62 protein-coding genes (2 of these 62 running past the window's edge) are annotated in these 56586 nt (G+C 44.9%); 44 read left to right on the forward strand and 18 right to left on the reverse strand.

Annotation, left to right across the window (positions count from 1 at the left end):
- Positions 1–494 carry the 5' portion of a sigma-54-dependent Fis family transcriptional regulator gene (locus R7P67_RS13675; protein WP_262653914.1) on the reverse strand. 1273 nt of this gene lie to the left of the window's left edge, so the window shows 494 of its 1767 coding nt (coding positions 1–494); it begins with the start codon at positions 492–494; its stop codon lies off the left edge, out of view.
- A 239-nt stretch (positions 495–733) separates the two neighbouring features.
- Between R7P67_RS13675 and R7P67_RS13680 the strand changes: the two genes are divergently transcribed.
- Entirely contained in the window at positions 734–2254 is a 1521-nt protein-coding gene (locus tag R7P67_RS13680) for an aldehyde dehydrogenase family protein (protein WP_104975362.1), read from the forward strand.
- Between the two features lie 126 nt (positions 2255–2380).
- Here the strand turns inward: R7P67_RS13680 and exsE2 are convergent, their stop codons facing one another.
- Both exsE2 and exsC read right to left on the reverse strand, forming a co-directional pair.
- On the reverse strand, positions 2381–2686 hold the full coding sequence (exsE2, locus tag R7P67_RS13685) for a T3SS regulon translocated regulator ExsE2 (RefSeq protein ID WP_262653916.1): 306 nt from the start codon (positions 2684–2686) through the stop codon (positions 2381–2383).
- A gap of 8 nt (positions 2687–2694) precedes the next feature.
- The gene (exsC, locus tag R7P67_RS13690; protein WP_262653918.1) at positions 2695–3141 is read right to left on the reverse strand and encodes a type III secretion system regulatory chaperone ExsC; all 447 of its coding nucleotides are present in this window, start codon (positions 3139–3141) and stop codon (positions 2695–2697) included.
- 388 nt (positions 3142–3529) lie between these two features.
- Between exsC and R7P67_RS13695 the strand changes: the two genes are divergently transcribed.
- The 20 genes from R7P67_RS13695 to R7P67_RS13790 all read left to right on the forward strand — a co-directional run bounded on the left by R7P67_RS13695 (position 3530) and on the right by R7P67_RS13790 (position 19638).
- Positions 3530–3943 (forward strand): YscW family type III secretion system pilotin, encoded by a 414-nt coding sequence (locus R7P67_RS13695; protein ID WP_137282064.1) that lies wholly within the window; start codon positions 3530–3532, stop codon positions 3941–3943.
- A gap of 609 nt (positions 3944–4552) precedes the next feature.
- Positions 4553–5413, forward strand: coding sequence for an AraC family transcriptional regulator (locus R7P67_RS13700; protein ID WP_042523810.1), 861 nt, complete (start codon positions 4553–4555; stop codon positions 5411–5413).
- Between the two features lie 148 nt (positions 5414–5561).
- Entirely contained in the window at positions 5562–6542 is a 981-nt protein-coding gene (locus tag R7P67_RS13705) for a T3SS regulon anti-activator ExsD domain-containing protein (protein ID WP_193837341.1), read from the forward strand.
- Between the two features lie 12 nt (positions 6543–6554).
- On the forward strand, positions 6555–6983 hold the full coding sequence (locus R7P67_RS13710; RefSeq protein ID WP_053307002.1) for a YscB family type III secretion system chaperone: 429 nt from the start codon (positions 6555–6557) through the stop codon (positions 6981–6983).
- Positions 6980–8854 carry a type III secretion system outer membrane ring subunit SctC gene (gene sctC, locus R7P67_RS13715; protein WP_065274579.1) on the forward strand — a complete coding sequence of 625 codons (1875 nt, stop codon included), beginning with the start codon at positions 6980–6982 and terminating at the stop codon, positions 8852–8854. Before R7P67_RS13710 ends, sctC begins: the two co-directional genes overlap by 4 nt.
- A 5-nt stretch (positions 8855–8859) precedes the next feature.
- Positions 8860–10161, forward strand: coding sequence for a type III secretion system inner membrane ring subunit SctD (sctD, locus tag R7P67_RS13720; protein ID WP_031781102.1), 1302 nt, complete (start codon positions 8860–8862; stop codon positions 10159–10161).
- A complete protein-coding gene (locus tag R7P67_RS13725; protein ID WP_017821343.1) occupies positions 10148–10351 on the forward strand; it encodes an EscE/YscE/SsaE family type III secretion system needle protein co-chaperone in 204 nt (67 codons plus the stop codon). Before sctD ends, R7P67_RS13725 begins: the two co-directional genes overlap by 14 nt.
- 18 nt (positions 10352–10369) lie before the next feature.
- A complete protein-coding gene (gene sctF, locus R7P67_RS13730; RefSeq protein WP_005377199.1) occupies positions 10370–10618 on the forward strand; it encodes a type III secretion system needle filament subunit SctF in 249 nt (82 codons plus the stop codon).
- Positions 10619–10621: 3 nt separating this feature from the next.
- Complete coding sequence (locus R7P67_RS13735) at positions 10622–10981, forward strand: YscG family type III secretion system chaperone (protein ID WP_167415237.1); 360 nt, start codon at positions 10622–10624, stop codon at positions 10979–10981.
- Entirely contained in the window at positions 10978–11613 is a 636-nt protein-coding gene (locus R7P67_RS13740; RefSeq protein WP_167415236.1) for a YopR family T3SS polymerization control protein, read from the forward strand. Before R7P67_RS13735 ends, R7P67_RS13740 begins: the two co-directional genes overlap by 4 nt.
- A gap of 8 nt (positions 11614–11621) precedes the next feature.
- Positions 11622–11966 carry a SctI family type III secretion system inner rod subunit VscI gene (vscI, locus tag R7P67_RS13745; RefSeq protein ID WP_005377202.1) on the forward strand — a complete coding sequence of 115 codons (345 nt, stop codon included), beginning with the start codon at positions 11622–11624 and terminating at the stop codon, positions 11964–11966.
- Positions 11966–12712 (forward strand): type III secretion system inner membrane ring lipoprotein SctJ, encoded by a 747-nt coding sequence (gene sctJ, locus R7P67_RS13750; RefSeq protein ID WP_086012989.1) that lies wholly within the window; start codon positions 11966–11968, stop codon positions 12710–12712. Before vscI ends, sctJ begins: the two co-directional genes overlap by 1 nt.
- On the forward strand, positions 12705–13370 hold the full coding sequence (vscK, locus tag R7P67_RS13755; protein ID WP_262592657.1) for a SctK family type III secretion system sorting platform protein VscK: 666 nt from the start codon (positions 12705–12707) through the stop codon (positions 13368–13370). The genes sctJ and vscK overlap by 8 nt, the downstream gene beginning before the upstream one ends.
- The gene (locus tag R7P67_RS13760) at positions 13349–13987 is read left to right on the forward strand and encodes an HrpE/YscL family type III secretion apparatus protein (RefSeq protein ID WP_005387146.1); all 639 of its coding nucleotides are present in this window, start codon (positions 13349–13351) and stop codon (positions 13985–13987) included. Before vscK ends, R7P67_RS13760 begins: the two co-directional genes overlap by 22 nt.
- A gap of 185 nt (positions 13988–14172) precedes the next feature.
- Positions 14173–14604 carry a type III secretion system chaperone gene (locus R7P67_RS13765; protein ID WP_005377206.1) on the forward strand — a complete coding sequence of 144 codons (432 nt, stop codon included), beginning with the start codon at positions 14173–14175 and terminating at the stop codon, positions 14602–14604.
- 3 nt (positions 14605–14607) lie between these two features.
- Entirely contained in the window at positions 14608–15771 is a 1164-nt protein-coding gene (locus R7P67_RS13770) for a VopS family T3SS effector adenosine monophosphate-protein transferase (protein WP_005377207.1), read from the forward strand.
- Between the two features lie 255 nt (positions 15772–16026).
- Positions 16027–16473 carry a type III secretion system chaperone gene (locus R7P67_RS13775; RefSeq protein ID WP_033906168.1) on the forward strand — a complete coding sequence of 149 codons (447 nt, stop codon included), beginning with the start codon at positions 16027–16029 and terminating at the stop codon, positions 16471–16473.
- A gap of 10 nt (positions 16474–16483) precedes the next feature.
- On the forward strand, positions 16484–17461 hold the full coding sequence (gene vopR, locus R7P67_RS13780; protein WP_054579503.1) for a type III secretion system effector VopR: 978 nt from the start codon (positions 16484–16486) through the stop codon (positions 17459–17461).
- A gap of 230 nt (positions 17462–17691) precedes the next feature.
- Positions 17692–18150, forward strand: coding sequence for a CesT family type III secretion system chaperone (locus R7P67_RS13785; RefSeq protein ID WP_005387141.1), 459 nt, complete (start codon positions 17692–17694; stop codon positions 18148–18150).
- A gap of 9 nt (positions 18151–18159) precedes the next feature.
- The gene (locus tag R7P67_RS13790; protein ID WP_318086002.1) at positions 18160–19638 is read left to right on the forward strand and encodes a CesT family type III secretion system chaperone; all 1479 of its coding nucleotides are present in this window, start codon (positions 18160–18162) and stop codon (positions 19636–19638) included.
- Positions 19639–19727: 89 nt separating this feature from the next.
- Here the strand turns inward: R7P67_RS13790 and R7P67_RS13795 are convergent, their stop codons facing one another.
- The 10 genes from R7P67_RS13795 to vscN form a co-directional block, all read right to left on the reverse strand.
- Positions 19728–20624, reverse strand: a complete 897-nt coding sequence (locus R7P67_RS13795) for a DMT family transporter (RefSeq protein WP_154204541.1) — start codon at positions 20622–20624, stop codon at positions 19728–19730.
- A 112-nt stretch (positions 20625–20736) separates the two neighbouring features.
- Positions 20737–21447, reverse strand: a complete 711-nt coding sequence (locus R7P67_RS13800) for a helix-turn-helix domain-containing protein (RefSeq protein ID WP_213871878.1) — start codon at positions 21445–21447, stop codon at positions 20737–20739.
- A gap of 102 nt (positions 21448–21549) precedes the next feature.
- Complete coding sequence (vscU, locus tag R7P67_RS13805) at positions 21550–22599, reverse strand: SctU family type III secretion system export apparatus subunit VscU (RefSeq protein WP_318086003.1); 1050 nt, start codon at positions 22597–22599, stop codon at positions 21550–21552.
- A gap of 15 nt (positions 22600–22614) precedes the next feature.
- Entirely contained in the window at positions 22615–23400 is a 786-nt protein-coding gene (sctT, locus tag R7P67_RS13810; protein ID WP_262646216.1) for a type III secretion system export apparatus subunit SctT, read from the reverse strand.
- Positions 23397–23663, reverse strand: a complete 267-nt coding sequence (gene vscS / locus R7P67_RS13815; RefSeq protein WP_005377227.1) for a SctS family type III secretion system export apparatus subunit VscS — start codon at positions 23661–23663, stop codon at positions 23397–23399. The genes sctT and vscS overlap by 4 nt, the downstream gene beginning before the upstream one ends.
- A 13-nt stretch (positions 23664–23676) precedes the next feature.
- Positions 23677–24327 (reverse strand): SctR family type III secretion system export apparatus subunit VscR, encoded by a 651-nt coding sequence (vscR, locus tag R7P67_RS13820; RefSeq protein ID WP_005377232.1) that lies wholly within the window; start codon positions 24325–24327, stop codon positions 23677–23679.
- Positions 24324–25292 (reverse strand): SctQ family type III secretion system cytoplasmic ring protein VscQ, encoded by a 969-nt coding sequence (gene vscQ, locus R7P67_RS13825; RefSeq protein ID WP_017634547.1) that lies wholly within the window; start codon positions 25290–25292, stop codon positions 24324–24326. Before vscQ ends, vscR begins: the two co-directional genes overlap by 4 nt.
- Positions 25289–26500, reverse strand: a complete 1212-nt coding sequence (locus R7P67_RS13830; protein WP_206970889.1) for a type III secretion system needle length determinant — start codon at positions 26498–26500, stop codon at positions 25289–25291. Before R7P67_RS13830 ends, vscQ begins: the two co-directional genes overlap by 4 nt.
- A gap of 9 nt (positions 26501–26509) precedes the next feature.
- Complete coding sequence (locus R7P67_RS13835; protein WP_005377236.1) at positions 26510–26971, reverse strand: type III secretion protein; 462 nt, start codon at positions 26969–26971, stop codon at positions 26510–26512.
- The gene (gene vscN / locus R7P67_RS13840; RefSeq protein ID WP_130546116.1) at positions 26968–28290 is read right to left on the reverse strand and encodes a SctN family type III secretion system ATPase VscN; all 1323 of its coding nucleotides are present in this window, start codon (positions 28288–28290) and stop codon (positions 26968–26970) included. Before vscN ends, R7P67_RS13835 begins: the two co-directional genes overlap by 4 nt.
- Positions 28291–28475: 185 nt before the next feature.
- On the opposite strand from vscN, the gene sctW reads away from it, so the two are divergent.
- The 14 genes from sctW to R7P67_RS13910 all read left to right on the forward strand — a co-directional run bounded on the left by sctW (position 28476) and on the right by R7P67_RS13910 (position 40088).
- Complete coding sequence (gene sctW, locus R7P67_RS13845) at positions 28476–29369, forward strand: type III secretion system gatekeeper subunit SctW (RefSeq protein ID WP_017821331.1); 894 nt, start codon at positions 28476–28478, stop codon at positions 29367–29369.
- Positions 29350–29634 (forward strand): TyeA family type III secretion system gatekeeper subunit, encoded by a 285-nt coding sequence (locus R7P67_RS13850; RefSeq protein ID WP_005377239.1) that lies wholly within the window; start codon positions 29350–29352, stop codon positions 29632–29634. Before sctW ends, R7P67_RS13850 begins: the two co-directional genes overlap by 20 nt.
- Positions 29621–29995 (forward strand): type III secretion chaperone SycN, encoded by a 375-nt coding sequence (sycN, locus tag R7P67_RS13855; RefSeq protein ID WP_005388159.1) that lies wholly within the window; start codon positions 29621–29623, stop codon positions 29993–29995. Before R7P67_RS13850 ends, sycN begins: the two co-directional genes overlap by 14 nt.
- Entirely contained in the window at positions 29992–30369 is a 378-nt protein-coding gene (vscX, locus tag R7P67_RS13860; RefSeq protein ID WP_064368455.1) for a type III secretion system protein VscX, read from the forward strand. Before sycN ends, vscX begins: the two co-directional genes overlap by 4 nt.
- 5 nt (positions 30370–30374) lie before the next feature.
- Positions 30375–30716 (forward strand): type III secretion system chaperone VscY, encoded by a 342-nt coding sequence (vscY, locus tag R7P67_RS13865; RefSeq protein ID WP_158156522.1) that lies wholly within the window; start codon positions 30375–30377, stop codon positions 30714–30716.
- On the forward strand, positions 30700–32826 hold the full coding sequence (gene vcrD / locus R7P67_RS13870) for a SctV family type III secretion system export apparatus subunit VcrD (protein ID WP_086013006.1): 2127 nt from the start codon (positions 30700–30702) through the stop codon (positions 32824–32826). The genes vscY and vcrD overlap by 17 nt, the downstream gene beginning before the upstream one ends.
- Positions 32826–33239: an LcrR family type III secretion system chaperone gene (locus tag R7P67_RS13875; protein WP_053304394.1), complete on the forward strand. Its 414-nt coding sequence runs from the start codon at positions 32826–32828 to the stop codon at positions 33237–33239. Before vcrD ends, R7P67_RS13875 begins: the two co-directional genes overlap by 1 nt.
- A 60-nt stretch (positions 33240–33299) precedes the next feature.
- Positions 33300–33584 (forward strand): LcrG family type III secretion system chaperone, encoded by a 285-nt coding sequence (locus R7P67_RS13880; RefSeq protein WP_005395092.1) that lies wholly within the window; start codon positions 33300–33302, stop codon positions 33582–33584.
- Positions 33585–33594: 10 nt separating this feature from the next.
- Entirely contained in the window at positions 33595–35418 is a 1824-nt protein-coding gene (locus tag R7P67_RS13885) for a virulence-associated V antigen (protein ID WP_284144663.1), read from the forward strand.
- A gap of 12 nt (positions 35419–35430) precedes the next feature.
- A complete protein-coding gene (gene vcrH / locus R7P67_RS13890; RefSeq protein WP_005377258.1) occupies positions 35431–35916 on the forward strand; it encodes a SycD/LcrH family type III secretion system chaperone VcrH in 486 nt (161 codons plus the stop codon).
- A gap of 7 nt (positions 35917–35923) precedes the next feature.
- Entirely contained in the window at positions 35924–37123 is a 1200-nt protein-coding gene (vopB, locus tag R7P67_RS13895; protein ID WP_005377260.1) for a type III secretion system translocon subunit VopB, read from the forward strand.
- Between the two features lie 10 nt (positions 37124–37133).
- A complete protein-coding gene (vopD, locus tag R7P67_RS13900) occupies positions 37134–38138 on the forward strand; it encodes a type III secretion system translocon subunit VopD (RefSeq protein ID WP_005377262.1) in 1005 nt (334 codons plus the stop codon).
- Positions 38139–38491: 353 nt separating this feature from the next.
- Entirely contained in the window at positions 38492–38857 is a 366-nt protein-coding gene (locus R7P67_RS13905; protein WP_017821699.1) for a hypothetical protein, read from the forward strand.
- Positions 38858–39116: 259 nt separating this feature from the next.
- Positions 39117–40088: a TAXI family TRAP transporter solute-binding subunit gene (locus R7P67_RS13910; RefSeq protein WP_017821698.1), complete on the forward strand. Its 972-nt coding sequence runs from the start codon at positions 39117–39119 to the stop codon at positions 40086–40088.
- 293 nt (positions 40089–40381) lie between these two features.
- On the opposite strand, the gene R7P67_RS13915 is transcribed toward R7P67_RS13910, so the two are convergent.
- The 5 genes from R7P67_RS13915 to R7P67_RS13935 all read right to left on the reverse strand — a co-directional run bounded on the left by R7P67_RS13915 (position 40382) and on the right by R7P67_RS13935 (position 45278).
- On the reverse strand, positions 40382–41152 hold the full coding sequence (locus R7P67_RS13915; RefSeq protein ID WP_318086005.1) for a sulfite exporter TauE/SafE family protein: 771 nt from the start codon (positions 41150–41152) through the stop codon (positions 40382–40384).
- Positions 41153–41233: 81 nt separating this feature from the next.
- Positions 41234–41749, reverse strand: a complete 516-nt coding sequence (locus tag R7P67_RS13920) for an adenylate kinase (RefSeq protein WP_054728525.1) — start codon at positions 41747–41749, stop codon at positions 41234–41236.
- A 279-nt stretch (positions 41750–42028) separates the two neighbouring features.
- A complete protein-coding gene (locus R7P67_RS13925) occupies positions 42029–43555 on the reverse strand; it encodes a tripartite tricarboxylate transporter permease (protein WP_005388177.1) in 1527 nt (508 codons plus the stop codon).
- A gap of 19 nt (positions 43556–43574) precedes the next feature.
- Positions 43575–44069 (reverse strand): tripartite tricarboxylate transporter TctB family protein, encoded by a 495-nt coding sequence (locus tag R7P67_RS13930; protein ID WP_005388179.1) that lies wholly within the window; start codon positions 44067–44069, stop codon positions 43575–43577.
- Positions 44070–44306: 237 nt separating this feature from the next.
- On the reverse strand, positions 44307–45278 hold the full coding sequence (locus R7P67_RS13935) for a tripartite tricarboxylate transporter substrate binding protein (protein WP_005388181.1): 972 nt from the start codon (positions 45276–45278) through the stop codon (positions 44307–44309).
- Positions 45279–45543: 265 nt separating this feature from the next.
- Between R7P67_RS13935 and R7P67_RS13940 the strand changes: the two genes are divergently transcribed.
- The 9 genes from R7P67_RS13940 to R7P67_RS13980 form a co-directional block, all read left to right on the forward strand.
- The gene (locus R7P67_RS13940; protein ID WP_017633774.1) at positions 45544–45942 is read left to right on the forward strand and encodes a GFA family protein; all 399 of its coding nucleotides are present in this window, start codon (positions 45544–45546) and stop codon (positions 45940–45942) included.
- 264 nt (positions 45943–46206) lie between these two features.
- Complete coding sequence (locus R7P67_RS13945) at positions 46207–46920, forward strand: GntR family transcriptional regulator (RefSeq protein ID WP_005377279.1); 714 nt, start codon at positions 46207–46209, stop codon at positions 46918–46920.
- A gap of 12 nt (positions 46921–46932) precedes the next feature.
- Entirely contained in the window at positions 46933–47829 is an 897-nt protein-coding gene (prpB, locus tag R7P67_RS13950) for a methylisocitrate lyase (RefSeq protein ID WP_005388185.1), read from the forward strand.
- Between the two features lie 132 nt (positions 47830–47961).
- Positions 47962–49104 (forward strand): 2-methylcitrate synthase, encoded by a 1143-nt coding sequence (gene prpC / locus R7P67_RS13955; RefSeq protein ID WP_005377283.1) that lies wholly within the window; start codon positions 47962–47964, stop codon positions 49102–49104.
- A 156-nt stretch (positions 49105–49260) separates the two neighbouring features.
- Positions 49261–51852 carry a Fe/S-dependent 2-methylisocitrate dehydratase AcnD gene (gene acnD, locus R7P67_RS13960; RefSeq protein ID WP_318086006.1) on the forward strand — a complete coding sequence of 864 codons (2592 nt, stop codon included), beginning with the start codon at positions 49261–49263 and terminating at the stop codon, positions 51850–51852.
- Between the two features lie 9 nt (positions 51853–51861).
- Positions 51862–53058 (forward strand): 2-methylaconitate cis-trans isomerase PrpF, encoded by a 1197-nt coding sequence (gene prpF, locus R7P67_RS13965; RefSeq protein ID WP_318086008.1) that lies wholly within the window; start codon positions 51862–51864, stop codon positions 53056–53058.
- 77 nt (positions 53059–53135) lie between these two features.
- On the forward strand, positions 53136–55013 hold the full coding sequence (locus tag R7P67_RS13970) for a propionyl-CoA synthetase (protein WP_165935383.1): 1878 nt from the start codon (positions 53136–53138) through the stop codon (positions 55011–55013).
- Positions 55014–55202: 189 nt separating this feature from the next.
- Entirely contained in the window at positions 55203–55682 is a 480-nt protein-coding gene (locus R7P67_RS13975) for a GNAT family N-acetyltransferase (RefSeq protein WP_005377290.1), read from the forward strand.
- Between the two features lie 191 nt (positions 55683–55873).
- On the forward strand, positions 55874–56586 hold the 5' portion of the coding sequence (locus R7P67_RS13980; RefSeq protein WP_132937114.1) for a trypsin-like serine protease. Its footprint extends 619 nt past the window's final position; only the first 713 of its 1332 coding nucleotides appear in the window; it begins with the start codon at positions 55874–55876; the stop codon falls past the right edge of the window.

Consider the following 56586-nt stretch of genomic DNA (forward strand, 5'->3'; position numbering starts at 1 on the left):
TGCTCGCTCGTAATATCTAATACGCCAATGAGGTTACCAAGATGATCGAAAATAGGATTAGCCGAACAGCTAATAAAACGATGGTGTTGGATAAAGTGCTGATCACCAATAACAGAAACGGGCTTTGCTTCAACCAAGGCTGTACCAATGGCGTTGGTGCCTTTGACCTTTTCTTGCCAGCATGCTCCAGAGCTTAGCGAGATTTCCGTCAACTTCTCACGAAATCTAGGCTGTCCCCAACTGCCGATGATGACACCATCTGAGTCCGTCAAAATTAAGCGACTGTCGCTATGAGCGAATAGCTGATTAAACAAAGGGAGCGCAAATTGAGTGACTGCCTCTAGCAAAAAGTTGAGTTGGTGACGCCTATCTTGGAGCGTTGCTGGCGTTACTCGAATATCTTCAGGGCGTCGACGCTGTTTTAAACCCGCTTGTTCACTTCTGACCCATGAAGTTGAAAGCCAATTGTTATCGCTAATATGTTGAAGTTCCATGACTGTACCATTTTGTCACAGTGAGGGTGTGCCATTTTGGAACACTTGAACATTGGTGTTCACACCATACATCCGCTCAAACGTCGCTCACTTGGTTTGTTATCGCTTGGTAATCATAGTTTTACATTTAATTAACAACAAGTGTGGTGTAGTTGGCGTGTGACTTGCGTAATGCTCTTTGTGAACAGTGCGATACGACACTGCAATAACACATTGAACGAGAAACAAAAGGAAGAGTTATGATCTATGCACAGCCAGGTAGTGAAAATGCCATTGTTAACTTTAAATCGCATTACGATAACTTTATCGGTGGGGAATGGGTAAAACCAACGGGTGGTGAGTACTTTGACAATATCTCACCAATCAACGGACAAGCGTATTGTAAAGTTGCTCGCTCTGGCGAGGAAGATATTAATTTAGCACTGGATGCCGCGCATAACATCAGAGCAAAATGGGCCAAAACCAGCGTGACAGAACGTTCGAACATCTTGCTGAAAATTGCTGACCGTATTGAGCAGCATCTAGAAGAGCTTGCAGTTGCAGAAACTTGGGAAAACGGCAAACCAGTTCGCGAAACCTTGGCGGCAGATTTACCTTTAGTAGTGGATCACTTCCGTTACTTCGCTGGCTGTATTCGCGCACAAGAAGGCAGTGCGGCAGAACTGGATGAGCACACCGCAAGCTACCACTTCCCAGAACCGATTGGTGTGGTTGGTCAAATTATTCCGTGGAACTTCCCAATGTTGATGGCGGCTTGGAAACTAGCGCCGGCACTAGCGGCGGGTTGCTGTGTGGTATTGAAGCCAGCAGAGCAAACCCCAACATCCATTCTGGTTCTGATGGAAAAAATCGGTGACCTTCTTCCTCCTGGTGTCATCAACGTTGTAAACGGATATGGTTCTGAAGCGGGTCAAGCATTAGCAACCAGCAACCGCATTGCGAAACTCGCGTTTACCGGGTCTACGCAAGTTGGCAACCACATTCTGAAATGTGCAGCAGACAACTTGATCCCATCGACAGTTGAGTTAGGTGGTAAATCTCCAAACATCTACTTCTCAGATATCTTCGATTACGAAGATGAGTATCTTGATAAGTGTATCGAAGGTACGTTACTTGGTTTCTTCAACCAAGGTGAAGTTTGTACCTGTCCATCTCGCGTACTGGTTCATGAAGCGATTTATGACAAGTTTGTAGAGAAACTGACGGAACGCGCACATCTGATTAAACAAGGTAATCCGCTCGATACCGATACTCAAGTCGGTGCTCAGGCTTCTCAAGAACAGTTTGATAAGATTTTAAGTTACCTGGAAATCGGCCGTGAAGAAGGCGCAAAAGTGGTCTTTGGTGGTGGAGTGTCAGAACAGCCAGAGTCTATCAACCAGGGGTACTACATTCAGCCAACCATGTTGGAAGGCCACAACAAGATGCGAATCTTCCAAGAAGAAATCTTTGGCCCAGTGATCGCTATCACCAAATTCAAAGATGAGGCTGAAGCGTTGGAAATCGCAAACGACACTGAATATGGCTTAGGCGCAGGTGTTTGGACACGTGATGCGAACGTTGCATATCGTATGGGCCGTAATATTGAAGCTGGCCGGATCTGGATTAACTGTTACCACGCTTACCCTGCACACGCAGCGTTCGGTGGTTACAAAAAATCGGGTATCGGGCGCGAAACGCACAAGATGATGCTGGATCACTACCAGAATACTAAGAACTTGCTGATTAGCTACAGCATCGACCCGTTAGGCTTCTTCTAGTGAAACTAAGTAATTAATAAAGAAAAAGCAGTATGAATCAAAACCCCGAATCTTCGGGGTTTTTTATTAGCGTGAGCTTGTCGGCTGAAGGTTAACCTAGATGTTTAACCTGCTTTTATTGTGATATCAGGAATGTTGAATTATCGCCACTTTTCGTTCCATAAGCTTTTCTACGGCGGAGTTTTGCTTGTCAATATTGAGTTGCGGATCAAAGTCCAAAACGCGATTGCAAGATTCGAGACTGGCAAATTGATTTAAACATTCACCAAGCTCTCTTTTAGAGCTTGTTCGCGTCATACTGCTTTCTGATGAGGAGAGTAGGGTGACTTTACGGCCATGAAACGTTCCTTGCGGCACTGCATCACTTTGCTGCGCTTGTTGAACGTCATGAACCGATGAATTGGTGTATGTGGATTGGATGTCATTGGACATAAAGACACCTAAACTCTCAAGTCTAAAGTTTGTGGCATCGGTGGTGCCTCATCAATGGTTACATGAGAAGACAATAACGCTTCCCACGACTCGCTGTGCGTCAGCAATTCTGCTAAAGCTGTTTCAAAATATTCGTAATCCAGTCGCCTAATGTTAATGAGTCGGTTTAAACATAGGACATGTCGGTGGTTATCTAAACTAAAAAATAACTGGTGCTCAGGCCAGTGATAATTAAAGGCCAAGAAACAGCGATAGAGATCGGAATTTACAATTTGAAGGCCAACAATCTCAGCTTCGAGCTGCAGAGTTGTAGATTCAGGATGAAAGATGATATGCACCCTTAGATTATCATCAAAGGCTAAGCTTACTTCATTTTCCGTTAGATGCAGTGCAGGCAAGCCTATTTGATGAGCAAACTTTAGCAAAATCTCATCGATAGTTTGGCGTGCTGACATAGGAATAGTCCCTTTTGAAATTTTATCAAGGAAAATATTAGATGTATCTCTTCATGTTTATCAATATTAGTCGGTTGTTATTATATTTTGGCTTTTAAATGTGTTGAGAGAAATAGAAAGGAAAAAGTAAATGTGTTCAGATGCATATCTCGATGGTAATGATATATATGAATATCATTTTTCTCTAATAAACTTCAATTAAGGAAGGAATGAAAGTGAGCAGAAACTGCTTTTGAAATTACAGTCCATGTTAACTACGTGTTGTTGAAAAATGCGATTTATTGTCCGCTTGTAGTATAAATATAAGTTGATCTTTTATATTTTTACATAAAGAATTGTGTGGATTTCAAATGAGCTAGATTATATAAAATAAGTTTATGGGGTCATAATGAACAATTCTATATGGGCTGGTTTTATTGGGTTATTCATACTGAGTGGGTGCAGTCAGACTGTGTCCGTCAATGGGGTGGATGACTTTGATACACAGAGTCAGGCATCAGTCTATGGTTGGGTTTCTGTCGACGGCTACTTTCCACCTTCGATTACTTCTCTTGAAGTGGAAATATGTAAAGTTATTGATAATCAATGTCTTAAATCGGCATCTCAGAGCTACCAAGGCGTTCAGTTGCCTGTGCAGTATTCGTTTTTAATTGCACCAATTCAAGCTGGTGAAGGAAAAATGAAGATTATTGGAAAGCTTTATTCAAACGGTGAGCTCGTTGCGGAAAAAGAAAAGAGCTATTTATTTTTAGAGGGAAATAAACAAGAAAACTTGATTCTTGTTCCAAAAATAAACAGATAAAATTTTAAGTACTACATTTTTATTAGAATTTTCTAATTTATAAAAATAAAGACTATATCTTTCCTGTTGTGAAAGATTTGTTGTCTTTTATAAACATTAATTACATGACTTTGAAGTCATCGGGTCAGTTGTTTTTTAGACTCATACTTGTTGCAAAAACAGTATTTTTTATGATTATATCTCGCTCCTTGAACACGTTGGCTTGGCGTTTTAGGCTATAAAACATACATTTTTATGATTTTGGAAATTTAATTTTGTTCTCGAAACGATGCCGAAATCTATTTAATTGTATTCTAATGTATAACAAAACAACCAAACTTAAATAACGAAATGATATTTAAGTTTTGGCTAATGATAAACGCTATCTGATAAAAATAATAAAGACGGACAGCAGAAATTTACTAAGTCAAACTTTTACCTTTAGGTAAAGGTAATGCTTGGGTTATTCGCTAATTATTCGGGGGGTATGGTAAGTGATAGAACTTCTATGCTCTTTTCTTTGCTTCTTTAATTCATACAGCAGTACTTAGAAATAACAACAATCAAAGTAGTGCTTTGAAAGTTTCTCAACATTTGAACTGAGAAACTCAAAATAATGAAGGGTAGAAAATGGATGTGTCAGGCCAACTAAACTCAGAAAGGGTCGACTCGAGTTCACGAAAAATTCGTAGTTTTTCCTGCTATGAAAAATCTGACGAAGTATTTCACTCAGACCAGTCTCACATTGTTGTCGTTCACAATGGTCAGCTTCGAGTTCAAACAGGTGATTGCACAATCGATGTTGCTGCAGAAAATGGGGTATTTCTATCTCAAGGGGATTACTTGTTAGAGTACTCTCCGCTAGATGGGGCATACAAAGCGTCGATTATTGCTTACGACAGTGAACTCGTTAGTCAGTTGCTGCAAAAACACAGTGATCTCTTGATGATGCTGCCTAAGGTAGACAAAGTTTGTTCTGGTTTGTTTACTTTTGGTTTGAACATACTCGTTGAACAAGTGCTTTCTAGCATGCAGACGCTTGAGCAACAAGCGTACCCTGATGCCATTATGTGCCTAAAATACGAAGAACTACTCATTCTCTTGCTACACAGCAAAGGAGGAGAATCACTGTATGCGTTGCTGTCACAACAAACAAACCGTACGTCGGAACGGTTACGTCGATTTATGGAACAGCATTACTTAAAAGAATGGAAGTTGACAGACTACGCGCAGGAGTTTGGTGCCAGCTTAACCACTTTTAAAGAGCTTTTTAATGAGCACTATGGCATTTCTCCAAGAGCTTGGATCAGTGAGCGTCGACTACTGCATGCTCATAAACTGCTGTTGACGAGCAAGATGAGCATCGTAGATGTGGCGATGGAGGCAGGGTTTTCCAGCCAGTCTTACTTTACGCAGAGTTACCGTCGTCGTTTTGGAACGACCCCAAGCCGCGTACGTTCGGGAGACGATCAAGTGGCTATCGCGAAATGAAATGACTTGAGACTAAAATTTTCTGACTAATTTTGAAAGTCACTCACCAGTGTAAATTCTATTATGTATCGTGTAACAACGAACGATTAAAAATTATTACATCTCTTTCTTTCTGGATTGTTCGAAAGGGGTGCGGAGACGAACATAAATGAAAAAGCAGCATTGGCGACGCCGTTCGCTTTTTCCAGACAGCATAGTGACACAGCGGAAAGTGACTGTTTTACAAAGAGGAGCTCGTTATGAAAACGCCTCGAAACCTACGCAGGATCTCAATGTTGTGCACGTCAATCACCGACAATTGTTGAGTGAAGGCGTCATAAATTATGAGCAGTTATCTTTACTTCAACGCTTGTTGGATAGAAATGTCGTCGATAGCCTGTGCGCTAGCCAGTTAGTAAAAACGTATCAAAAACTTGGTGCTTCGATAGACCGGTTTGCTATGCGTTTATTTTTGGAAATTGGATCGCAGCTCAGTGATAGCAGCACAATCACAACGTTCGAACAAAGGCTGGACTACATCAACTCTCGTCTGGGCTTTCGCTTTAATTTGGCTGTCCCAAAAACGTTGATGCTTTGTTTCCATTTATCACTCAACGAGTGGATTAACCGACAAGTCGATCAAAGTGCTCTTCATGCTTCGATTAAAGTTGAACAACTTATCAATCAACTCGATATTCAGAAGGAATATTGGTCGAAGCTATCAGGGGAAGACACCAGTGCCGTCTTTGTTCAACAGCAACTCGATCTTATTAAGAGCCAGCAGCATCAACTTAAAAAGCAACTTGGGACGTTAAGCGAACAACAGTTGCAAGTGATTGAATGTCATCGTTTGTTAATTGAGAAGTGGCAACCGTCTTTAGACGAGCTGAAAGGGTTCGCGGAGTACACCTCGACAACCGAACAATTTATTTCTGAGTGGAAAAATTGGTGTTCGGAAGTACGACTTGAAGCCCCTGAGCTGAACGAAGTTTGGGATGCATGCGATGTGGTTTACAACGACCAAAATGCGGTTGCGAAAGTATGGCAATGGTTCAAGAACATGCAAACTGTTGGTGATATCGATCACTACTATTTTGATACTCAAAGTGGTCAGTGCGGCCAGGCTTGCAATCACCTCAGCCAGATCTAAATAGGGCGTTAAATGTTAGATAAGATGATGAAATCTTTAGCGGAAGCGCTAAAGGTAGGGGATTTTATTGCCTCAGAAAATGGTTCTTACAACATCGAGGTTGACCAGTTATCACTGACCATCAAGCAACGTGCGTCATGGATTTTATGGGAAGCGACGTTACCCTTCCAATTTAAAGAGCATCTAGATTATCAACAAGAACAAGCGTTACAACGTTGCATGCAGCTCTCATTAAAAACCATTCGTGCGGATGGCGGCGTACTGACAACCAATGATGATCAGCAATTGATTTTGCAAAGTAAAGTACGGGTTGAGGACTGTTCGGTGGAACGGTTCTCTGCTTTGCTTTCTAAGCACGTCAATCTATGTGAGCGTTACATTGCATTATTGGAACAAGAACGTGTGAACCACACAATCAACCATACAGTGTGGTTACCATGATGCTAAAAATCTTTCCCAACATTAGACGTGCTGCAACAAAGGCATTGTTATGCGCAGTGAGTGTTGTTCCTTTGGGATATGCGCAAGCAACAGACTTACACTGGCCCGAACAACCGTTCCGCTACTATGCAGATAACGACTCATTAAAAGAGTTGTTGAATAACTTCGGTGCAAATTATCGTGTCTCGGTTTCTGTTAGTGACAAAGTCAACGATCGAGTGAATGGGCGTTTTACCCCTGAAGATCCGGCGGAATTCCTCGATTACTTATCGCAAGTGTACAACTTGATGTGGTATTTCGATGGTGCCGTCTTACATGTCTATAAGGCGACAGAAACTCGCTCACGTTTACTTCAATTGGAATTACTTACGGCTAGAGAGCTACGCAGTACGTTAATTTCCACCGGCGTTTGGGATTCTCGTTATGGTTGGAGAGCCGCTGAGAGCAAAGGGTTAGTCTATCTTGCGGGTCCTCCACGTTATGTCGACTTAGTGGTACAAACGGCGGAGGCATTGGAAACGCGCTTGCTGCAGAAATCGAATTCAACCGACGAATTATTCGTTGAGATAATTCCTTTGAAGTACGCTTCTGCAACGGATAGAGAAATTGCATATCGAGATCAGACAATTACGGTCCCTGGCATCGCATCGGTGTTAAAACGGGTCGTGTCTGGTGTTCAAACGCAAGTGACGAGTGCGTCTAGCAAAGAAGTTACCAGTTCAGATAAGCCTGTAAAAAGTAATAAAACCGCCTCAGTTCATGGTGGCGCAACAGTTGAAGCAGAGCCGGGCCTTAATGCGATTATCGTTCGTGATACTCAAGCACGATTACCGCTCTATCGTAAACTGGTCGCGCAATTAGACCAGCCGCAATCAAGAATTGAAGTCGCGCTATCGATTGTCGATATCAGTGCCAACGATTTAAGTCAGTTAGGCGTGGATTGGCGAGCGGGAGTGTCTGTCGGAAACAACCGCATTGTCGATATCAAAACAACAGGGGATGTGAATTCGGGGGATGTGACGCTCGGCAGTGGACAGAACTTTAAGTCCTTGCTTGATTCAACCAACCTAAATTACTTGCTGGCTCAAATTCGTTTATTGGAATCCAAAGGCAGTGCTCAAGTGGTTTCAAGACCAACATTGTTAACTCAGGAAAATGTCGAAGCGGTACTGAACAACAGCAGCACGTTTTACGTCAAGCTGGTTGGTAAAGAAACCGCAGCGCTGGAAGAGGTCACGTATGGCACGTTACTGAGAATTGTCCCACGTATCGTTGGTGATAGATTTGCTGCACGACCTGAAATTAACCTGAGCCTTCATCTCGAAGACGGTGCAAAGATCGCTGATGGTGGCGTCGATGATCTTCCTTCCGTTCGTAAAACTGAAATCAGCACCTTAGCGACGGTTAAACAAGGGCAAAGCTTACTTATCGGTGGTGTGTACCGAGATGAAGTGAGCCATCAGTTACGTAAAGTGCCATTGCTAGGAGACATCCCATATTTAGGCGCGCTGTTTAGAAGTAATACCAATACTAAGCGCCGCACAGTACGAATGTTTATTTTAGAACCTCGAATTGTTGTGGATGGTATTGGCGATAGTGTGTTGATTGGCAACGAATATGACTTGCGACCAAGTATCGGCAAGCTTAACAACATCTCCAACAATAGCGCTGAATTTAAATCGGTAGTGGAAGTATATAGCTGCACATCGAGGGTTCAAGCCGAGCGCTATCAACAAGACTTATTGTCACAGCAAAAGTCGTCTCAATTAACGCAGTGCCGATTACCAACAGGGCAAAAGGGTTGGCGGGTGAAAGTATTGGAATGTGATGACTCACAAAGTGAGTGTGTGCGCCCTTCAGAGGAGTCTTAACCGCGATGCAGCAATGGAAAATTCGTATTTTATCAGGCGTGCATACCGGAGTAGAAGTCACCTTACCTGAAGGTGCTCTCGTGCTTGGCAGTGACGACTTTATTGCTGATCTTGTACTGTCTGATGCTGGGGTCGAAGCGAACCATTTCACCCTCGTTTGCCAGCAAGACTCGGTCATTTTACGAGGCTGCGAAGAGGCAAATATTAACAGTGAAGACATCGCTGTTGCAGGTGATGGTATCGAGTTGTCACGCCATGCTGTTGTCTCGGTCGGCGTTGTGAAGTTCGCTCTGGGATACGCGGAAGATGCGTTAATTGTGAGTAACGTCAGCGACGAATCTAGCCAACAGAATACACCTGTGGTTGCTGTGCAACGCTCTAGCTGGAAAAAAACAACGCTCATCGCTTTGCTTTGTAGTTTTGTCCCGAGTGTCATTTTTGCTGGTATGTGGTACAGCCAAGCTAACGGAAGCAACAATGAAATTGTTACAGAAGCAGAACCCATTGTTTTGGTACGTAACATCTTAGGCGAGCTCAAACTTAGCGACGTTCGTGTGGAATGGAATGCCGCCGCACGCCAAGCGGTCCTAGAGGGCTATGTTGAAGACCGAACACAGAAACTCGATCTGCTTGGTCGAATTGATGTATTGGGCATCAATTACAAAAGTGACTTAAGAACGATGGAAGAAATCCGTCGCGGGGTTCGATTTATTTTGCGCAACCTCGGCTATCACCAAGTGAAAGTCGAAAATGGCGATGAGACCGGCACACTGCTGCTGACGGGCTATATCGATGATGCAAGCCGCTGGAACCAAGTTGAACAAATCTTGGAGCGAGACGTGCCGGGTCTTATTGCGTGGAAGGTTGAACTGCAGCGAGCGGGTGCCTACATGGATACGCTAAAAGCGTTATTGACGGATGCGGAGTTACTGAAGAAAGTCCAGTTGGTCACCAGCGGTGATCGCATCGAAGTTCGTGGTGAGCTTGATGATATCGAAACGACTCGATTTTACGGTGTGACCCGAGACTTCCGGGAACAATATGGTGAGAAACCGTACTTAGTTTTGAAATCCATACCTAAGGTGAGTAAAGGCACCAACATCGATTTCCCGTTTCGTAGCGTTAACTTTGGCCAGGTTCCATATGTGATTCTGACCGATAACGTTCGCTATATGGTCGGTGCAAGAACGCCTCAGGGCTACCGAATATCCAGTGTTACACCTGCTGGTATTGAGTTGGTTAAAGGCGGGCGGGTGATAACAATAGAACTCGGATATGAAGGCGAGACGAACAATGACAAATCTTGAACAAATTTTAAATAACGACACAAACGGTGCGGAAGTGCACAAGATTAAGAGCAAGCTCTTAGAAGCACAAGCGGTGGTGAAACGTCAGTTGGATTTAGGGTGCTCACCACAGCAGTACCAATTGCTACTCAAACAGTATGAAGCTTACACAGCCGCCTATGCGGTCGTTGAATCATACGAAGCTAACTAAAAAATACGAGGAAGTCTTATGTCATTTTACGATGCTAGTAACAGTGTAAACCTTGATGATGTTAAAGCTAAGTTAGAACAACAAGCGAAAGATGCTAACACAGAAGTGACGGCAGCCATCAAGAACCTAGAAACCAATGCCGATGATCCATCAAAGCTTGCCGAGCTTCAGCACGCGATCAACAAATGGTCTGTTGTTTACAATATCAATGCGACCACGACTCGTGCGATTAAAGATGTGATGCAGTCGATTCTCCAGAAGGTGTAAAGCATGGAACGAGAAACGCGCCAACTGCTGGCTGAAATCGCGCTGATGGCAACAGGTATGCATCGTCATCAAGAAGCCAACACGATTGCAGATGGCCTTGAAGCAAGCTCTGGTTCTGAAGAGACCGTTGCGATGATTCGTGCAATGAGCCTCATGAATAAAGGCTTGTATGAAGAGGCTCATCAATTACTCGAACCACTTTGTAACGCCTATCCAGATCTGATCAGCTTAGCGGCTCTTGCTTCTGCCAAAGCCGGTTTACTGAGCAAAGCGGAAAGCTGGGTAGAACTTGCGTCACAAGGAAGCGGAGAAAGCCAAGCATTTGCTGCGAGCTTTTCTCAGGACATTAGGAATCTTGGATGATCATTGATTCAAGCAACCTAAGTCTTCAACACCAATCTTTGCGTCAGTCGGAGTCGCGCCATTATGAGCGGAGCGATGAAGACAAGATGAAAGCACTCATGGAGCGAAGTGACAAGCAAGAGCAAGTTTCACATGTTTCTCCAAAAGAGACGCTAGAGAAAACAGAAGCGAAACTGGCGGAGATTAAAGCGTGGTATGAATCATTAAAAGACGCAGAGGTTGTCAGTAAACAAAGTGTCTTATCATCGTTAAATGAAGCGTTTTCCGACCCTCAAGTTAAACGAGAGGCAATGTGGTACGCCTTTCATGAGGCGAAGAGTGCAAAAGGCAACGAGCAGCCACAATCTGATTTGTTAAAGGTGTTGAAGCAGGAGTTACTAGGGAATTTTTCGGGACAGCTTATTGCCGAACCACCTGCTGATAAAACAGCACTAAAAGCAATGCTAGCGCAGCATTTTCCACTGGGTGCCCAGAAAGAACAAGCCTTATGGCATTGCTGGGCAGAGTTGAGGTCGTTACCTGATATGGCATCAACACTGGACATGGTTCGTGATGAACTCAGCTTCATGATCCAAAAAAATGCGATGGTGAAAAACATCATTACTCACAGTCACAAGTTAGATTTATCTTAGGAGTACATATGATAAACACGCAGTACACCGAGGTGATGCAAACCAACATTGATAAGTTACAGGATGCGCAAGTCGAAGACGGTTTAAGCGAACGTTTTGAGCAAGCTATGTCGGTTCCCGAGGCAAATAATGGCCTAGAGGGCGGTTTGCTAGAAAACATCAGCGAGTTGAAAAACACTATCGATAATGCGAAAAGTAACCTGCAAGACAACATGAAGATGGTGGGTGATGATCCGGCGCAATTACTGCAAATGCAGTGGGCGCTGACACGCATTACTTTTCAAGAAGAGCTGATCGCGAAAACCGTGGGTAAAACCACACAAAACGTAGAAACCTTATTGAAGGCACAATAGTGATGATGAATAAAATGAGAGCAGTTTTCATCATGCTCACGTTGTTTCTGGTAGGTTGTCAGACCGAGTTATACACCAACGTTACTCAGAAAGAGGGTAATGAGATGTTGTCGATCTTACTATCCGAAGGTGTCGTTGCAACAAAAGAGCCTGACAAAGACAACACCGTCAAGTTAATGGTAGACAGTTCTCAAATCGCCTTCGCGGTAGATGCGCTAAAGCGAAAAGGTTATCCAAGAGAGCAGTTTTCTACACTGAAAGAGGTGTTTCCTAAAGACGATTTGATCTCGTCACCATTAGCAGAACGAGCACGTTTGGTGTACGCGAAATCTCAAGAGCTCTCGTCAACCTTATCTCAGATTGATGGCGTGCTGGTGGCACGTGTTCATGTTGTTTTGGAAGATCAAGATCTGCGTCCAGGAGAGCGCCCAACTCCAGCTTCTGCCTCCGTATTTATTAAACACGCAGCAGATATTGCGCTTGATTCATATGTTCCGCAGATCAAATTATTAGTGAACAATAGCATTGAGGGGCTGAACTACGATCGAATCAGCGTAGTGATGGTACCCTCATCAGAGGTTCGAGTTGCTACTCAAAACAATCAATTTAAAAGCATTTTGTCGGTTCAGGTCACCAAAGAGACGGCGAATAATCTTATCGCCATTTTGGTGTTCTTGGTAGCGGCACTCATCGGCTCGAATATCGCTACTTTTACATGGTGTCGTAGGAACACGAAGCGTGGTTAAACCAGAAACACCACTCGCGCAGGTACAACACCAGTTTAACTATGCGCCTTGCCAGTACATCCATAGAAGTTGGATAGAGCAAAAGCAGCCTTGGTTACTAAATATCGAAGGCTGGAGAGATAACCCCATGTTCAACCAATGGTGTATCAATGAGTGGACGTTATCTCCCGTTCCAGAGACGGCTTTTAACAAACCTTGTCATAGTTTGGCATTGCTCCCGACAGACGCGTTGAATCGACTCGTATTGATGGTGGGTGGAGCTTTGCATTGCGTTGCGATGCGAAGCGTTGTTTTAAAACATCCTAAACAGGTTCTGAACAACGTATTTGGTTTGGAAGGCGCTCGGTTCTTAATTCAAAACGGGCCGATGCTGTTATCCAGCTGGCCGCAAGGCTGGCAGCGTTCGTTACCAGAACTATTGGATGAAAGGTCTGTTGAAGCAAGCATGAGGGCGCTAGGATATTTTTGGATGAGGTTTATTTTGATTAACTCACCAGAAGATGTTGTTCTTCGTTGGCAATTCAAATTAGAAAAGCAACTTAGCGAAAACGCGGAAACAGCTAACTGGTTGGAAGCGGATCAACGAGATCTGGCGTATCGACTCACAAAAAAAATCGCAAAACAGGTTATTCCTCAATGGTTTCATTTGTTGAAATAAAAACAGACAATTTGCAGCTGGCACCTGGCTTAAAGGTGCTGAAAGCGAAAGATTATGCCAGTTATCTGGATTCGCAACACTTAGTTGAAGCCGCGAACTCCAAAGCTGAAAGCATCATTGCTAATGCCCAACAAGCCTACGAAACCGAAAAACAACGTGGTTATCAAGATGGCCTTGCACAAGCCAAGATTGAAAATGCGCAAACGATGGTTGAAACCTTAGCACGTTGTAATGACTACTATCAGCAAGTCGAAGAAAAAATGACAGGTGTGGTGTTAGAAGCAGTACGTAAGATCATCGATACCTTCGATGATGTCGATACCACGGTGAGTGTAGTTCGAGAAGCGTTGCAACTGGTGAGTAACCAAAAGCAGGTCATTTTACATGTCCACCCAGAGCAGGTTGTTGAGGTGAGAGAAAAGGTGGCTGGTGTATTAAGTGATTTCCCTGAAGTCGGTTACGTTGACGTGGTAGCAGATGCGCGCTTGAAAAATGGAGGCTGCATTTTGGAAACAGAAGTTGGGATCATCGACGCTAGTATTGATGGACAGCTGCATGCATTAAAGCAAGCCATGGTGAAGCAGCTCAGCGAGCGTAAAATTACGATTCATGAATGAACCTCAAAAACTCAGCACTTGCTGAGTTTTTTCATTTTAATGCCTTTAAACAAAAAAAATCCGACCATTTCTAAAATATTCACTGCCATAAATCCTTAAGAATACACCTAAGAAAGCTGCTTAGTTGATAAGTCTTGCAACTAAGCAGCGCATCTAAAACAACAAAAATAGGATTATTTAGTCGAATGGCTAATGGATTTATAACTTCTTTACTGACAGATTTTGCCAGCCGCTGCCAATTGGAGCCGTTGGTTTTTGATGAGGATGATTGTTGCCATCTACTCGTTGAGCAAAACACAGCAATCACAATTCGTGCACAAGAAGATCGTGTGACGCTTATCGGGCTGATTTCAGGTAATAAACCGAGTGCTGATATTTTGCATCAACATATGAAAGATGCCTTAACGCAAGGCTCTCCAGCGGTATGCTGGGAGGAAGAGACCGGATATATCGGTTTCATACACCTGCCTCAGCAACTGCTAACTGCATCTTTTTTCGATGAGTCATTTGCGAATTTCATCGAGTGGTTAAAAAGTGCGAATACACAAGAAGTAACCAATAAAACAACCGAAGTACCGGAAACGAATACCACTCATTTTTCCACATTAAGGGTTTAAAACATGATCAGTTTTGGAAGTGTTAGCGCGTTGCAGGCTGCCATGCCGCAAGCTCGTAACGAGATACTTAACCAAGGTAAGCTGAGTATTGGTGGCAAAGAATACCAAATCAACGCAGCGACCCAAGAATTTACTCGCGCCAATCCTACGAATGGTGCAGTAGCGCGATTTTTTGAAGCGACAGGAAAACTGTTTCGCGAAGGTAGCCCACAATCGGTAGCGAAAGCCCTTACAAAAGCCGTATTTGATAATGAGCAAGGACAAGCTCAGCGTTTACAAGCTGCTTCTTCTGTTGAGCATGGACAAATGTTCTTCAAAGATGGAAGCATAAAAACCGCATCAGATGTCTTAAATGCCTTTGCGAAGTTAGACAGTAAATCAGTTCAGTCGAACTCTGCTGAGCTAAACCAGTTAGCAGAGCGAGCGATGACAGAGGCAATGTTAGAAACCGATTCTGGTAAAAACCTCACATCACTGATTGGCGAAAGTGCAGCGAAGTCGCTTGCTGGACGTGTAGTAAAAGACTACGGCGGTGGTGTATCTGCAGCGCAGAAAAACCCGGCAGGTAGCATTAATCAAATGCAAGCGGTGTTTGATATGGAGGTGATGCATCTTAAATCGGCGCAACGTCATATCGAAGGTCTAGCAAGCACCGATCTAAGCCAAGGTGTATACGCTGAAGGACTGGCGGAGGGTGCGTTTAACAAAAGTGGCGTAACCAATAATGTTGAAAGAGCTGCGGCGTGGATCATTAATGCTTCTAACTCTAAAGGAAACGATGCCGAAAATATTACGTCTTTACTGAAAGAATACGCGTCTAATGGTAAAGATTTATTGAATATGGAAAACCTAAAAGAGCTACACGCTCGATTGGTGCCTAATGTTGAGCGTGATTACCGAGGGCCAAATATTTCGGGTGGCACTTTGCCGTCAAGTATTGGCGGTGAGGGCATGTTAAAGCAGCACATTGAAGGCTTTTTGAAAGAGAACCCTGTAGAAGATAAAGACTTAGGTAAACATTTGTTCGCCGGAGTTATCGGGTACCATGGCTTTACCGATGGAAATGGTCGCATGGGGCGCATGCTATACGCGATAGCAGAACTTCGTAACGACTCGTTCAATCCTTTAGCTATGGATGCAGAAAATAGCCTTCACGGTATTAAGTGATTTTCTACTTCTATTTAATTTTTGGAGCGGCGATTGCCGCTCTTTTATTTTCCAGCTTAACCTTAATTTTTCTTCTCAATAAAACGGCTAATAGCAATAAAAATGAGACGTTGAAATAAAGTGTCGGTTTCTATCTCGCCATAAAATCTCTTTTATCCTTATTCGCTTATTTAAATGAGCCGTTATACCCAAGTGGCTTCGCTGAAATAAATATATCGATGTCACTTAGTTATAATAAATTAGACAGGACACAACATGGATACAGGAAAGATTAATATGCTTCTCTCTGAGCTAGGAGAAGTGCTGAACCTTGAGCGCGTGACAGCGTATGACGATCAAATGTGGTCACTGCATTTTGCTGAAAACAACAGTGTCGATGTTCTGCTCGTAGAGGAAAAAGGCGAGTTATTGATTTCCAAAAACCTGCTTATAGAACAAGATGATATTACGCTAGATAAACTTCAAGTTTTACTTGAATACAACTTTTTGTATCGAGAAACAGGTGGTGTGCAGTTTTGTGTGAATCCAACACGCAAAGACGTTGTTCTTCAAGTTGCTATCGCGGCTGGAAGTGAACTCACCAACATTGCTAACTTAATCATTCAGTTGAATGAATTAGTTGATACTTGGGGACAGTTATTTCAAAACAACACGGTTGTAGATTTTAGCCAAACAGACGTACACGCATTTATTCAAGTTTAAGGCATCACACATGGTCAATATTAATACATCGCACATGCACTCGTTGAGTCAGTTAACGTCACATTTGGCGACACAAAATCAGGCTGACGACAAAGAGGTTCGAGCACACAACGGCAAAGATATTTTTGTTAAAGAGGGTGCACCAAAAAATAAAAGTATCAGCGCGCGTATTAGCCACCAGAATAAAGCGAAAGATATTGTAGTGAACCTGCTTACTAAGCAGGGTATTCCTAAAGATGTTGCGAAGCTCATGCTGAAAAATGTGTTGAACGGTGAGAACAAGTTAACGCTTGGGAGCCTGAAAAATCTTGAGAGATTGTCGTCTGGCCCTAGCTCAAATTGGCCAACGGCACAAACGGCAGCCTCTTCTTCCAAAACCAATAAAGCCTCATCGAGTGTCGCGCTTATCAACGAACATAAAGCCAACCTTCAAAAGCTTGGTGATTTTGCCTGTACGGACTTAAATACGTTCGGTGTTAAGGGGTCACAGTTTTATGAAACAAAAGGAAAGCCACGACTAAAAGAGCTTCACGCGGATCAAGCGCGAATCATGCAAGATCACAGAGCGACGATGTCCGCAAACGGAGTTCAAGCTGCAGCACAAAGAGGAACCGCACCGCAATTAAGCACTCTACAGAACATTGCTAAGGCAGTACAAACCGCGAAAGCCGGCTGCTGTACTACATTTGCCTTTGCTGCCGCCGCTGAGATGATTCAAGGCATGTCAGGAACACCTGAAAGTGAACCCAAAGTAGAAGTGGTTGCGTTTAAAAAGGGTCATTCAGGTACACACCTTTATGTACTGGTTGGTCGACAAGAGGGGAGCGACATAAAAGATCCATCAACGTGGAGTAAGGATGTGAAAATTGTTGACCCGTGGGCGACATCTGCATTCGGTGCACCAATGTTTGGAGATGCACAACGACCACCTGTTTCGAATATGTTCCCGCCAACAGAAGTCATTTTTGATAGCCATAAACTGGGTTAGTCACTCTGCAAAAGAAGTGAGCAAATACACCATGCTAAGCATCTAACCTTTATTGAAAGAGCAGCTCTGAGCTGCTCTTTTTTATTACTCTGGCAACTCGTTTTTAGAGCGAGGTTTCTGCGGAAAACCTCACAATGAAGGCGAAAAAGTGACAAAAATAAAGCCATTACCGACATCGTTCAATCTGCAATCGTTGTTCAATAGAGTTATTGAAACAAAAGGAAAAAGTTATGAACACGATTCAACAACTGCTCTTGGAGTTTTGCCAACTCAATGAGTTGCCCGAACTGAATTTTGAAGAAAATGAACGTTGTCAGCTACTGGTCGATGATCGCTACATGTTGTATTTCATCGCGACAGATACGGATGATTTGATGTTGTCTGTAACGTTCGGAGGGTTAGAAAAATCCGGTGAACAACGACTAAAAGGTTTAGAGCTTCTTGCTCATGCTAACTATCAAGGAATAGGTAGTGGCAGCCTCGCACTTGCTTTGGCTCCAAACGGTCGACAGCTTGTCTTAGCAGGACGTAAACCCGTTGAGCATCTAAATACGACGAACCTTACCGCTTGGTTTCACGAAGTTATTGAACAGGCCGAGCTGTGGCAAGCGCGTTTCGCAATGTTGGATCAAGCGATTCCAACCACCTCTAATCATGAACAAGCTCATGTTCAATCACTTCGTGTGTAGGAGAGAAAAATGGTTAATACAACACAAAAAATCAGCCAAAGCCCAGTACCTGATCTAGAACAGTTTCGTGCAGTTGCTGCGCAAAAAGATGACCGAGTGATCAGTAAAAGAGGTGAAGTAAAAGAACCTTCCACATTCCACAAAGGTCATAAGTTTGCTTCTATTCACGAAGGCGTATTGAGAAGCAAATACACTAAGTTTTTCCAAGAAAACATCAAAACTCACCTTGATTTAAAGCAGGCGCTACTTAAGCAAGAAAAACCTGAGGTTGCGCTGTTGGCTTACTCCCTAGTGAGTCCTTCAGGCTATCGCGGTGAGCCACTTACTGAGCGTAAAATCTTAGAAGTTGTCAGCCTATTGGATGAAATAAAAGTGAGCAGCGATACGTACCAGCAGCTTAAAAATACGTTTGATGCGATCAGCAAAGATCCGCGTATGCAGGTGAGTTTAGAAGCCCAGTATCCAGGAAAAATGGATGGCTTCGCTGCTGAACTGTTACAGATGGGCAAAGAAAAGCTAAAAGGTTCTGGTGTGAACGCCGTTATTAACTTGGCATTACCTGGCGTTGGCTTATTGATTTCTACAGGTCGAGAGCTGCACAAAGCGGCCGTAAATGGTGATGCTGAGGCTTACCATCATCAGTTAGAACAAATTTCACAGCTGCCAGGGCGAGATCAACGTCTTTCTATGCCGATGCAGCAAACCTTGGCTCAAGGTCATGCGATACTGTCGGCTGAAGGTGGCATTGGAGCTACGTTAGGTATGGCGACGGGGAGCCTGGGCACGTTCGGTGTTAGCTCTGTAGCAACGGTGGGCGTCACACCGATAGCAAAAGAGGCAATCGGTTCTGCGGCAACGACTGCTATCATGAGCGGCGGTGGCTTTGTGGCGAACCAAGCTGGGGCATACGGGTTAAATACGGAAGTAAAAGAGCAACTTATGCAAGGCGAAATGTCTGGTGTTTTACCTAGACTTGAAGTTTCCAATGCAAAAGGAGACTTTACCTTCAGTATGCAAGATCCGGCTTCTGTCCGCGCATTAATGGCGTACCTTGGCCCTAAGGAGGATACTGCAATGACTTCTCCTCAAGCGCCTAAAGAAGCACAAGAGATGGAAGCCGCTCGATTAACACTGAAAAAGATGTTGGGTTCAGAGCCAAGTGAGCACTTGGTTCCTGACGTAGACTCTATCTTGAAGCTAAGCCCAGAGGATGCACCAAGTAAAACCGAGTCTATTGCTAACGGGGCGTTTAAAAAACTGTTAGGAGAAGATTGGGATTGGCTCATGCCAGCTGTTCGAGCGATTGATAAAGGGGAAACAAGTAAAATAAACGAAAAACTCACCTACAAGCTCCCCCTAGATGCAGCAAACGGACGAGTTTATCTTGATAAATGCCCAAACCTGAGTGACGTCCAATTAGATGCGCTAGAAAAACTAGGCTCACCAAGTCAATTGCGATTGATGTACTTGGCAGAAGGCTGGGTGTAATTTCAAATGGTAAAGTAGGGAGTAGGTGCTGCTCCTTACTTTATCTACCGTCAGCGTTCCTTTTTGGGGCTGGCTAATATCGGTTGAATTTAACTTTTCGACTGAAGAAACAAACACACAAGTGTCAACGTTATACCAACCCAACCAATGAAAGAAATTTCTTCCCCAACAATCGCAACTGCTAGTGCTGCTGCGATAACAGGTTCAAATAGCGTGAGTATGCTAGCTCCACTGGCTGTAACAAATCGTAACCCAAACCCAAAAGCGACGTAACCTAACCCCATTGGAATCAAGGCCATGTAGAGCATGACCGTCGTATTAGTTGACGATGCAAATAGATTATCACCCGTGATGAAAAGTGTTGGTAGAAGCAAAACTCCACCAATACCAAAAACACTTCCCATGGCCGTTTGCGATTCAATGCCGTGGTCAATCATAGCCTTTACTCCCCATGAGTAAATGGCGTACGTCAAACCTGCCAATAGGCCAAGTAATACACCCCAATGCTTCATATCATGATCAAATAAGCTATTTGCGGATGACTCAGAAGCCAACAACAAGGTAATACCAATGACCCCGATTGCGAAACTCATCACCCAGCGCTTGGTTATGGTCTGATTTCGGCTAAAGAGACACTCTAACAAAGCAGAAAAGAAAGGTGCAGTGGAGATAGAAATAACCGTCCCAATAGCCACACCAGCGAATCGCATTGATGAATAAAAAGCCAGTGGGTAGGTGGCTAAGGCGATAATACTAATCAGTAACGTTTTCTTCTTATGTACGACTTTTCGAAAATCTCTCTTCAGTGACTTCGCAGATAGACATGCTTGCATAAAACCACCAATACCCATAGAAAATGCGCCAATGGCGAGAGCACTGACATCCGGTGCCAAGCTGGCAGCGGTGCCCGTCGTTCCCCACAGGGTTGAAGCAAAAAGTATGGATAAAGTTCCTAATTGATAGTCGGTGAAATGTTTTTTTAACACTGTAGTTTCTACCTAGTGAATGGCTGTTTTAGGGTAGAAAGAATAAAAGAAAGCGATAGAGAGTTTTGTGCTGAAAAGACGGAATACTTGTTCCAGAGGACTATTTTAGTGACTACCGGGAAAACTCTCTAGGAGACATGCCAAAATGCATTGAAAACCGTCGACTAAACGCGGAAAGGTCACTATAACCAACTCGTTCAGCTATCAACTGAACTGGAAGGTCTGTATGAGTCAGTAGTGCTTTGGCTTTTTCCATACGTTGTAGTGTAATGTACTTATGGACGCTCACTTTTAGCTGCTCTTTAAAAAGCTTTTTAAACTGCGTCGGACTCAAGCAAGCGGCATTCGCTAATGAGGCAATGGTGAGTGGCTGATCAAGCTGCTCGGCGATCACAACCTGTACATCTCGAATACGCGAATCTACGGAGCGAGACCGCTTTTGCTGCTCTAGCAACAGATAGAAGGTTGCAACCATTGAGTTTTCAATTTCATCATTAACCTGATACTCAAGTTGCTTTTCGACAAACTGGATAAAGCTCAGTAGAGGCGGGCTAATCGAAAACACAGCCACACTATTATCCATCAAATGAGTGGGCAAAGTGGTCATATCCGCAACAATAAAGCGTGATGACTCTTCGGCATTAAAACCGTGGGCACAACTTTTGGGGATGACTATGCAGTCGCCAACCGCCACCTTTCCGACATAACTATCCATATCAATATGTATGTTGCCCTGGAGAGGAAGCACCAGTTGATGATAATCACTATGAGTATGTCGGCTCATACGTTTCGTGTAGGAGCGAATGCTTAAGTTAGATTTCATAAAAACAACATACAGTTAAAGAATACCGCATTATAGCGTTGAAAGTATCGAGGTTGAAAGCTGGGCAGTTGTAAGCCCCGATCTTGAATGGGATGTGGTTTGTTAGTCCGCCTCGGACTCTAACGAGGCCAACCAACGAAGCACTTCCGCAGTTGCTTCAATAAGATCGCTTGGGATGTACTGGTCGACGTTACCGTCGGCGTATAGTGCGCGAGCAAGAGGGACTTTTTGCATCACAGGCACGCCTTCCTCTCTAGCGATTGCGACCATACGTTTGGCTACCGCATCGGTTTCCATCAAAGTGATGACGGGCAGGGGCGTTTCGCCTTTCTTGTAATAAAGGCCAACCGCGATATGTGTTGGGTTTGTAACTAATACATTAGAACGTTTAACGTTTTCGCGTTGATTGGAGGCTTGTAGCTCTTGGTGCAACTGACGACGTTTGCTTTTTATTTCTGGACTGCCTTCCATCTCTTTGTATTCGCGCTTCACTTCGTCCTTGCTCATTTTGAGCTTCTTCGTGTGATCAAACTTTTGGTACGCAAAATCTGCGGCAGCGATGACGATGAAACCTACCGAAGAGATAATCATTAATTGTTTAATCATGACGCCAGTAATGGTCGGGACACATTCTAGCCCACAAGTTGGAATTTGCATTAAAGCGTTGATGTTACCGCGTAATGTCACCCAGATAATGCAGGAAAGAAGAGAGACTTTAAGGATCGACTTGATAAACTCAATCACACTCTTGAGGGAAAAAATGCGTTTGGCCCCTTCGACGGGATTGATCTTTTTGATGTCGGGTTTAACGGACTCACCACTAAATAGGAATCCGAACTGCCCCATATTGGAAAAGATGGCGACGAGTGTAGCAACCAGAATAATCGGAGCGAGTAGATAGGCAATTTCTTTTGCGATGGCGATAGCGACATCGACTAGCGCATCTTGGAAACCCTGATAAGCAAGCTTACTTGGTAGGAGAATAAGCGCTGAGATGTGCGACATGTAATAATCGGCGAACGCAAACAGTACAATTATGAGCGCCAAAATTAATGCAGACGATACGATTTCTTGGCTTTTGGCAACCTGACCTTTCTGTCGAGCATCGCGTAACTTTTTTGCGGTGGGTTGCTCTGTTTTTTCTGCACTCATAAAGAATCCTAAGCGTTATTGCCAAATGGTATTGAGTTGTTCTGCGAATCGGGTAATGCCGTAAAACTGTACTTCAAAGTGAGCCATCATTATTCCGAGATACACGATCAGTAAAACACTCGCGATGGCACTTTTTATTGGCATGGCAAGGAAAAAAACATTCAATTGCGGTGCAAAACGACTGATAAGCGCCAGACCAAACTCAGCAAGAAACATTGCCAACACTAGTGGAGCGGACATCAACACACCAAGCCACATAAGCTGTTCAAATTGCGCGTAGAAGAAGCTAACCCATGCGTCGCTAACGGTTGGGAAAAAGTCCACGATCGGCCAAGATGTATAGCTTTTGAATAACGCATAGATAAAAGTGACAAAGCCACCGCCAGAGAAGAACAGGGTAATCAGCGTTTGGGTTAGTAATACCGCTGTTGGTGTGGATTGTGAGCCTAGCGTTGGGTTAAACATACTTGCCATGGCAGCCCCACGTTGGTTGTCGACCAGAAAACCGGCCGCTTCTATCGCCCAAAAGGGGATAGCAGCAACAAACCCTATCAATAGCCCAATTAATACCTCCTTACCCAAAATCATTATCAGCCAAATACCGTCGGTTTCTGCGGGCAAGGTTTGCTGATTAATCATCGGAAATATAAACAGTGCGAGTGAGCAAAGCACACCATTTCTCACCATGGTGCCGCCTAACATTTGCTTGCTCAAAATAGGCAAAAAGATGAAGCATGCCATTAACCGAGGTAACGTCAGGCTGTACAAAAATAAAGCCTGGTGTAAGTCGTGATAACTCATCGTATTTGAGGAATTTTATCCATAGCAAGCGAGGCGAAGGCGTGGAGCTCTGCCCCTAGCCATTGCGTTGTGACGAACAGCGTAATAATGACCGCGATAAGCTTGACCACAAAGCCTAACGTTTGTTCTTGGACCTGAGTTAACGCCTGAATAAGCGACACCAATGTACCAACCAATGCTGCGACTAAAATCGGCGGTAATGACAAGTACAACACTAGGGTTAATGCTTGAGTCGTGAAATGAATGATTTCAGCAGAATGCATACTTTCTCCGTGATTAACCGTAACTCAACACTAAGCCGTGGGTGAGCTTTGTCCAGCCGTCAAGCAAGACAAAAAGCAGCAATTTGAAGGGGAGGGAAATCGTCATTGGCGATACCATCATCATCCCCATCGCTAGTAGGATATTCGACACAATTAGGTCAATAGCGATAAACGGTAAGTACAACAGAAAGCCAATTTCAAAAGCGCGAGTAAGCTCGCTGACGGTAAATGCGGGCAGTAAGAGCAATAAACTGTCCGACTCTAAACGGTCTACGTACTTCTGTGGCCACAATGTGCGTGCAGCATCAGTGAAGAATATGGCTTCGGTTTCCCGAATATGCTTTTTCAAAAATTCTCGATAAGGCTGTAAACCGCTTTCAATGAGGCCTTCTACACTTGCAGAATCTTCAAGGGAGATATCATGCTGCTTTACGTAGTCGTAGGTTTCAAACCCGACGGGAGCCATGATGAAAATTGACAGAATGATAGCCAATCCGTAAAGCGCCATATTCGGCGGAATTTGCTGTACACCGAGAGCGTTACGCAGCAGTGAGAATACAACGGCGAGTTTCACAAACGACGTCGCCATCATAGCGATAAATGGGATCAGTGCCAGCAGTGCTAAGCTGACAATGAGATTGAGCTCGTCGGGTAACTGGATCATGCTGGCTCCTGCGTGCCACCGAACAGCTCCAGTACGCGCACACCTAAATGTTCGTTAACATTAACAAGTTCACACTCACCAATGATTTTGCCGTTGGCACGCAATGTTACCGGCTTAGATACAGGCTGGTTTAGCTCGAATACGTACCCTGGCTGAAGCTGGTTAAGCTGCTCTAGCGTGATGGTTTGATGGCCGATATCAAACGTGAGTTCCACAGGCAGTTGCTGGTGGTCGGTTAACATTTCTGAAGTGTTTACGTCATTCATATTGGTTTCTTTTTCCATAATGTGAAGAGTTTGGTCATCCAGTTGGCAGCGCCAGAGATTCTGGTTAGATACTTGAAAAATGGCTTGTTGCTTGGCGATGTAACCATCGTCAAAAAAGATGACATCTCCCAGCTCGAGCGAATTAAATTCGCTTAACGTCAAATGGGTCCTTCCAAGACTTAACCACACAGGTAAAGCGAGGTGTCGAGCTTGTAGAGCAGCGCTGTTTGGTAGCGCATCCAACAACACGTCTGATCCTTCGCTAACCCACAAACAAAGAGAGCCGTTAGGCTTATTGAGGGTTAACATTAAAGTATGCTCTTGGGCCTGGCTCGCCTCTAACGGCTGTAGTTGACTAAGAATGGGTAACTGACCAAATAGCGCTTTGATTGCCTCACTATGCGGTTCTATCTGTGAGCTCAAAAGTGCTAACTGGAGGGAGTTAGGCAGGGACTCAAACGCAGTAGCATTTAAGGTCGATTTCAGCCAATGTTGGAGCTGCGCACGAGAAAAGTCTACTTGTAGGGTTTGCCCTCCAATCAACGTGGTTAAACGGAACCCTTCAAATGAAGGGATTTGCGCAACAGTAATCGATACGCTCTGACCATCAGTCCCTTGGAAGTGGCACTGTTTTGCACAAAGTTGATTGCTGAGCGCGATACTTTCTGCATCCACTTTGGGGATTATTAACGGCGTCATAGGTCATTCTCCGCTTGCCATTCTTCATACACGCTGCGTTGTTGGCGTGAGTGTTGTTGTTCATGTTGTTGTTGATCGAGCTGTTGAGTTTGTTCGCTGATCGCTAAGCGAAGTGGCTGCTCACCGCCGAATCGGTTTAGCCGTTCAGCAAGATCTTGTCTAGCTTGCTGGCTAATAATGGAAAGGGCATGCTCTTGTCGAATCGTCACGCTATACCCTTGAGCGTCCAACTTGATGTGGATTTCACCACCTTTTAATTGCCCTTCACTTAGAAACAGCCGAACCTCTTTGTTGTCCGATGCGGTTGGCAGAGCAACATAGATTTTGTCCACCAATTGCTGGAGTAATTGGTTTACGTCTCGCGTTGGGCTTGGTTGAGCCTGCGAAGCAACACTTTTTAGGATGACATCGCCTTGTGTTACCGCACTTGCAAAGGGCTGAGAGGGCACTTTTTCTTCATCCGTTTTAACGGCGAATAGTGCGCTTTTCGTCTCGATTTTTTCAAGAGGCTTGGTTTCAGGCAGGCCACCAGTTTGGTCTGGTCGTTTGCCTGTATTCTGTAGCGACGGAGTTGCACGCTTATTGTGCGTTTTTTCAGTTTGCTTTTTCGTTAAGCCAACAATGTTAATCCCATATTGAGCGAGCTCTGTCTCTGTCGCACTTTGGGGAAGCAAGCCAGATTCAAGCGTAGAGAGACAATCCGGCGAGGTATGTTTATCCATCGGCGTCGGTTTATCATCTTTCAAATGAGCTTGAGCTTGAAAGTGAGGATCAACACGCTCGGTAGAAGGGGAGCTTAGAACTGTGTCGCCATCGCTTTTTCCATCATTTTTAAGCAATTTATTGTTTTCGCTAATTATTTCTTCGCTATTTGCTGCGTCGTCTTGCGGTTTCTCTATATCTCTCTTAGTGACGACGTCACTTTTACCTTTTAAAGTGGAGGTGTTTTTGTCAGCGTTGGCTTCTTGGTTCGATAGGTTAAGTTTCTTATCTAGACCTTGAGATGTCTTATGCCTTAGCGGTATGTCTTCTTCGCCAGTATGATTTTTTTGGGGATTCGCAACGATAGACTCCTTTCCCTTGCTAGGCTTCTTCGTCATTGCATGCTCGAATTGTGATTGAAGCTCGGCCTCCTTCTCGAGAGGCACTTGTTCCGGCGTTGATTTGTGCAGCGTATTCGATGTTTCAGTTGTTGGGGTAATGCGCATAGTGAACCTTTAGATAATGTCGACAGTGCGAAACTCTTCCTGTTCGAGTTCTTCTTGGTATTGCCTTTCTCGCGATTTTTCCGCGACTTCTTGTTGCTGCAACTGAACGAATTTTTCTTTGGTTTTATGGGCTTGTCGCGCCTCTTTTTGCTTTTCTTTAAGTGCCGAGCGTTCGATTTCAAGCGCTTTTTTTGACTCGGCCACACGTTGTTTAAGTTCGGCTTCTCTCTCTCTTAACAACGCGATTTCTTGTCTTAATGTTTCCAGCTCTTTAAGAACGAGCGTTTGTTGTTTTGCTTTAGCAAAACGTCGCTCTTCTTCTTCCTGGCGCCAAACGTGATAGTCCGCGACAGAACGTTCGGCCTTTTGAACCTGTGCTGCGGCGTTTGACACTCGGTATTCTTGACGCTTGACGGCTTTATCCGCACGGTCAGCGCGAATTTTTTTGATTTCTAATAAGCGTTCTATCATTGTTTCGCCATCCCTTTAAGTTGAGCGATAGCGCCATCAAGATCGCTTGGTTCATGAGTGCCTTGGCGTAAAAAGGCGCGTATATCATCACTTTGTGCAATGGCCATATCCGCTCGGCTATCTGCGCCATGTTGGTATTCGCCAATTTTGATTAGCAGTTCAACTTCTTCATACTTAGCTAACATTTCGCGAATATGAGCAGCAGACACCTGATGATCGGATTCAACGATTTGATTCATCACTCGGCTTGCTGACCGAAGTACATCAATGGCGGGGTAATGGTTCATTGCCGCAAGTTTGCGCGAGAGAATGATGTGCCCGTCTAAAATTGAGCGAGTTTCATCCGCGACAGGCTCCGTCATGTCGTCACCTTCCACCAACACGGTGTACAGTGCTGTAATTGATCCTTTGTCTGATTGTCCAGCTCGTTCCATCAGCTTTGGCAAAGCGGCAAAAACAGAAGGTGGATAGCCACGTCGTGTTGGTGGCTCGCCTGCGGCTAGTCCAATCTCCCTCTGTGCGCGGGCGAAACGCGTCACCGAATCCATCAGCAGTAGCACGCGTTTACCTTGGTCACGAAAATATTCTGCGATAGAAGTGGCAACAAAGGCGGCTTTGGCGCGCTCCATTGCTGGGCGATCAGAGGTAGCGACCACTAAAACCGATTTGGCCATACCTTCTTCGCCTAGGTCATGCTCAATAAACTCGCGCACTTCGCGTCCACGTTCACCAATCAAAGCGAGAACGGTCACGTCAACTTCTGCGGAGCGAATCAGTTTTGCCAGTAGGGTACTTTTACCCCCGCCAGCCGCTGCAAAAATACCCATGCGCTGACCTTCACCACAGGTCAGTAGCCCATCAATGGATCGAACGCCAAGAGAGATTGGCTTTTCAATCAGTTTACGTTGCATTGGTGGTGGCGCATCGCGATAAACAGGATACCAAGCACTTGGTTCCTGACTTTGCGTACCATCGAAAGGACGCCCAAGCCCGTCAAGCGTTGTACCTAACAGGTGGTCGCCAACACCCACTTCGTGCATTTTGCCCATTGGGCTTACTTCTGTATTTGAGGAAATCCCAAACATATTTCCTAACGGGGTGAGCAGAGCGTGATGCTGCTGGAAGCCAACCACTTCCGCTAACAAAGACAGAGTTTGATCGGGATTACGCAACTCACACAGTTCACCTACACGAACGCCAGGGACGACAGCTTTGATAATGGTGCCGGTGACTTGTGTAACGCGCCCGCGAATTTGGATCAAACGCGTGTGTTTAATCGCAGATTGTTGGATATCAGTGATGTATGAGAAATCGTTCAAGGTAAAAATATGCGCAATGATTGATGCTGAGAGGATAGAAAGTATAAGAATCAATTTATAGTGAATATCAGTCGGGAGTTTTTAGAAAACTGAAAGCGCACTAAAAAAACACGTCTGATTTTGACAGCTTCAAAAAAGCGCACTTCCTATAATTCGCCTGTATTGTGCGGAAGGAGTGCAAGTGAATGAGTATTATCAACAATCATATCGCAACAAATCCAAAGTTTGATGCGTCTATCCAAAACGGGTTGGAATCGTCTCGCCCCGACGTTTCACAAAAAGGCAATTATCGCGGTGAAACCGTCCGTGTTCACAATGCCACACAATCACTTTTTGATGCGATGGAAGAACTCACTTCACTCGGTTCCGAAAAAGCAGAGAAAGATCTGACCAAGCGCAAAGTGAAAGACAGTGGTGTTCGAGTTAATGAAGCACATGAACTCGTTTCGGACTATTTAAGAAAAGTCCCTGATCTTGAAAAGAATCAAAAGATCAAAGATTTGGCTACAAAAATGGCGGGAGGAAATATCTCGACCATCGCGCAATTACAAGCCTACTTGAATGGGTTTTCCGAGGAGAAAAGCCATCAATACCTCGCCCTAAAAGCCGTTAAAAAGTTTTTGAGTGCGAGTCCAGAAAGTAAACACCTACTAGCGCTGATTGACCAAGCACTTCTAAGAATCGAGCAAAACCCAGATACATGGTCTCAAATTGATACGGAAATCCGTGTCTCAAATTTTGCTGATGAATACAGCCAAGAGCAAGAGTTTAGCTCTTTGCATCAGCTGCGCGGCTTCTACCGCGATACCGTTCATAGTTATCAAGGGCTCGGCGCGGCTTATCAAGATGTAGTGGCGCGCTTTGGTGAGCAGGAGGTATCGACTGCTGTTGACTTTATGCTGCAAGGCATGAGTGCAGATCTTAGTGTTCAAGGTAGCAGTATCGATTCGGTTAAGTTGCAGTGGTTGATGTCCGATATGCAAAAACTCAAAACTCTAAATACGTTGCAAGATCGTGTGAGTCAGCTGTTCCAAATGTTTAAACCGGAAAGGACGAATTATGGCTTATCAAGTTTCTAATTTGATGGCTGATGTGATTGCGTTGGTAGAGCAGCGATGGGTAAGCAGTGATGAGATATGGAAAGTCGCCAACGCAATGGAATTGACGGCGGTAGAACAAAAAATCGATTTTTTTCGAGAGTTCCATAAGTTAGTTCGCGCAATCCCAATTGACGTATTCGCCGATGAAGAACAACGACAGAATTTAATCCAAGCGGTACAAAAGGCGCTAGACGAAGCCATTGATATAGAAGAAGAGGAAGCGTGGGAAGATGAGTTGGATTGATGCATCCGTCGATGAATTTTGCCGAGGAATGGGGCTCGATGCCGTCGATTTCTCATCAGCTGGACGGGTGCAGCTGGATTTTGAGCAAAGTGGTACGCTGCATATTGAGCGACAGGGTGAGCAGTTATTCTTGATGTTGTCTCGAGCGTTATCTTGGCATCAAACCAGTGACATGATTCAAAGTGCACTGTGTTTGTGTCATGCCGATCAAGGCTGGCCTTTCGAAATTAAAACCGGCTTGTTAGATGAGCAAACTCTGGTTTTTTCAGCAAGGCTAAAAGGAGAAGAAGTAACACTTCCGACCTTAGAGCAAGCGTTTACGCTTTTGGCTCGTCTACATAACGATGTGGCAGGCTCATGACTCGAGTTAGCACTTTAAACGTAGGCATAGAAGCCTTCACGCATGTTACTCATAGTGAGGTTAAGGCCGATTTCCCTGAACGGTTTCAATTACTTCCGGATGGACAGGCGGTCGCTACGCATTTAGAGAAGCTCTATGACCTCAGGCCTTCAGACCAATACCTAATCGCGTTAACCAAGCCAAAATTGTTGCACTCAGAATTGTTGCGTCCAGAAAAGTACCGCCAACAGTTCGATGAAACGTTGGCTCAGCTGCAAGTTCTTGCACAGGACTCAGGCTCCGTTTCTTTTATCAAAGCATCCGAAACGCTACAAAGTACACAACTTGATCAGCGTTACCTTACTATGGCGCTCAATCTCCTTATTCAGGTCTAACCAACATGTTGAGATCCAAAGACATTGAACTCTTACTTGTTCACGCTGCGCTACAAGTTCAATACCAAAAGCCAGAGCATGCCATTTCTATTCTCGATGCGGTTCTAGAAATAGAACCGCATCACAAAGAGGCGATGCAAACACTTGCTGTGGCGTGTTTACAAAGTGGTCGATATACCCGGACGATTGAGGTGTGTGAGCACTTATTAAAATCCGACCTTCATCCTGACTCGGCAGGACTCTGGTTTTGTTTAAGCCAAGCGCGTTGGAAACAAAATGACGTCGATGGGGCACGCCAAGCGCACCGACGCTATCTGCAATCTTTAAATAGTGAATCACATGAATAAGTTGATCGATATTCTAAACAAAGTAGGGCAACGCAAAGACATCATGCTTGCGGTGATGTTACTCGCGATCGTCTTTATGATGATATTGCCACTTCCTACCGCACTGGTGGATGTGCTGATTGGCACCAACATGAGCATTGCGGTGGTGCTGCTTATGTTAGCGATTTACATCACCACGCCACTTGAGTTCTCTGCATTTCCTGCGGTGCTATTGATCACGACATTGTTTCGTCTGTCTTTATCTATCACGACAACCCGCTTGATCTTGCTACAAGGCGATGCTGGTCAAATCGTTTATACATTCGGTAACTTCGTTGTGGGCGGTAACTTAGTGGTCGGTATTGTTGTGTTCCTGATCATTACCATTGTTCAGTTTATGGTGATCACCAAAGGCTCAGAAAGGGTAGCAGAAGTTAGTGCGCGCTTCTCACTCGATGCGATGCCTGGTAAGCAGATGAGTATTGACGGTGACATGCGTGCTGGAGTAATTGACGTACACGAAGCTAGGCACCGACGATCACTGATTGAAAAAGAAAGCCAAATGTATGGCTCGATGGATGGCGCGATGAAGTTCGTTAAAGGCGACTCCATTGCGGGTCTGGTCATCATTGTGGTCAACATCTTAGGTGGCGTCACGATCGGGGTAACGCAAAAAGGCATGAGTGCTTCTGAAGCACTTGAGTTATTTGCGATTTTGACCGTTGGTGATGGTTTGGTGTCGCAGATCCCGGCACTCTTTATCGCGATTACCGCCGGTATTATCGTGACGCGTGTTTCTCATGAAGACTCTTCTGATCTTGGATCGGATATTGGTGGGCAGGTGATTGCTCAGCCACGAGCACTTCTTATTGGTGGTGTGCTTTTGGTGCTGTTCGCACTCATCCCTGGGTTTCCAAAAATCACTTTTCTGGTCTTGGCCGCCGTGGTTGGTGGTGGTGGTTTCTTCCTTTTCTATCAACAGAAAAAACAAGCGGAATCAGATAGCACCGACTTATCAAGCTTTGTTTCGCAAGGGGCCGGTTCGCCAGCAGCGAAGCCAAGCAAACCCACGCCTTCTAGAAACAGCAAAGGTAAGTTAGGTGAGCAAGAAGAGTTCGCCATGACGGTCCCGCTGTTGATTGATCTTGACGCGAGCCTTCAGGAAAGCTTGGAAGCGGTCGCATTAAATGAAGAGCTAGCAAGGGTTAGACGCGCACTATATCTTGACCTAGGCGTGCCTTTCCCAGGCATCCACCTGCGCTTTAACGAGGGGATGCAAAATGGCGAGTACTTAATTCAGTTACAAGAAGTCCCGGTTGCACGAGGACGAATTGTTAAAGACCAACTCTTGGTGACAGAAGGGAATGAACAGATCGATTTATTAGGCGTGCCTTATGAGCAAGATGAAGATTTTCTACCTGGTATTTCTAGCATTTGGGTGGCGCAGAGTTATGAGCAAAAACTCGTAGCCAGTCATGTCGGTTTTCTCACACCCGACAGGATTTTAACGTACCACTTGTCTCATGTTCTTAAGGAGTACGCACAAGACTTTATTGGTATTCAGGAGACGCGTTATCTGTTGGAGCAGATGGAAGGCAGTTATTCGGAGCTCGTTAAAGAGGCCCAGCGTATTGTTCCGTTGCAAAAAATGACGGAAATCTTGCAACGCTTGGTTTCTGAAGACATTTCTATCCGAAACCTTCGCGTGATCTTGGAAGCGATGGTTGAGTGGGGCCAAAAAGAGAAAGATGTTGTACAGCTGACGGAGTACATTCGTTCTAGCTTAAAACGTTACATTTGCTACAAATACGCGAGCGGACAAAACATGTTGCCCGCTTACTTATTGGATCAAAATCTCGAAGACACGATACGCAGCGGTATTCGTCAAACCTCAGCAGGGAGTTACTTGGCGTTAGATCCGTCAGTAACGCAACAATTTGTCAGTGATGTGAAACAGACCATTGGTGACTTAAGCCGCATGCCGAACAAACCTGTGCTAGTTGTGTCTATGGATGTACGCCGATATGTGCGAAAGCTTATTGAATCGGAATACTACGATCTGCCCGTTTTGTCATTTCAAGAACTAACCCAGCAAATCAATATTCAGCCACTTGGAAGGGTGGGGATGTAATGAAAACAAAACTAATACTCTCGCTGGCGCAAGCGGGGATCGAAGTGACGCCATACTTTTGGCAACAAAGTGAAATTCAACTTGGTTATCGAATTGAAGTTGAAGGCTTAGAGCTCGTTTTTCGGGTGGAGGACGGTGAAATCATCATCGTTCTTCTGAAACGCGTTCGTCCAAAATTGGGGTTGAGTAACCCCTTTGCCGGCTTATTTCTCTTGGCTGAACATGCCATTCAACTTTATCCCTCCGATTGGGTCATTCGCGGCAATGTCGATGTGTTACGTGGTAGCAACATGAGCAGCCAGCGATTGGCACAGTTCTATCTAAAAGCATGCGGTGCAAGCCATGATGAGCTAGACGACTGGTACTGTTTACGCCTAGCAGATTATAGACCTTTGAAAAAGTTGAAAAAGTAAAAACTCACGACTGTTACTGACAGCACCGATGAGATGACCCGCTTTAAGATAGGAATCAAGATGAAGCAACCGTTTACCGATGCGATTGAGAACGCTGAGCTTGCCATTAGAAAAGCTGAAGACAGAACCGATATTTTTAACGAGCTATTGGAAGGCTTAGGTGTTGGTCCTGTTGCGGGGGATGTTTTACTTGGCGGCATAAAAGCGCCAGTAGATACCATGAAACGTGCAGAGCAAGAGCTAATAGACGAAGTCCAGCGCCGCCGGCAACAACAAAATCAGCTACAAGGTACGTCAGGTAAACGCAGAAAGCGTCCCACAGTGATGCGCGGCATGATGATTTAGAGGTTTGGAAATGACGAATATGAAAACGACTGGCTCTACGACAGGAGCAACAGACACAGCTGCGAGTAGTGCACCATTACCCACTTTCCAACAAAACGTGATAGAGGCATTTACCCCTGTACTGGGTGAAGCAGAGACTCAGCAACTTGCCTCTCTAATCTCTTCATTGCCAACTATCTCGGGACAAACGGAATCACAAAGTATCGCGCTTTATGTTGATACACTTGAAAACCTAAAAGCGAAAAATAACGCGTTTGCTGGTATATCATTGACCGACACCGCATCTGTTTGGATAAAGTCGCTACAAAGTGCTAACTCAGATGGCGAATTAACCGCAGCCGAGTTTAATGCTCAAACAAACCAAACGCTATCAAATCAGTTTCATGCTTGGTTTAGTAAGTTACTGACAGAAAACGTAGATAGCTCGTTGTCTACTGAGTTTGTTAGTCAATTTAATCTGGGCACTCAGAGTAACCAAGCGGAGCAGATCGCCAACCTCTCCGAGACAGGTCTGGCTAATGCCACCAAAGAAATTTCTCTTTTTGTTGCAGAGCTTGCTAATCAAATGGGCTCCCGTGAAGTGAGAGATGCTTCTATTTCTTTTCTTCGCAATGCCTTTAGTAGCTTAGGTTCCGTTAATCTCGCGCAACTGAAGAGCTCGGATTTTCTGTTGACTAAAGAGAGTTTCGCTCTTCAAGTCTCAGCTCAATTAAAAAGTAGTTTTCAAGGCATCGGTATTACTTTAAGCACCGATGACGCAAGTGCGCTAGCTAGCAGAATTACCTGGACTCCTGGTATTTCTAAACAGCAGCTTAAAGAAGCGTTAGATGAAATGGCCGCTCAAGTGAAAGGCCAATATAGCGCAGCTTATGGTGAGGCGAGTGGAACGAACAATCTAAAAGCAGCACTTAATACTGTCATTGGTGGAACTGAGCCTTTGACCCTTTCTAGTCTGTTCGCCAACTTCGCGGTGAGTTTAACAAATATAGAAATCGACGACTTTTACCAGGACAGCGCGATAGCCGATGTCCAAAAAACACAAATAACGGCAGCTCAAGTTAATTTGATCAAAGAAAACACCGAACGAGATATCCGATTACAGTTTGAAAAAATAGTAAAAGGTGAATCTACCGGGGCTTCATTTACTGAGCGATACGAGGCATTGCGCAAGAACTTAGGAGCATTGAAAGAGCGTCTACTCAATATCACCGATAAAGAGAAAGCGGATCGCGAGGTGAGAGCAGAGCACTCTCTAACGGCTCGTGATTTGTTGGCCGTTGTTGAGTCCAGCATTGGAGACCGTTTTGATGAGCAAGTGCTGCTTGCGCTAAATGAGCGTCGTGTTAACCGTTTAGAGAAACGTAATGACCAGAAAGAGGCATTAGAGGATCTCACAATACAGCTTAAAGTTTTTGGTGTTGTGCAATCAAAAATTCACTCTACGCAAAGTGTTGATGGGGTTTATAAACCGGGATATCCAGAAAGTAACTTCAAAGCGAGTGACTTTAACTACAGCAATCAAACGGATTTTGAAGCTTCACCTGAGTACAAGTATTTGACGGATAATAAGATAACAAACCATAGAGACTTCCTTCAAACACAAGGTATTACTATCGGTGATGGTGCGTCGTACCAAGACGAAGAGAAGTCGAAAAAACTGTCTAATTTTTCTAGTTCTGTCAGTGCTAAATCCAAGTTGCTTAACGATGAAGTGCAAATCAAAACCACTGAGCTGAACGACACCAGTTCTCAATACAACTCGACCGTTGAAGCGATGAACAAGTTTGTTCAGAAGTACCACAGTATTTTACAAGAAATCCTACGAGCCATTTAAGGATAACCAACCATGACTAAAACAAACGCGACCGATCCATCCCAAATGCAAGCAGAAGAGCTGTTGTCTTTTCTGGAAGAGGGAGGCACGCTAAAAATGTTGCACGATGTGTCTCAGGACACCATCGAACACATTTATGCCGTAGGTTACAACTTTTTCCAATCGGGAAAGATTGAGCAAGCAGCGAAAGTATTTCAATTACTCAGCATGCTTGATCATTATCAGGCGCGATTTTTCATTGGCCTTGGCGCGGCTCGTCAGGAGTTGGGTGAGTATCTGCAGGCAATAGACGCCTACAGCTACGCAGCGCTAGTGGACGTAAATGATCCACGCCCACCTTTTCACTCTGCTGAATGTCACCTGAAACTGGAACAACTGACAGAAGCAGAGAGTGGGTTTTACAGCGCGAAGGAGATGTCTGCCGGAAAATCACAATATGCAGATTTGCATGAGCGTGCAGGCATCATGTTAGAAGCGGTGAGAAATAAAAAGGAGTAATTAGACTATGAGTTCTATTGCACTTGACCGCATCCAGACACAGGTTTATAGCCCTGAATCTGGCCAAGCCACCTTAGATAACGTGCAGAAAACGGCGTCTACAGCGACGCCTTCTGTGACGGTAGAAAACGTGAAGAGTAAAGATGCAGATGTACTGAACACCGGAAAAGTAAAAGTTCAGTTAGATGCACCTAACGCAGCTGTTAGTGACAAAGTGAATGATTTGACGCTAAAAGCCATGGCACAGCTGCAAAAGATCGTCGATACCATTGCAAAATCTCTCCATGCAGTTGCAGACCAAACAGGTTCGATTGCCGTCAAAATCATCGCAGGATCTGCTGATGATTTTGAAGTAGAGCTTGCTGCTATCACGGATAAACTGAAAAGTGCTCAAAACGAGCTGAAAATTCAGGAAGTGAAGGTCGCAAAAGCTAAGCACGAAAAAGAGATGGTGGAAAACCAAGACAAAATCAAAGAATCGGAAGCCGCTGCAAAAGAAGCCCAAAAATCAGGCTTAGCAGCGAAGATCTTTGGTTGGATCAGTGCGGTGGTTTCTATTGTTGTTGGTGCCGTAATGGTGGCAACGGGTGTTGGTGCAGCAGCCGGTGCACTTATGATCGCTGGTGGCGTCATGGGAGCAGTGAGCATGGCGTTGCAAGAGCCAGCCGTTCAAGATGCGCTAAAAGAAGCGGGCGTAAATGTCGATGTGCTAAACAAAGTCGTAATGGCATTAGAAATCGCCGTCGCGGTTATTGGAGCTGTTGTGACGTTTGGTGGTGCAGCAGCTGGCGGTATCGCGAAACTTGCAGCAAAAGGTGCTGGTAAGGTAGCTCAAAAGGTCACGGAAATCGCTACGAAAGCCGCTGCAAACATGGCGAAAGTGGCAGATATGGGCACAAAAGCTGCGACAACAACAGCGAAAGCGATTCGTTATGGCGCAGAAACCGTCGATCTTGCCGTCAATGTGGGTAAAGGCGCAACGGACAGTGTCCATGCTGCTAACAATGCTCACGTGACAGAGATTCAGGCTGATATCACAGATCTTCGAGCCAAAATGACGTTAAGCCAGGCTGTCATTGATAAGCTCAAAGAAGAGATTGGTAAGTTGATGGAAGACTTCCAAGAGCTGATGAGCCTCATCATGCAAATGATTCAAGCGAAAAGTGAAACTATGCAAACGGTGTTAAGCCGTCCTGCAACGGTATAAGGAGTTTATTATGCTAGATAAAGTAGGCGGAACGGGTCGTGGTGAACTATACGGTTTAGGCGACACCATTAAAACCAACAAAGCAGAAAAAGCGCCGGAAACAAAGCTTGAAGCGGGCGCCGTTAAAAGCCAAAGTGAGTCAGGTGTTTCTGGTGCAGCACGCTACCAGTTAGAGACACCTAAAGCTCCTACAGTGAGTAACCAAGCTCAAGTTGTTGCAAACCTAATGAGCGCTCTTGCACCGACGGTGAGCTCATTAATGAGCACAACGATGAAAGCGCTTAACGGTGAGGAGGTGATCAAGTCACCATCAGATGCGGTATCACAATCGTTGACGCTATTAACATTGTTGTATCAAGTATCAAAGCTGAGCCGTGAGCAGCAAGTGCTACAACGTGAAATTGCTGTTGAAGCAAACGTCGCGAGTTTAGAAAGCCAAGCGGCAGAACTCAACAACTCGGCAAGCGCGATGATCGCGATGGCAGTCGTTTCGGGTGTACTAGCGGGTGCTACCGCAATTATTGGTGCCCTTGGTTCTTTCAAAGCAGGGAAAGAAATCAAGAATGAAATGGCGAGCAATAATGTACTTAAAACGCAAAAAGCTGGCTTCGATCAAGCAGAAGAGTTATTAAATAACAATAGCTTGTCTAAAACGCAGCAAGATCAGGTTAAGCGTGCGCACTCACTAGCGAAAGACAATATCGCAGACACGACAGCGCAGCTGACAAGTGGTGGCCGTAAGTTCGATAAGTTGATGAGCTCAAACCAAGCGAAGAACGCGATTCTTCAAGCTTTGGGCCAGATGGCAAACTCAGCATCGAATGTAGAGCAAACCAAAGCGCAAGCGCGCAGCAAAGATGATGAAGTACAAGCGACTCGCGCACAAGCAGCCAAACAGAAAGCCGATGAAAACATTGGTTTCCAAGAAGGCTTATTGAAAGAACTACGTGACTTGTTCCGATCTATCTCAGATAGCCAGAACCAAGCGTGGCGAGCATCAGTCCCAACGGTGTAACCATCCGTTTCACTAACTACAAAGCGTTGTTTATACAACGCTTTTTTTATTTCAGCTATCTAAACTAGATACGGATATTTACTGGGTGATTTGTTTGTAAAGCAATATAACGTAGTGAGTTACATTGCATAAAAGTTACTGTTTTTGTTGAACTCAGCTCAAAGCTAACAACTTCATAGTAGCCTTGTTGCGTAAAATTAAGTTAAAGTGCCATTATTATTCACAAAAAGTGTGTTTAAGAATTTTTTGTAGTGAAGGGTGTAATTAGATACTCAATAACAAAATATGGTAGTTCGACTGGTGAGTATTTGGGAACAGAATTATATAAAACTCAACTTAATAAGTAGTCGAAGATGGAAGATATCAGTTTAGCATCAGATTTAGTGATTTATCTGACTACGGTTGGAATTTTAGGTATATTTGCTTGGTTTTTGTTTGTTATTTATTTGAAATCCAAGTGGTTGAAGTATCTTGAAGATGCTCTTGATAATGGAGTTCGATACTACACTCTGAATATATTCTTATCAGGTCACGGAGTACTACAATATGGAACTGTTTTTCTGAGCACTTTTCATGCGAAACGATATAAAATGTTAGAGAAGAGGGATAAGGTTCCAATCCATATTCAACGATTGTTTGTTCTCTCATTCGTATTATTTATTTCAAGTACATCATGTCTTCTGGCTGGAGTTATAACTCATCATATTTATATAGAATAAAGGTTATTTAACAAGATTATAGTAATTTGACCTGAGTATTTCTATTTAATAGATAATTTAGAATGGACATATCAGTCTAAAGATTTAATTTTCTAGACTATACGGTTTACGCTTATATAGAGCCATTATATAACGGCAGAATATGCCAATAAAATGGTGATTACTAAGCTAACCGCCAAGGATGAGAACTCAAACGTTATCAAATTGTTAACGGTTGCTATACTTAAACGGTCATCAACACAAGTAAAAGGGATGTTCAATGTTTAAGTTTAAGCAAATCGCACTTGCGGCTTCTTTGGCGGCACTCACAACAGGCTTTTCTGCGTCTGCGGAGGAAACGTTTGTCACGATTGGTACCGGTGGCGTAACAGGGGTTTATTATCCGACTGGTGGCGCTATTTGTCGCTTGGTTAACAAATCGCGAGAAGATCACGGTATCCGTTGTTCGGTAGAAAGTACTGGGGGATCGATTTATAACATCAACACTATTCGTGCTGGTGAATTGGACCTCGGTATCGCGCAATCAGACTGGCAGTATCATGCTTACAAAGGAACCAGTAAGTTTGAAGAAAGCGGGCCTTTTAAAGAGCTACGCGCCGTATTCTCCGTTCATCCAGAACCGTTTACTGTCGTTGCACGTAAAGACGCGAACATCAAAACTTTTGATGATTTGAAAGGTAAGCGCGTTAACATTGGTAATCCTGGTTCTGGTCAGCGAGGTACTATGGAAGTGCTAATGAACCAGTATGGTTGGAGTAACGACGACTTTAAGCTTGTCTCTGAGTTAAAAGCAGCAGAGCAATCAAAAGCACTTTGTGATAACAAAATTGATGCGATGATTTATACCGTTGGTCACCCAAGTGGAGCGATTAAAGAAGCCACTACGTCGTGTGATAGTAATATCGTAACGGTAGCTGGACCTAATGTAGAAAAACTGGTTGCAAACAACAGCTTCTATCGTGTCGCAAATGTCCCAGGTGGTATGTATCGTGGCACAGATAGTGATGTTCAAACCTTTGGTGTGGGCGCGACGTTTGTTTCTTCTACTGCGGTACCAGAAGATGTGGTTTATAACGTGGTTAAAGCGGTATTTGAAAACTTCGATGATTTCCGCCGTCTCCACCCAGCGTTTGCAAACTTGAAGAAAGAGGAAATGGTAAAAGACGGTTTATCTGCGCCTCTTCACCCAGGTGCGCTCAAATACTACAAAGAAGTAGGGCTGATTAAGTAAGCGTTACTTTCTCTTATTATTGATGTAAAACGCCATCTTTCTCGATCAATGCCACTCGTTTAACCGCGAGTGGCATATTTCTATTTCTCGTCATCCTGTACAGCGACGAAGGAGCGTGATACAGGATCTTCTATCCGAGCACTTTGTGATCAAAATGGTTTCATTAGCCGCTCAGTGTAGTGCTATTAGATTCCTAACCTCGCTGGAGTGACACAAAAAATCGTTAAGCTATCTGCATTAATCTTTCGCGCTGGTGTTTTTGTAGGAGTGTTATCCACTTGTACAAGTTTTGCTTAAACATAAACATCAATGAAAAAGTAGATAGTGATGAGAATAGAAGAAAGAGCAACAAACCCTTTAACATGATTGGGATTCAGTTGACGAGATACACGAGCTGCAAGATACCCACCTACCAACGTACCGACCAAAACAACACTACCTGTGTGCCAATCAATGGAGCCATTGGCAACAAAAATCACGATAGCAATGAGTGAAACACACGTAGATACGAGCAATTTCAAACCGTTCATTAAATTAATGTCTTGGTGACCAGCTACTACCAGATAACTCAGAACAATAACCCCTAAACCTGCGTTGAAAAAACCACCGTAAGCAGAGACACCAACAAGTAGTAAACCCAACGAGATTGCTCCGAGTATGCCAGCATGTTTGTGCTCTTTCGCGACAGTTTTGATTAGCATTGTTAAACGAGAACCGGTGAGAAAAAGCACGGTGGCAAATAAGAGTAACCAAGGGATGGCTTCCATAAATAGCGATTCTGGCGTGTTGAGCAACAGATATGCTCCGACAGCGCCGCCGACTAAACTGAATGAGACTGTGAACAGCAGTTCATGCTTGTTCTTCATGATCTCTTCTCTGAACCCGACGGCTCCACTAATGTAACCCGCACATGAAGCATATGTGTTTGTTGCGTTAGCCATAATAGGAGGAACACCAACTGCCAATAGAGCCGGAAAAGTAATAAAGCTTCCGCCTCCCGCTATGGAGTTAATGATCCCACCAATTACGCCAGCAATGAATAAAAGTGAGAGTTCTAAAAGCATAAACAATCCTTGTTATGTTCTTTTTCATTGTTAGAGCTTCAGATGATCTAACCTACATGCTCTAATGTTCTGATATGAGGTTTACTTTACCCGCTCTAAAACAAAATTGTTCAGTTCTGTAACGTTTTTGATGACATGAACGGCTTTACTTTGAGAGTACCCTTCGAGGCGATACATAAAGTCATCATTCCAGAATGCGGGGCATTGCTGAAGAACTTTGTAGCTTTGTAACGTTCCTTTCAGTACCGAACTACCATCAGGCCAACCTTCAGGTTTTATGAATAGTCCTTTAAGGAGACGTTTCGTCACAAACCAATAGCTTACGGAGTATGGTAGATCAATATAAATGAGAGTATCGGCTGCATCTAAACGAGCGTTGAAAGAGCTGATCGGTCCAAGGCCATCTATAATCCAACGATCTGAGCTTAGTATATTGCTATGGGCTTCATCAAAAACGTTACGCTCGACGGGATCACCGTTTGGTTTATAGACTATTGAATCTAATTGATGAAGAGGAAGACCGGTAGCAGACGCGATTGCTTTACTTACCGTCGATTTTCCACTGCCGGGTTTACCAAAAACTGCTATTTTTTGCATTGTGACCGCCTCCAAGAGAGCTTTTCCCATACGGTAGAGACAGAAAACCCACCGCTATGGGTGGGTTCGATAAATACTGAGCGCATCAAAAAATCCCACCATTCCTATGGAATGATGATAATTCGTTGGTTAAGTTGCGCTAAGTGTGTGTTCATACAATCACCTTCATATAACGACAGTGATTTGTCAATACCATCTGCACAATAAGCGAACGATTTGGAGGGCGGAAGATAAAGCCATCACGATGGATGGCTTTATCTAGGTTGAAAGAGAAAGCGATTACTGCTCAACGCTGACTGGCTGTGCTTTAAACTTTTGAATCAGCTTTACGATTAGTGGACTTGCCAATACCAATACAGCTAAAACAGTAAAGGTAAGGGTAATAGGACGCTCCCATAGGAAACTCAGTTCTCCATCTGAAATCATTAATGCGCGGCGTAAGTTCTCTTCCATTAATCCTCCAAGGATGAAGCCCAGCAATAAAGGTGCGAGCGGGAAGTTAGCGAGCCGAAGTGCAATGGCAGCCATAGCCACAATCAGCATCACGAACACATCCATAGTGTTAAAAGAGACCAAATAAACCCCGGTGATTGAGAAGAATAAAATCATCGGTAGAAGCACCGTTCTTGGAACCGCCAAAAGCTTTGAAATGTACGGAATCAATGGTAAGTTCAGGATCACAAGTACGATGTTGCCAAAGTACATGGAAATGATCACTGACCAGAACACATCTGGGTGTTCAACAAATAGGCGAGGGCCAGGTTGAATACCATAAGCGATCAGCGCACCGAGCATTATTGCTGTTGTACCAGAGCCCGGAATACCAAGCGTTAATAGCGGTACAAATGAACCACTAGATGCTGCATTGTTCGCAGACTCTGGCGCAACCAAACCACGGATACTGCCTTTACCGAACTCATCCTTTTTCTCTTTAGGTGCGAGGTTGCGCTCCATACCATAGCTTAAAAAAGCAGCAATGGTTGCCCCTGCGCCAGGAAGAACGCCAGTGAAGAAACCTAATATTGAAGAGCGAATTGAAACAGGCGCAACATCTTTGATTTCTTCCTTGGTCACTTTCATTGAGCCAATGTTGCTCAGCTTTTCTTGTTCTTCATCGCTGGTGTCTTTTGATGGTTTAAGGATGCCCATCAGTGTCTCACCCAGTGCGAATGTCGCCATTGCAAGCAACAAGAAGCTAAAGCCATCCATTAAATCCGTTAAACCGAAGGTAAAGCGTTCAACGCCTACGCCTTTATCGATTCCAACTGTAGATAGCATCAAACCAAGAATGGTCATCATCCACGCTTTGATTACCTGACCTTTCCCCGCAAAAGCCGCGACTGCTGATAACCCAAGTAGCATCAACGCAAAATAGTCCGACGATTGGAAGCTAAGGGAGACGCTAGCCAATGCTGGTGCGGCAACAAGCAACATAATGGCAGATAGCGTACCGCCAGTGAAAGACGAATAAGCTGCCAAAGCTAATGCTTTACCTGCCTGGCCTTTTTGAGCCATTGGGTAGCCGTCGAATGCTGTGACCACGGTTGAAGAACAACCCGGCGCGTTAATTAAAATCGACGATGTAGAACCACCAAATACCGCACCGTAATAAACACCCGCCATCAAAATAAGGCCCGAGGAGGGCTCTAGGCCATAAGTAATTGGGATCATCAAAGCAATGGCTGAGATCGGCCCAAGTCCAGGTAACATGCCGATAAATGTACCGACGAAGCAACCCACGATCACCATCATAATGTTCATTGGCATTACTGCGGTGGATAAACCTTGTAGAATTCCATCTAACATAATTCAGTCCTTTCTTTGACTACCAGATGGTGAAAATCAAACCCGGTTCGAGATAGATGTCCAAACCTTGAGTGAGTAATAAGTAGAACGCGATCACGAATGGAAACGACGCGCCAAACAGAACGGGTTTACGTCTTTCCCCGAGCAGATAAAAGCCAGCCAATAAAAAGAAGCCAGTAGCTATCACAAAACCTAGATAAGTCAGGCCCACGCCGTAGAGCGCCATTAAAATTAAAAAGGCAATCAGTAACTTCCAATTGAAGGTCAGCACTGCGCCACTTTGTTTATCTGGTTGTCCTGTCACCAGCAATAGCAAAGAAAGGCCGACACCAACGTAAGTCAGGATGGTTGGCAGAGTACGTGCGGTGAATGGTTCATACTCATCACCTGGAAACAATGGAATCTGCGAGGTTTGATAACCGTAGCAAAGACAGAAGAGTAGAAAGATCATTGCGCCGACGCGGTCACGACAGAGCAAGTACTCTTTGGTGAAAAAGTTGGTTGAACGAGGCATATTCAACTCCTAACAAAAGTAAAAAAGACCGCATATGGACGTCAATGAATAAACTAAACCATTAACAATTAAGCATTTCGCTGCTAGTCGAGCCGCTTTGGGTATATAAACAAAGGAGTGTGCATGCCGATTGTCGACAATGTCCATATGCGGTGAAACTTAGAGTGCAAATACATGGGGAAATACCAACCTATGTTATTCATTGAGGTTGGTATCTGAGGGACCCCAATTCGACTGTTACTTCAGGAAGCCTAACTCGCGCATTAAGTCACCCATCTGTTGCTCTTGATCTTCAAGAAACGCGAAGAATGCTTTATCCGCTTTATAGTTGTCGATCCAACCATTGCGGTCTCGAACGACTTGCCATTCGTCGGTGTTATACATTTTAGTAAATGCGGCATTCCATTCATCTAGCTTTTCTTGGCTTGTGCCTGGTGCTGCAAAGAATCCACGCCAGTTAGCAAAGACAGTTTCATTACCATATTCGGTGAGAGTTGGAATGTTAGGCGCAGCTTCTAAACGTTTTGGTGCTGTAATCGCTAACACTTTCACTTGCCCAGACTTAGACATTTCGAGTACTTCACCTAGCCCTGTAGAGAGCAGTTGTGTTTCGCCTGAAAGTAGGGCTGCCATGGCTTTTCCACCTGCATCATAGGCAATGTAACGAACTTTACGCGCATCAAAACCTTCACCTTTGAAAGCTGCTGCTATAACCAAATGATCCATAGAACCACGAGCAGAGCCACCAGCAACCTTCACCTTACGTGGGTTTTCTTTAAAAGCTTTAACGACATCTTCCCAAGAGCTGTAAGGAGAATCGGCTGATGTAACAATGGCGCCATAATCGGCAACCGTTGCGGCAACAGGAGTCAAGTCGCGGAAAGATTGTGGGAAGATCCCACTGAGCGAGCGAACGACGATCGGTGTTGAGTTCACCATGAGTGTATCTTCTTGACGATCAGCCGTTTCAATCAAATGTGCGATTGCTTTGCCACCGCCACCACCAGATAGGTTTTGAAATGATACGGTTTCGACGATGTCCGACTTTATTAATACATCACCAGTACCTCGGGCGGTCATGTCCCAACCGCCACCGGCACCTCCAGGGATAAGAAAGTGCATTTTTTCAATATCTGCAGCAAGAGCGTTGAATGAAAATGAAGCTGCGATGATTGAAGCGGCGAGCGTTGGTTTGAGTACCTTTAACATGTTCACGTTCCTTATGTTAGCGACTCTATTTAGTTGAGCCTTATTGTTTTTGCTCAGTTGTCATGCCTTGTAAGCGTTAAAGCTGAACTTGGTGTAAAGGTTAATTAAGTGTTAAATATCTGTCTGTAAAAGAGATATAAAGAGAATATTGAGCATTTCGGTTATTTTGTTCATAAAGTGCACGGCGAGAAGTTGGTGTTAGGTCACGCGGCTTTACGCTTTGGTAGGCCATAATAAAATGACGGAAATGAACGAGGAAAAGAGAATGAAAGGGACGTGTTTGTGCGGGGCAATTGAAGTCATCGCTGAGGTTAAAAATGAGGTTAGCCTGTGCCATTGCTCGATGTGTCGAAAATGGTCGAGTGGCGCACTTCATGCGGTGCATTGTGGGCCTAACGTGACGTTTAAAGGTGGCGAACCTAAACGTTATCAGTCGTCAGACTGGGGAGTGAGGGGGTTTTGCGGTGAGTGTGGCACAAACCTTTTCTACCATTTGTTGCCGACAGGTGAGTACATTCTTTCCGCTGGTTTGTTCGATAACCCAGATTTCAAACTCACTTTAGAGATTTTTACCGATGAAAAGCCAGCTTATTATGACCTCAATTCCGCTTCACAAAAGATGACTTCGCAACAAGTCTTTGATCAATTTGTACCTAAAGAATAGTTTTTTATCCGATTATTGTTCGACAGCTGAGCTTTTAGTTTTTAGATCATAAGCTTAAAGGTTTATAAGTTGTCGACAATATGAGTTCCCCATTCTTTATTCCTGCTAAAAACGGCACTTAATAGGCATTTTAGGCCCATTTAAATTACGACCTTAGTCTAAATTGTCGACAATTTACTTGATTGTCGACACTTTGATCGACTACTTTATATTCAGGTTAAGAAATTGTAGACATTTCGATGTCGGTAACAAGAGTATCTGAATATGAACTCTGAGTTGAAAGCTCGTTATAAAGTGCTGGGTTCTGAGAAAGAACACACCAAATCCGAAACGCTGACCGAAACACTGATTGAAGTCATTGTTAATGGCGATGTGAAGCCTGGCCATAAGATATCAGAGCCTGAGCTAGCAAAGAAATATCAAGTCAGTCGTGGGCCTTTGCGTGAAGCATTGATGCGCTTAGAGGGGCTAGGGCTCATCGAGCGAATTCCTCATGTTGGGGCTAGAGTGACCACTTTTTCTCCGGAAAAGCTGATAGAACTTTATGCCGTTCGAGAAGCATTGGAAGGCATGGCGGCAAGGTTAGCTGCGCGACACATTACGCAAGAAGAGCTCTTAAGCTTGGAAATGCTATTGTCGACACATTCCAAGCATATAGACCAAATGGAAGGCGCGTCTTACTTCCATCAACATGGTGACTTTGATTTTCACTATCGCATCATCCAAGCGAGCAGAAACAGTAAGTTAATATCTCTGCTGTGTGATGAACTCTATCACTTATTACGGATGTATCGTTACCAGTCGCCACGTGCGCAATCTCGCCCGAATGAGGCGCTCACCGAACACAAATTCATTTTGGAAGCCATTCGCAATCGCGATGAAGAGCTTGCAGAAATGTTGATGAGAAGACACATATCAGGAAGTCGAAAGCTCATCCAATCTCAAATTATACATACAGAAAGTTTAGACAAAGACTAGAAGGAATTCGTCATGAGCTTAACACCGGGAGCGAAATTCAGACTCGCCATTGAACAAAATAATCCACTACAAATTGTCGGCACTATAAACCCGTATTGCGCCATGATGGCAAAAAACTTGGGTCACCAAGCGATCTACTTGTCTGGTGGTGGTATCGCAAATGCGTCATACGGATTGCCGGATCTCGGTATCACAACATTAAACGACGTTTTGGTTGATGTTGACCGTATTACTAACGCATGTGATTTGCCTCTTTTGGTTGATATCGACACGGGCTTTGGCGGTGCATTTAACATTGCTCGCACGATCAAAGCGATGGAAAAAGCGGGCGCGGCAGCGGTGCACATGGAAGACCAAGTCGCACAGAAACGTTGTGGTCATCGTCCGAACAAAGCAATAGTCAGCCAGCAAGAGATGGTTGATCGTGTAAAAGCCGCGGTTGATGCACGCAATGATGAAAGTTTCGTGATTATGGCTCGTACTGACGCGTTAGCTGTTGAAGGCATGGACAGCGCAATCGAGCGCGCGATTGCGTGTGTGGAAGCTGGCGCAGACATGATCTTCCCAGAAGCGATGAACAAGCTGGACCAGTACCTTCAGTTTTCAAATGCGCTTGAGCAAGCGACCGGAAAGCACGTTCCTATTCTGGCGAATATTACAGAATTTGGCGCGACACCGCTGTATGGCTGCGATGAGCTAGCGAAAGCAAAAGTGGACATGGTGCTTTATCCATTAAGTGCGTTCCGTGCCATGAACAAAGCTGCTGAAACGGTCTACAAACATTTGCTAGAAGTGGGTAATCAGGAAGCACTGGTTGATTCGATGCAAACACGTAAAGAGTTGTATCAGCACCTGAATTACCACGACTACGAAGACAAACTTGACCAGTTATTCTCTGAAGGGAAATAGCGGGGGAAAAGCAAAAATAAACGGAAGCCCAAGAAAAAGATAATCGGAATTTATCTCATCTAATAACGTGAAATTCGTTTGGCTAAAAACACCCCAGAGAGGGAAAAGTCAGACAGAAAAGGAGTTCAAACAATGTCTCAAACTGCAGAAAAGAAAGCAGAATTAGGTGGCGCAGGCCTTCGTGGTCAAAGCGCAGGAAGCACAGCTTTATGTACTGTCGGAAAAACGGGAACTGGTTTAACTTATCGTGGATACGATATTACTGATCTTGCGAACAACGCACAGTTTGAAGAAGTGGCTCACCTTCTGTTACGCGGTCACTTGCCGAATCAACAAGAACTCGATGCATACAAGACACACCTACTCAGCCTTAGAGGTTTGCCAGCCGAGCTAAAACAAGCTTTAGAGTTAATTCCTGCAAGCGCACACCCAATGGACGTAATGCGCACGGGTTGTTCTGTATTGGGTAACCTAGAGCAAGAAATGAGCTTCGAGGAGCAACTGAAAGCAACCGAACGTATGCTAGCCTTGTTCCCTGCCATCATCTGTTACTGGTACCGCTTTAGTCATGATGGCGTGCGTATCAACACCGAGGATCAGACTGAAGATTGCATCGGTGGTTACTTCTTACGATTACTTACAGACAAAGCGCCATCTGCGCTGCACAAACAAGTGATGCATTGCTCGCTCATTCTTTATGCTGAACATGAGTTTAATGCTTCTACATTCGCAGCACGCGTTTGTGCATCAACGTTGTCAGACATCCATTCTTGTATCACGGCAGCAATCGGTACGCTTCGTGGGCCACTTCACGGTGGTGCGAACGAAGCGGCGATGGAAATGATTGAAGATTGGCAAACGCCCGACGAGGCGGAAGCGAACATCATGAAAATGCTAGCCAATAAAGACAAGATCATGGGATTTGGTCATGCGATTTATCGTGAAAGTGACCCTCGCAACGCCTTAATAAAACGCTGGTCCAAAGAGCTATCGAAACAAGTTGGTGATACACATCTATATGCGGTTTCTGAGCGTGTTGAATCAGTGATGAAACGAGAGAAAGGTCTGTTCTGTAATGCGGACTTCTTCCATGCATCGGCTTACCACTTCATGGACATTCCAACCAAACTATTTACCCCAATCTTTGTGATGAGTCGTTTAACGGGCTGGGCTGCACACGTTTATGAACAGCGTGCCAATAACCGTATTATTCGCCCAAGTGCCGATTATACGGGCCCAGATCATCAAGAATGGGTGCCTATCGAGAATCGCTAGCGCGAAGTTCAACGAGGGCATTATATGCTTTGGTTGACCACCTCCTTCCTTTGTCATTCTCTCTAACAGAGGAAGGAGATCCTCTCATCACTGTGTTTCTGGAGCAATGGAAAACCTTGATGAAGGCAAGATGTAAAGACTGAATGGAAGCAAACCATGGACACAAATATTAATACTCAATATCGTAAGCCGCTTCCGGGAACTCAACTGGATTATTTTGATGCACGCGAAGCCGTCAATGCCATTTCTCCTGGAGCCTATGAAACACTCCCTTATACCTCTCGCGTGCTAGCTGAGCAACTGGTCCGCCGCTGTGACCCGAACACATTGACAGATAGCCTGAAACAGTTAATTGAACGCAAACGCGATCTTGATTTTCCTTGGTATCCAGCACGCGTTGTTTGTCATGACATTCTTGGTCAGACCGCTCTAGTCGATTTAGCGGGTCTGCGCGATGCCATTTCAGATCAGGGCGGTGATCCTGCAAAAGTGAACCCAGTGGTTGAGACACAATTGATCGTTGACCACTCTTTAGCGGTTGAACATGCGGGCTTTGACCCTGATGCCTTCGACAAAAACCGCGCGATTGAAGAGCGCCGTAATGAAGACCGATTCCACTTTATTGAGTGGTGTAAAACAGCGTTTGAAAACGTCAGCGTGATTCCAGCTGGGAATGGCATCATGCACCAAATCAACTTGGAAAAAATGTCTCCTGTGGTACAAGCAAAGCAGGGCATTGCCTACCCTGACACCTGTGTGGGTACGGACAGTCACACGCCTCACGTAGACGCTCTTGGTGTTATTGCGATAGGTGTCGGTGGTCTGGAAGCAGAAACCGTCATGCTTGGCCGACCATCAATGATGCGTCTACCAGATATTGTCGGTGTCAAACTGACGGGTAAACGTCAACCGGGCATTACCGCAACGGATATTGTCCTCGCGATTACTGAGTTTCTTCGTAATGAGCGTGTGGTATCTTCATATCTTGAATTCTTTGGAGAAGGCGCACGTGATCTAACGATCGGAGACCGCGCAACGATTTCAAACATGACACCAGAATACGGCGCAACAGCTGGCATGTTTTATATTGATGAGCAGACCATCAATTACTTGAAACTAACTGGTCGAGATGAAGAACAAGTTGCTTTAGTAGAAAATTACGCAAAACAAACCGGTCTTTGGGCAGACGATCTTGATAGCGCAGTTTACGAGCGCGTACTTGAGTTCGATTTATCATCAGTTAGCCGTAACTTGGCTGGTCCGTCAAACCCTCATCGTCGTTTACCAACTTCTGAGTTGGCACAGCGCGGCATTTCTGGAGCGTGGGAAGAGAAAGAAGGCGAGTTGCCAGATGGTGCAGTGATCATCGCTGCTATTACCTCATGTACGAATACCAGTAACCCAAGAAACGTGGTTGCTGCTGGCCTTGTGGCGAAGAAAGCCAACGAACTTGGTCTTGTACGTAAACCGTGGGTGAAATCGTCTTTTGCTCCGGGTTCTAAAGTTGCACGCTTGTATCTGGAAGAAGCGGGCTTATTACCAGAGCTAGAGAAGCTTGGCTTTGGCATTGTTGGTTACGCATGTACAACTTGTAACGGTATGAGTGGTGCGCTGGATCCAAAAATCCAACAAGAGATCATCGACCGTGATTTATATGCGACAGCGGTGCTTTCTGGTAACCGTAACTTTGATGGTCGAATCCATCCGTACGCCAAACAAGCTTTCTTGGCTTCACCACCATTGGTTGTCGCTTATGCGCTGGCCGGTACCATTCGTTTTGATATCGAGCGCGATGCGCTTGGCACGGACCAAAACGGCAAACCAATTTACTTAAATGATTTGTGGCCAAGCGATGAAGAGATCGATGCAGTTGTCGGTACTCATGTTAAACCTGAGCAGTTTAAGCAAGTTTACATTCAGATGTTTAAGCTGAATGATCAAGAGCAAAATCCCAACCCGCTGTACGACTGGCGTCCGATGAGTACCTATATCCGCCGACCACCCTACTGGGAAGGTGCGCTAGCGGGAGAAAGAACATTGTCTGGTATGCGTCCATTGGCGATTCTGGGCGACAACATCACCACTGATCACTTATCACCATCCAACGCGATTCTCGCAAGCAGCGCAGCAGGTGAATACTTAGCGAAAATGGGTGTGCCAGAAGAGGATTTCAACTCTTACGCGACTCACCGTGGTGACCACTTAACGGCGCAACGCGCGACCTTCGCTAACCCAAAGTTGTTCAATGAAATGGTGAAGGAAAACGGCGAAGTCGTGCAGGGATCTCTGGCGCGTGTAGAGCCAGATGGGCAGATGGTTCGTATGTGGGAAGCGATTGAAACCTACATGAATCGTAAACAACCATTGATCGTGGTGGCTGGCGCGGATTACGGTCAGGGGTCATCCCGTGACTGGGCAGCAAAAGGCGTTCGACTGGCAGGCGTAGAAGCCATTGTTGCTGAAGGCTTTGAGCGTATTCACCGTACTAACTTGGTTGGCATGGGCGTACTACCACTGCAATTTAAGCCAGGCGTTAACCGCAATACGCTAGAGCTGGATGGTACGGAACTTTACGACGTGGTTGGAGAAATCAAGCCGGGCGCTGATTTAGCGCTGGTTATCACACGCAGCAACGGCGATAAAGTCGATGTTCCGGTTACTTGTCGCTTAGATACCGCTGACGAAGTTCACGTGTACAACGCAGGCGGTGTTCTGCAGCGTTTCGCGCAAGATTTCTTGGCACAATAAGGAGTGCGTATGTCAAATAATACTCCGAATCAAACAAGCCAAATAAAAGTGCCCGCGACGTACATGCGTGGCGGCACGAGTAAAGGTGTCTTTTTCAACCTAGAGGATTTGCCTCAAGAAGCGCAAGTGGCTGGAGCCGCACGTGACAAACTGTTGTTACGTGTTATTGGCAGCCCTGATCCGTACGCGAAGCAAATTGATGGTATGGGGGGCGCGACGTCAAGCACCAGTAAAACAGTGATTGTTTCGCGCAGCAGCAGAGCCGATCACGATGTTGACTACTTATTTGGCCAAGTGTCGATCGACAAACCATTCGTCGATTGGAGCGGTAACTGCGGCAACTTGTCTGCCGCTGTCGGTCCTTTCGCCATTCATGCTGGTCTGATCCCACAAGACCGCATTCCAGAAAATGGAATTGTGACGGTGCGTGTTTGGCAGGTGAACATCAGCAAAACCATCTTGATTCACGTGCCAATCGTCAATGGTTTCGTCCAAGAAACCGGAGAGTTTGAACTCGATGGTGTCACGTTTCCAGCGGCAGAGATTCAAGTGGATTTTGTTGATCCTTCCGATGGCGAAGGAAGTATGTTCCCAACGGGCAACTTAGTTGATGATTTGGTGGTGCCGGATGTGGGTACGTTCAACGCGACCTTTATTAACGCGGGCATACCAACCATTTTTATTGATGCTGAATCGATAGGATATCAGGGCACCGAGCTGCAAGACGATGTCAACAACGATGACACAGCATTAGCGATGTTCGAATCCATCCGCGCATATGGCGCGTTAAAAATGGGCCTGATTTCTGATTTAGAAGAAGCTCAAACACGCCAACATACGCCGAAAATAGCGTTTGTTTCTAAACCGAAAAGTTACCTGTCTTCAAGTGGTAAAGCCGTTAATGAGTCGGATATTGATGTGCTCGTTCGCGCGCTGTCGATGGGCAAGCTACATCATGCAATGATGGGAACAGCAGCCGTTGCTATCGCTTCTGCTGCGTGTGTGCCCGGAACGTTAGTGAATTTAGCCGCTGGTGGCGGTGAAAAAGAGTCCGTGACTTTTGGTCACCCGTCAGGAACGTTAAAAGTTGGGGCACAAACGAAGCAAACTGAGCAGGGCTGGGTGGTGCAAAAAGCCATTATGAGCCGAAGTGCGAGAATACTGATGGAGGGATTTGTGCGTGTACCCTTCTATGTCTTCGATTAAAAGAGACGATCTTTGGATTAAAAGAGCGATCTTTGAGTAGAACGAGAGCAATGTCAGGACATACTGGAGGAAGCAATATGTCTTCATACGAAAAAGAATACTTATGGGCGAAGAATGAACCGGAGAGTTTTTGGCGCGCTCAAGCGGAGAATATCGATTGGTTCGAATCTCCTAAAACTATCTTGAAATCTGATGAAAACGGCATAGAACGTTGGTTTCCAGATGGTGTAATGAATACGTGCTGGTTAGCATTAGATTACCATTGCGAGCAAGGACGCGGTGATAATACTGCACTCATTTATGACTCGCCAGTGACAGGTCGTAAAGCCACGTACACCTATAGCGATCTACGTGACCAAGTAGCAAAAATTGCTGGCATGCTGTCTGCTCAAGGTGTTGAAAAAGGCAACCGAGTCGTTATTTATATGCCGATGATCCCAGAAGCCGCAATGGCGATGCTTGCCTGCGCGCGTTTGGGGGCGATTCATTCCGTAGTATTCGGTGGTTTTGCACCTAATGAGCTTGCTGTACGAATTGAAGATGCAGAGCCGAAAGTGATCATGACGGCGTCGTGCGGGATTGAGATCAACAAAGTCATTCCATACAAACCAATGGTAGACAAAGCCATTATGGACAGCCGTTGGAAGCCTGAGAAAGTGTTTGTTTTCCAACGTCCAGAGTGCGACGCTGAGCTAAACCAAGATAGAGACTTAGATTGGCAGCGAGAGTACAACCAAGCGCTGCCACATGGTTGTGTTCCGGTGTTAGCAACCGAGCCGCTCTACATACTTTATACATCGGGTACGACAGGTAAGCCGAAAGGCGTTGTGCGTGATAACGGTGGTCATGCTGTCGCGATGAAGTACTCCATGAGCGCAATCTATAACATTCCTCAAGATGGCGTCTTTTGGGCGGCATCTGATGTGGGCTGGGTAGTAGGGCACTCTTACATTGTTTACGCTCCACTGATTCACGGTTGCACTACTATCCTATTCGAAGGCAAGCCTGTTCGAACACCGGATCCTGGCGCATTTTGGCGAGTGTGTGATGAATATAAAGTAGATGCGTTGTTCTCTGCACCAACGGCGTTTCGTGCGATTAAGAAAGAGGACCCGGAAGGCGAGCACTTAAAACAGTACGACTTGTCGAATCTGAAAACCATCTTTATGGCGGGAGAACGCCTTGACCCTCCGACACTGGAGTGGGTTCAGAGCAAAGCGGACAAGCCCGTTATTGACCACTGGTGGCAAACCGAGACGGGCTGGGCCATCGCCGGCAACCCGACAGGTGTCGAAATGATGCCAGTTAAAGCTGGTTCTTCGACGAAGCCCATTCCGGGTTATCAGGTCGAGATTCTGAATGAACTTGGAGAGGCTGTCGGGCCTAACCAACAAGGCTTTGTCGCATTAAAACGTCCGCTACCACCAAGTTGTCTGCCAACGGTTTGGCGTAATCATGACCGTTTTGAAACTGGTTATCTTAGCCAATTCCCAGGCTACTACGTGTCAGGTGATGGTGGCTATCTGGATGAAGACGGTTACCTGTTTATTATGGGACGTATTGATGACGTGATTAATGTCGCGGGACACCGATTGTCGACAGGTGAAATGGAAGAAATAGTAGGAGGCCACCCAGCGATTGCAGAATGTGCGGTGGTTGGTATCCACGATGATCTAAAAGGTCAGCTTCCACTTGGTTTTGTGGTACTGAAAGACGGCGTCAAAGTAGATGAGCTAGACCTTGAAGGTGAGCTTGTTGGCAAAGTGCGTAGTGAGATAGGTGCAGTTGCTTGCTTCAAGCATGCGTTGGTTGTAGACCGTTTACCGAAAACACGTTCAGGTAAAATTTTGCGTCGAACTATACGTCAAATAGCTGATGGTGAAAAATACACCGTTCCGTCAACGATTGATGACCCAAGTAGCTTGAACGAAATTGAGCGAGTGCTACGACGCTGATAAAAACTCAATTCTAACTAACCCCTGATCCTCGAACTCTGTAGGTTGGTTCTGCCTCTGTACGTTTATTAAGTACAGGGGCCTTTTTGTTGTTCAAACAGTACAAACGTATCGTGAAAGCATTTGTGACTTGCCAATACGACGTTTTCCTCACAAACTACAGCCATTCCATTTTTAGTGACCCTTTGTATGACCACGTTTGCGATTAAACCTGCGTGTTTTAGCGACCTAGAGTTGCTCAACGATCTTATGTTCGAGCTTCATGATGAGCATCATCTTCAATCTCCTGAGCTTTTCAAAACGGCAGAGGAGATAGAACAAGAAAAAAGCATTGCTCGATATATTGACGACCCTGAGTGCCTTGTTTACGTAGCAAAACAAGGAGATGAAATTATTGGCTTTATCTCTGGTCACTTCTGTGAACTTATTTCTACCGTCAGCCAGCCAGTTATGATGGGAAGTGTGGATGAGCTCTATGTGCTGCCTGAATATCGAAAACAAGGTACGGCGCAGGCATTGATTAATAAAATTGAGTCAACGTTCTCTGATTACGGTGCAAAACAGATGTTTGTTGAAGTATGGCATTTTAACCAGGGCGCAATATCTTTGTATGAAAAACAAGGATTTGCACATCATATCCACTATTTAAGAAAACCGCTGAACGAATAATCGTATTTAACTTTAATATTGTGATTTAGGTTCTATCGAATTGAAATCATTCAGTTCGTCAATAGACTTTTCTCTATAAGTTGCTCGCAATGTTAACAAATTGATATGCACCCACATTGGTATCGGCGTTTTTGTCTGCTTGTTTATTAGTAGCACGAGGATCGTGCTTACAAAAACAAGAGGACAATATTTTGAAACTAACAAAATCGTTACTTGCTTTAGCCGTTTTGCCAATGTTCGCAAGTGCTGATGATTTGTCACAGACGCAAAATCATACTATCCAACCCCAGATCGTAGGCGGAGTAACTGCCGACCCACGTGACTGGAAATTCTACACCCAAATTGTTAGTCGTTATGGTAACCGATCATATTGTGGGGCCAGTTATATCGGGAATGGTTACGTCCTGACTGCTGCGCATTGTGTTGAGGGTGATTCTCCGAATCAGATAGCGGTTAAAATCGGTGGCGTTGTTTATAACGGTAGTGACGGTGTTCGTGCAAACGTCAGTGAGATCCATATGCACCCGGCATATCGCCGCGCGACGCTTTCTCATGACCTCGCGGTATTGAAGCTCGACTCTGTGCCTCAAGGTGTTTCTTCAGTTGAGATTGCGAATGGCAGTCTAACGCAATACGCGAGCATCGGAGATTGGCTTAGTGTTGCTGGCTTAGGGCGAACTTCTGAAGGAGGAAGCTCTCCGTCTCGATTGCAAGAGGTTGACGTCCCACTTGTGTCGGATATGACTTGCCGTCAAGCCGGTGGCAACTACACAACGGTTGGAGAAGTGTCATTCTGTGCGGGTATTCCTCAAGGTGGGATAGATTCTTGTCAGGGAGATAGTGGTGGTCCAATCGTCATTAATCGCAGTGGTGTAATTACTCAACTTGGTGTGGTCAGTTGGGG

It is taken from the genome of Vibrio sp. Vb0937 (assembly GCF_033338855.1).

Excerpts from the sequence above, each read along its gene's own strand:
- R7P67_RS13680 (WP_104975362.1), top strand. The coding sequence starts at position 734 with ATGATCTATGCACAGCCAGGTAGTGAAAATGCCATTGTTAACTTTAAA.
- exsE2 (WP_262653916.1), bottom strand. The coding sequence starts at position 2,686 with ATGTCCAATGACATCCAATCCACATACACCAATTCATCGGTTCATGAC.
- exsC (WP_262653918.1), bottom strand. The coding sequence starts at position 3,141 with ATGTCAGCACGCCAAACTATCGATGAGATTTTGCTAAAGTTTGCTCAT.
- R7P67_RS13695 (WP_137282064.1), top strand. The coding sequence starts at position 3,530 with ATGAACAATTCTATATGGGCTGGTTTTATTGGGTTATTCATACTGAGT.
- R7P67_RS13700 (WP_042523810.1), top strand. The coding sequence starts at position 4,553 with ATGGATGTGTCAGGCCAACTAAACTCAGAAAGGGTCGACTCGAGTTCA.
- R7P67_RS13705 (WP_193837341.1), top strand. The coding sequence starts at position 5,562 with ATGAAAAAGCAGCATTGGCGACGCCGTTCGCTTTTTCCAGACAGCATA.
- R7P67_RS13710 (WP_053307002.1), top strand. The coding sequence starts at position 6,555 with ATGTTAGATAAGATGATGAAATCTTTAGCGGAAGCGCTAAAGGTAGGG.
- sctC (WP_065274579.1), top strand. The coding sequence starts at position 6,980 with ATGATGCTAAAAATCTTTCCCAACATTAGACGTGCTGCAACAAAGGCA.
- sctD (WP_031781102.1), top strand. The coding sequence starts at position 8,860 with ATGCAGCAATGGAAAATTCGTATTTTATCAGGCGTGCATACCGGAGTA.
- R7P67_RS13725 (WP_017821343.1), top strand. The coding sequence starts at position 10,148 with ATGACAAATCTTGAACAAATTTTAAATAACGACACAAACGGTGCGGAA.
- sctF (WP_005377199.1), top strand. The coding sequence starts at position 10,370 with ATGTCATTTTACGATGCTAGTAACAGTGTAAACCTTGATGATGTTAAA.
- R7P67_RS13735 (WP_167415237.1), top strand. The coding sequence starts at position 10,622 with ATGGAACGAGAAACGCGCCAACTGCTGGCTGAAATCGCGCTGATGGCA.
- R7P67_RS13740 (WP_167415236.1), top strand. The coding sequence starts at position 10,978 with ATGATCATTGATTCAAGCAACCTAAGTCTTCAACACCAATCTTTGCGT.
- vscI (WP_005377202.1), top strand. The coding sequence starts at position 11,622 with ATGATAAACACGCAGTACACCGAGGTGATGCAAACCAACATTGATAAG.
- R7P67_RS13760 (WP_005387146.1), top strand. The coding sequence starts at position 13,349 with ATGGTTTCATTTGTTGAAATAAAAACAGACAATTTGCAGCTGGCACCT.
- R7P67_RS13765 (WP_005377206.1), top strand. The coding sequence starts at position 14,173 with ATGGCTAATGGATTTATAACTTCTTTACTGACAGATTTTGCCAGCCGC.
- R7P67_RS13770 (WP_005377207.1), top strand. The coding sequence starts at position 14,608 with ATGATCAGTTTTGGAAGTGTTAGCGCGTTGCAGGCTGCCATGCCGCAA.
- R7P67_RS13775 (WP_033906168.1), top strand. The coding sequence starts at position 16,027 with ATGGATACAGGAAAGATTAATATGCTTCTCTCTGAGCTAGGAGAAGTG.
- vopR (WP_054579503.1), top strand. The coding sequence starts at position 16,484 with ATGGTCAATATTAATACATCGCACATGCACTCGTTGAGTCAGTTAACG.
- R7P67_RS13785 (WP_005387141.1), top strand. The coding sequence starts at position 17,692 with ATGAACACGATTCAACAACTGCTCTTGGAGTTTTGCCAACTCAATGAG.
- R7P67_RS13790 (WP_318086002.1), top strand. The coding sequence starts at position 18,160 with ATGGTTAATACAACACAAAAAATCAGCCAAAGCCCAGTACCTGATCTA.
- R7P67_RS13800 (WP_213871878.1), bottom strand. The coding sequence starts at position 21,447 with ATGAAATCTAACTTAAGCATTCGCTCCTACACGAAACGTATGAGCCGA.
- vscU (WP_318086003.1), bottom strand. The coding sequence starts at position 22,599 with ATGAGTGCAGAAAAAACAGAGCAACCCACCGCAAAAAAGTTACGCGAT.
- sctT (WP_262646216.1), bottom strand. The coding sequence starts at position 23,400 with ATGAGTTATCACGACTTACACCAGGCTTTATTTTTGTACAGCCTGACG.
- vscS (WP_005377227.1), bottom strand. The coding sequence starts at position 23,663 with ATGCATTCTGCTGAAATCATTCATTTCACGACTCAAGCATTAACCCTA.
- vscR (WP_005377232.1), bottom strand. The coding sequence starts at position 24,327 with ATGATCCAGTTACCCGACGAGCTCAATCTCATTGTCAGCTTAGCACTG.
- vscQ (WP_017634547.1), bottom strand. The coding sequence starts at position 25,292 with ATGACGCCGTTAATAATCCCCAAAGTGGATGCAGAAAGTATCGCGCTC.
- R7P67_RS13830 (WP_206970889.1), bottom strand. The coding sequence starts at position 26,500 with ATGCGCATTACCCCAACAACTGAAACATCGAATACGCTGCACAAATCA.
- R7P67_RS13835 (WP_005377236.1), bottom strand. The coding sequence starts at position 26,971 with ATGATAGAACGCTTATTAGAAATCAAAAAAATTCGCGCTGACCGTGCG.
- sctW (WP_017821331.1), top strand. The coding sequence starts at position 28,476 with ATGAGTATTATCAACAATCATATCGCAACAAATCCAAAGTTTGATGCG.
- R7P67_RS13850 (WP_005377239.1), top strand. The coding sequence starts at position 29,350 with ATGGCTTATCAAGTTTCTAATTTGATGGCTGATGTGATTGCGTTGGTA.
- sycN (WP_005388159.1), top strand. The coding sequence starts at position 29,621 with ATGAGTTGGATTGATGCATCCGTCGATGAATTTTGCCGAGGAATGGGG.
- vscX (WP_064368455.1), top strand. The coding sequence starts at position 29,992 with ATGACTCGAGTTAGCACTTTAAACGTAGGCATAGAAGCCTTCACGCAT.
- vscY (WP_158156522.1), top strand. The coding sequence starts at position 30,375 with ATGTTGAGATCCAAAGACATTGAACTCTTACTTGTTCACGCTGCGCTA.
- R7P67_RS13875 (WP_053304394.1), top strand. The coding sequence starts at position 32,826 with ATGAAAACAAAACTAATACTCTCGCTGGCGCAAGCGGGGATCGAAGTG.
- R7P67_RS13880 (WP_005395092.1), top strand. The coding sequence starts at position 33,300 with ATGAAGCAACCGTTTACCGATGCGATTGAGAACGCTGAGCTTGCCATT.
- R7P67_RS13885 (WP_284144663.1), top strand. The coding sequence starts at position 33,595 with ATGACGAATATGAAAACGACTGGCTCTACGACAGGAGCAACAGACACA.
- vcrH (WP_005377258.1), top strand. The coding sequence starts at position 35,431 with ATGACTAAAACAAACGCGACCGATCCATCCCAAATGCAAGCAGAAGAG.
- vopB (WP_005377260.1), top strand. The coding sequence starts at position 35,924 with ATGAGTTCTATTGCACTTGACCGCATCCAGACACAGGTTTATAGCCCT.
- vopD (WP_005377262.1), top strand. The coding sequence starts at position 37,134 with ATGCTAGATAAAGTAGGCGGAACGGGTCGTGGTGAACTATACGGTTTA.
- R7P67_RS13905 (WP_017821699.1), top strand. The coding sequence starts at position 38,492 with ATGGAAGATATCAGTTTAGCATCAGATTTAGTGATTTATCTGACTACG.
- R7P67_RS13910 (WP_017821698.1), top strand. The coding sequence starts at position 39,117 with ATGTTTAAGTTTAAGCAAATCGCACTTGCGGCTTCTTTGGCGGCACTC.
- R7P67_RS13915 (WP_318086005.1), bottom strand. The coding sequence starts at position 41,152 with ATGCTTTTAGAACTCTCACTTTTATTCATTGCTGGCGTAATTGGTGGG.
- R7P67_RS13920 (WP_054728525.1), bottom strand. The coding sequence starts at position 41,749 with ATGCAAAAAATAGCAGTTTTTGGTAAACCCGGCAGTGGAAAATCGACG.
- R7P67_RS13925 (WP_005388177.1), bottom strand. The coding sequence starts at position 43,555 with ATGTTAGATGGAATTCTACAAGGTTTATCCACCGCAGTAATGCCAATG.
- R7P67_RS13930 (WP_005388179.1), bottom strand. The coding sequence starts at position 44,069 with ATGCCTCGTTCAACCAACTTTTTCACCAAAGAGTACTTGCTCTGTCGT.
- R7P67_RS13935 (WP_005388181.1), bottom strand. The coding sequence starts at position 45,278 with ATGTTAAAGGTACTCAAACCAACGCTCGCCGCTTCAATCATCGCAGCT.
- R7P67_RS13940 (WP_017633774.1), top strand. The coding sequence starts at position 45,544 with ATGAAAGGGACGTGTTTGTGCGGGGCAATTGAAGTCATCGCTGAGGTT.
- R7P67_RS13945 (WP_005377279.1), top strand. The coding sequence starts at position 46,207 with ATGAACTCTGAGTTGAAAGCTCGTTATAAAGTGCTGGGTTCTGAGAAA.
- prpB (WP_005388185.1), top strand. The coding sequence starts at position 46,933 with ATGAGCTTAACACCGGGAGCGAAATTCAGACTCGCCATTGAACAAAAT.
- prpC (WP_005377283.1), top strand. The coding sequence starts at position 47,962 with ATGTCTCAAACTGCAGAAAAGAAAGCAGAATTAGGTGGCGCAGGCCTT.
- acnD (WP_318086006.1), top strand. The coding sequence starts at position 49,261 with ATGGACACAAATATTAATACTCAATATCGTAAGCCGCTTCCGGGAACT.
- prpF (WP_318086008.1), top strand. The coding sequence starts at position 51,862 with ATGTCAAATAATACTCCGAATCAAACAAGCCAAATAAAAGTGCCCGCG.
- R7P67_RS13970 (WP_165935383.1), top strand. The coding sequence starts at position 53,136 with ATGTCTTCATACGAAAAAGAATACTTATGGGCGAAGAATGAACCGGAG.
- R7P67_RS13975 (WP_005377290.1), top strand. The coding sequence starts at position 55,203 with ATGACCACGTTTGCGATTAAACCTGCGTGTTTTAGCGACCTAGAGTTG.